Consider the following 57671-nt stretch of genomic DNA (forward strand, 5'->3'; position numbering starts at 1 on the left):
TATTGCTATGAACACTCATCGTTACATTGATAATAATTTTGATTGCTGCATTCTTTACGAGAAAGAGTGAGCAATTTCGATTAACTCAACACCTGTGAGTGTCCACACAGATTTACTTGTTTGATTGTTAAAGAGCGTTGACCGTGTTGGTCAGGGATGCGTATTCTACACTTCCCGTTGTCAGCGTCAAGTGTTTTTTCAAACTTCTTTTCGCTGTTGATTTAAGGTGGTTAAAACCGCTTCAAATCAAGCTGACTCAGTGTTGGCTAGTGCCTGTTGCCGTGTCAGTGGATGCGCATTATAGGGAGATTATGAAACCGTGCAAGGGCTTTTTTAAACTTTTATGACAAATGGGGTTTAAGCGTTTATTAATTAACCACCATGATTTAATTATCTTCAATTTTGCAGTTTAAAGGCCTAGTTTGCCTCTTTCTATTACGAAATAGAAAACGGTTTTTATAATCTAGTTCCCTTTCTATAAGGCTATCTTTACGCTTTTATGGTCAAGTATATTGATTTAGCTATTGGTTTTATCAGTCAATTAGCCTATTTTATTTTGATTAAAGGATTTTAGGCTCCACCATCTAGGAATGTTTATGCTTAGTTTACGTTTGCTGTATTTAGTTTCGTTTGTTTGTTTTTCGCAGTCAGCTTTAGCAACTGTTATTTATACTTGGGTAGATAAAGACGGTGTTTCTCATTATAGCCAGCAACCACCAGCAGATGTTGACTCTAAAAAAGTATACAGCGAGGACATTGAGCCCGCTCAAGTCGGTTATGTGCCCGTAAAATCTGCCAGTTCTTCTTCACAGTCTAGTACTAGTGAAATGGATTTAGCTCAAAAAGCTGCATTAATCAAAGAGCGAGATGCTGAACAAGCGGCTTCAATTTGTGAAAGTGCTAAACACAGCTTAAATGTATTAAACACATATCAACACTTACATCGCAAAGATGCTGATACAGGTGAAGAGATAGTCATAACTGAAGAAGAACGCTTGGCTCAAATTGAAAAGAACGAAGAACGTAAGCAGCTTTTTTGTCAATAATATATCAAGTTTATTAGCTGCAATAATAAAAGGAGCCAATGGCTCCTTTTTAATTAACTATTCATGACACCTATTCAAGGTATATATCATCTCTACCTGCTGCACTAGTTCAGTTTACGTGAGCTGGTTATTCAGCTTTACCAACTGTATACATCGATTTAAACGTGCCACTATTACATGTCTCTGTTCCTGACTTCCAACCATTATCAAATGCATCGATGCCATCAAGTGTTTTATCCTTCATGGACTCGAGTGTTTCATTTGATTTCTTTTGTGCTAATGCGCTGGTGCAACCTGTGTTGTAGCCAAAGTGGTATAAGCTATTATATTCAACATTACCGACTTCGATAATTTCACCTTCTTGTTTTTCAGGTGAGCTAGAACATCCGGTTGTAGCTATTGAGAGTAAAGCAAAGCCTAATACGACTGATTTATTCATGTTATATCCTTCTACTTGAAATCAGGTTGCTATTCATAAGGGAACATATTGAAGTTAGTAGATCAATTCACTTGTCGCAAGCTTATGAGTTCAATGGCTACTGTAAAGTTATATTCCAATAAAAAAGGAATGGTATTTACCATTCCTTTTATTACTGTCGCTGACTATTTATTGGGTAAACGTCAGTAGTCCATCGTTGACATCAATCATAATCGGTTTACCTGGGAGTAGTTCACCTTTTAATAAGTGTTGTGCTAATGGGTTTTCAATTTCTTGTTGCAGTGCTCGTTTAAGCGGTCTTGCACCATACGTTGGATCAAAGCCAGCTTCGGCAATTAACGCCAATGCATTTTTAGAGATTTCCATGGTGAAATCCTTTTCAGCCAAGCGTTGTTTCAAGTTCTGCAACTGTATCTCTGCAATATGCGCTATATGCTCTGCAGCTAACGGATGGAATACCACGGTCTCATCAATACGGTTTAAAAACTCTGGTCTAAAGCTCTGCGTCACCACATTCATTACGGCCGATTTCATCTGCATATAGTCTTGAGAGGCAGAACCTTCCTGAATAATGTCAGAACCCAAATTAGACGTCATGATGATAACGGTATTTCTAAAATCAACAGTACGGCCTTGGCCATCCGTTAAGCGACCATCATCTAGCACTTGCAGCAAAATGTTGAATACATCAGGGTGCGCTTTTTCTACTTCATCTAACAAGATGACGGAGTAGGGTTTACGGCGAACAGCCTCAGTTAAGTATCCACCTTCTTCGTACCCCACGTAGCCAGGAGGTGCGCCGACTAATCTTGATACAGTGTGCTTTTCCATAAACTCTGACATATCGATGCGAACCATTGCTGATTCGGTATCAAATAAGAAGTTAGCTAATGATTTACACAGTTCAGTTTTACCTACACCGGTTGGCCCTAAGAATAGGAATGAACCAATTGGGCGATTCGGATCGGCAAGTCCAGCTCGGCTACGTCTTATTGCATTTGATACCGCTTCTACAGCTTCATTTTGACCTATCACTCGCTGATGTAGTGCATCTTCCATTTGTAGTAACTTATCACGCTCACCTTCTAGCATCTTAGAAACAGGTATTCCTGTTGCCTTTGAAAGTACTTCGGCGATTTCTATATCTGTGACCTTGTTACGCAATAACGTCATATCTTGCATTTCTGCTTGCGAAGCCAAATCGAGCTGCTTTTCTAACTCAGGAATACGGCCGTATTGTAATTCTGACATGCGAGTTAAATCTCCCGCACGTTTTGCTACTTCCATATCCATTCTTGATTGTTCGAGATCGGCTTTAATATGCTGAGTTCCGGCCAATGCCGCTTTCTCGGTATGCCAAATTTCATTCAGTTCGCTGGCTTTTTCTTCAACTTGCTTCAGCTCAACTTGTAAATGCGTTAATCGTTTACGACTTGCTTCATCTTCTTCTTTGGCAAGTGCTTGCTCTTCAAGCTTAAGCTGGATAGCACGGCGATCTAATCTGTCTAACGCTTCAGGTTTTGAATCTATTTGCATTCTGATACTTGATGCCGCTTCATCGATCAAGTCGATAGCTTTATCTGGTAGCTTTCTATCAGAGATATAACGATGCGACATACTTGCGGCGGCAACAATGGCAGGATCGGTTATCTCTACATGGTGATGTAATTCATAACGCTCTTTTAATCCACGTAAAATTGCAATGGTATCTTCAACGTTAGGCTCTTCCACCAGCACTTTTTGAAAACGACGTTCAAGTGCTGCATCTTTTTCAATATATTGGCGGTACTCATCTAACGTTGTTGCACCAACACAATGTAAATCACCACGAGCAAGTGCAGGTTTTAACATGTTACCTGCATCCATTGCTCCTTCGCCTTTACCTGCACCAACCATGGTATGCAGCTCATCGATGAACAAAATGACTTGGCCTTCTTCTTGAGCTAACTCATTTAATACCGCTTTTAATCGCTCTTCAAACTCACCACGATATTTAGCACCAGCAATTAACGCGCCCATATCTAATGACAGTACACGCTTATTCTTAATGCCTTCAGGAACTTCACCATTAACAATTCGTTGAGCTAAACCTTCAACAATGGCGGTTTTACCGACGCCTGGCTCACCAATGAGCACTGGGTTATTTTTACTACGACGCTGTAACACTTGAATTGTGCGACGAATTTCTTCATCACGACCAATCACGGGATCGAGTTTGCCTTGCTCGGCACGCTCAGTAAGATCCACTGTATATTTATTTAAAGCTTGGCGTTGATCTTCCGCATTAGGATCATCAACTTTTTGTCCACCACGAATTTGTTCAATGGTGGTTTCCAATAACTCTTTACTGGCACCTGCATCTTTCAAGCACTTGGTTAACGCATCACTTCCTTCAAGCGCGGCCATCACAAATAGTTCAGATGAGATATATTTGTCTTTACGTTTTTGAGCTAGCTTGTCACAAAGATTAAGTAAACGAATTAAGCCCTGAGATAACTGAACATCTCCCCCAGTACCTTCCACTTGTGGCAATTTTTCTAACTCTTGGCTCAAAGAAGAACGCAGCGCACTAACATTTATACCCGCTTGCGTTAGTAAAGGGTGAATTGAGCCAGAATCTTGGTTTAATAACGCCATCATCAAATGAGTAGGTTCAATGAACTGATGATCACGCCCTAATGCTAATGATTGCGCATCTGAAATAGCGATTTGAAATTTGTTGGTCATACGATCAAGTCTCATACGTCCTCCTAATCAATTTAATAAAAACGAAAGATTTGATAATTAAAATATGGGGATGTTTATGAAATTTTCAATCGTGGGAATAAAATTCTGCAGATTAGTGTTAGATTAATTGATTAAGATCAAATCGATAAAATAGATTAAGATTTTAACCAAATAAAAGAAGCCATTCGTCCTGTTTGTTGATCTCGGCGGTAGGAGAAATAATCAGGGTTAGTAAAAGTACACATATTTGCACTATAAATGTGTTTTATTCCTTGTTTAGATAAACGCATGGTTGCAAGCCCACATAAATCAGCTAAGTATTTCACGCCATGTGGTTTAAACCATTGCTTAGCTTCAATATCTTGTTCAACAAATTGTTGTTTTACCTCTGCGCCCACTTCAAAAGCATTTGGACCAATTGCTGGTCCCAAATAAGCAATAATGTCACAGACTTCTGCATTAAAGCGTTTTATTGCAGACTCGATAACCCCATCACACAATCCACGCCACCCTGCATGCACAGCAGCAATTTCAGTTCCTGCTTTATTACATAGCAACACAGGCAAACAGTCGGCGGTCATGACGGCTAATGCCACTTTGGCATGATCAACATAGCTTCCGTCAGCTTTAGGAGGAATAGACTGAGGTGAAATATTGGCAGGACTTACTGTTGAGTAATCGATAATAGTAGTGCCATGAACTTGATCTAACCAAGTGACTGGCACATTAATCGCTAAGGTTTGCTGAATTAAAGCTCTATTAGCCAAGACATCTTGAGGGGCATCGCCTACATGTAAGCCTAAATTTAAGCTATCAAAAGGCGATTGACTTACACCGCCATGACGGTCTGTCATGGCGATGCCGATATTGTCAGGTATTAGCCAATTTACGTGATACACGCTATCCCCTTCGCAGCGAATACTTATAAATACTCGATTGGGTTTTCTTCAGTATCTTGACGTAACGCTCTGGTCAGCATTTGCATATCTTCAGGGATAGGCGCTTGCCATGACATGATTTCATGGGTAAATGGATGAGCAAGCTCCAAACGTACTGCATGTAGCGCTTGACGTTCAAAGTTTTTCAAAATATCAAAAAACTCTGGGCTAGCTTTTTTAGGCGGACGTGGGCGACCACCGTATACAGGATCGCCAACCAACACGTGACCTATGTATGACATGTGAACACGAATTTGGTGAGTACGCCCCGTTTCTAAGCGCAATCTTAAACGCGTATGAGCACGGAATTTTTCAGCAACACGATAATGAGTAACAGAAGGACGACCGCCCATGACAACTGCCATTTGTGTACGGCGCGTTTCATGACGATCAATCGGTTCGTCTACTGTTCCGCCAGCGGTCATCATCCCAATCACAATCGCTTCGTATTCACGTACAATATCGCGCGCCTGAAGTGCTGCAACTAAATGGGTTTGTGCTTCAACCGTTTTAGCAACCACCATTAAACCAGTGGTGTCTTTATCTAAACGATGCACAATACCAGCACGAGGAACATGTTCAATCTCAGGACAATGATGTAATAGCGCATTTAACAATGTGCCATCAGCATTACCAGCACCAGGGTGAACAACCAAGCCAGCTTGCTTATTTACCACTAAAATATGATCGTCTTCGTAGACAATATTTAGGTCAATTTTTTGTGCTTTGTCTTTTACTTCTTCTTCGAGCGTTGCTTCTACCGCAATTAACTGCGATTCTAGTACTTTCTCACGAGGCTTATCGACAACAACGCCATCGACTGAAACTGCACCAGATAGGATCCATTCTTTGATGCGTGTACGGGAATAATCAGGGAACAATTCAGCCAAAGCTTGGTCTAATCTTAAACCGGTTTGGATTGCTGTGATCTCGCTTTTTAGGTTAATCTCTTGTGTCATAGGAACCGTACCCCTTTTTTGGGGTCCAAAGTGAATGTGCTATCTGTTACAATCGGATTGTTTTCTATTTTACAGTGAAATGGAAAAATTCTTAACAACAACTTATAAAAGAATTGAATTTACATATGTATAAATTAGCCAAAGGCGCCGCCCTAGTATTGTTTTCATTAGCTTTAACAGCATGTAGTACCTCTAAAGGTTTTGAAGATGAAGACCTCAGTGGCAAGTCTCCAGAGGGACTTTATGCTCAATCTAGAACCTCAATGGAGCTAGGAAACTACTCTAAAGCAGTTAGAACACTTGAAGCATTAGACTCTCGTTACCCATTTGGCCCACATAAAACTCAAGTTCAATTGGACATGATTTTTGCTTATTACAAAATGGACGACGTCGCATCAGGTATTGCAAATATCGATCGTTTTATTCGTTTAAACCCAACGCATCCAGATATTGATTATGTCTATTATATGCGTGGTTTAACTAATATGCAGGCAGATAATTACCTATTTCACGATATGATGAATATCGATCGTACTGATCGTGACCCTAAAAATGCACAAGACGCCTTTAAAGATTTTGATCGTTTAATCAAAAGCTATCCAAACAGTAAGTATACGGCTGATGCTCAGCAACGTATGCAATACCTTAAAAATCGTTTAGCACAATACTCGATTAAAGTGGCCGAGTATTATATCAAAATGGAAGCATGGAGTGCAGCAGCTGTTCGTGCACAATCTGTGATGGAGCAGTTCCCTGGCACACCAGCAACAGAGCAAGCTTTAGAAATTATGGCGCAAGCTTATGGTGAATTAGGCCAAGAGCAACTTCAACAGAATACATTAACGGTTATCGCTGCTAACTATCCAGATAGTGACTTACTCAAATAACAGTCAAGAATCATATTGCTGATTCTACGTTAATATAAAAAGCCTGCGATATATCGCAGGCTTTTTTGTTTTGATGATTACACATGATGATAAACAAAACCGCCATAAAGGTATTTAGTGGCTTCGGCACCGAGTACCGCCACCTTGTCACCTGCTTTTAATCGTCCTGAATGAATCAACCTCGATAAACTGACCCAAATAGCGGCTGAACCTAAATTACCAAGATTCTTGGCGTCATTGATCACTCGCTCTGGTGAAATACCTAATGCTTTTGCCATAAGCACATCAATATGTCCATTGGCCTGATGAGGCAAAATATATGCAAAATCATCTAGCTGATAGCCTCGGCTTTGCAGTGCTTGCCAACCTAACTCAAACAACTGACTACCTTGCTCTCGTACAGCTTGGGTGTTGTGATGGAATCGAGCCATTTGTTTTGTCCCGACATCTTTAGCCCTGCCATCAAGATAAAAACCTGGAGGTTTTTGATGTCCAATTTGACCTAAATAAATATCAGATATTTTGGCAGCCTGTTCATCTTGAGGCCCTAGTACTACTGCAGCTGCACCATCCCCCATTTGTACATAATTAACCAATTGTTCGGTATCGATAAAGTCGTTATCCATATCAAAATAAACCGAACCTGTTTCTACCCCTACTATTGAAACGGGTTGCTGATTAACAGCGCAAAAAGCCGACGCAATTTGTAATCCGTTGGCAAATCCCGTACAAGCCTGTCTAAGTTCTAAATAGGGACCATGAAATGCCATTGCATCTGCAAGCCATGCTGCATTAGGAGGGACTTGTGTATGAGGTGTGCATGTGTGGCTGAGTAAATAATCTAACGCTTCAATATCAAGGTTTGCATTCACTAAAGCTTGAGTCAGTACTTGCTGACTAAGCTCAATACTCGAAGGAGATGTTGAACTGGTTGGAGTCGATAGATCTCTGACTAAATGGCGCCCCTCAATACCCAAACGCTTCGCAATGGTTTTAGCTTTTCGCACTGCAAGTCTCCCGCACTGTTGAGACAAGGCATTTAGTAGCGCTTCATTATTGATATTTGCATTAGGCAATTGATGAGAAATGCCTAATAGTGATAGGTCATGCTTCGCAAATTTTACTGCCATTTTTCCTCCAATTTATGTTGGATAGCATCTAAGCAAATCCCCATATTTTCAAATGAGTGATGTTGGCTGGTGAGTAATTGAAAAAGCTCATGTGTGATTAAGGATTGTTGCTGATAAAAGTCGTCATTTGTCGCCCCTAATTCGATGGCATGATGACGGCTAATGTATACATGCTTGGCTTCGTCTTTTTTAATCAAGCCACATAACACACTAAAAGGGTGCTCTCCTCCAAGTTTGCTGGTTTCAAATGCTTGCATAATTTGGGTGACACATGTATCTAAAATAGCAATACGAACAAAGTGTTGACTGTACTCATTTACTCGACCTAAACCGCTATAAAACCTTTTTGCCAACCGTTGGACTTGGCGGGTATCTTCTATGTATGGAAGCTTATCCGATACTGTTTGTAAGGCTATATCGTGACGACACTCGTCAGACTCGACTTCCATTAGTGAAGTCACTATCTTGCTATTCCTTTGTGATGTCTCTGCTGATAATTTTTTATCTAAGTCTTGAACATGTAATCTAATAATTTCTTGATTAAAGACCAACTGAGCCGACTGTTCACCACACAGTAATAGGGGTAATAAACGTGCCATTGATTCCGTTTGGTTATCAGAAAATACAAGTGGGGTTTGAGCCTGAAGATTTATCCAATCTTGAAGCCTAAGTGCATTATTACCTTGAGTAACCTTTGGCAAAGCTTGCTTGCCAAAACAACGTTTAATCTTAATTGTCATTAATGCTTTGTCTCCGCAGTTGATAAATAACAGGCAATACGAAAACATCAAAGATCCATGCCAATAGAATCACCATACAAGACAACAAACTTAGCTGTGCAATAGGCGCAAAATCTGACGCTAATCCAATGCCAAAACCCAGTACTAAAGTTAAACTGGTAAAACAAATCACCGGAATAACGCCAGCATAATGCGTCCAAAATAATTGCAGATAAGTTGCACGACTTTCGATATCAGATGTTTGTGGCTCAGGTAACTTCAACAGTAAATGCAAAGTATCATCAACAATAACCCCAAGCATGATGCCTAATACGACCGCACTACCAATACTGATATACCCACCAACCAGTTGCCAAATAGCGAACACCCAAAGCAAGGGCAAAAAGTTAACCATTAACCCCACCAAAGCAAAGTATGGGCTTTTTTCAAAAAGCCTAACACTAGGCTTAGGGCCACTAACGCAATACCAAATGACCACAACATACTGTTTGCGTTATGAATGGATAAATGAGCGAACAATAAACTACTGCCTAATGCTGGGCTTACTGATAAAGCGGTTTGATTTGCAGCAAGCCATGCAGTTGTTTTGGCTTCGAACGCTAACATTTGCTGCGCAGTGAGAGAGGTTAAATAAACGGTGATTAAACTCGATTGATATTGTGATGAGATTTCTGCTTCAAGCCCGATATCGCTGACGCTATGTTGTGTCATGATCCGTTTAAGTTGACTTTGCGATAATCCGGCACTTTTTACCCAATCACCAATATGGGTGACATGGTTAACTTCTGGCTGTTGTTGCAAAAAGCGAGTAAATTGGAATAAAAAGCCCAGATATTGCTTGTCATACATAGGGACAGAACCAGTCCCCACCTCAAAATACAATGGATTTATGCCAAAAAAATCTTGCTGCATAGTGAGTTTAGATTGAGTAAAGGGGTTATCGTCAGGAAAGTAATTAAGCGGATCATCATTAAGCTCAAGTTTACTGGCACTTAATAAGGCCAATACTGAAACGAGTCCTACCACTATGAGAATTGACTTTGGCAATAACGCCGCTCGTTTTGCTAGCGTCACTACTGGATTAACAAAGACACGTAACTTGCCATCAGAATAGTTCTGATTAGCCTTACTCACGATAGTCACCAATAAACTGTGACAAAGTAGATAATGGCAAGCCACGGCAATGGCCACTAATATCCCAAAAACTTGTATCGGTGGTGAAGGACTAAAAGCGAGTAAACCAAAACCTAATATGGTCGTCAGTGTTGCGTACAGTAGGGGTTGTTTATTATGTGAGAAGCTAAAAATTAGCGGATTATTGTCACCCGCTTTTATTCCTGCTTGCCAGCCTAGGTATAAATGTGCGGAGTAAGCCAGAGATAAGGTAATAATTATCACCGGTATAAATGCACTTATCGCTGCAATAGTAAGATTAAACCAACCTGCGACTCCAAGTACTATAGCTAAGGTCACTGCACAGTTAAGTACGATAGCAAAAAGCCATAATCTAGCTTGAATAAAAAATAATGCCATTAGACCGATAATGACAAATAGGCTGGGTGCAAACCAACTTAGGTCATGGCGTAACACCTTGGCATATTGCCAATTGAGCGCCTGTTCACCTGACAACAAAACCTTCACAGCACTTTGAGCTTCATTAAATTTAGGCACAAGGCTCGCTGCCGCAGCCTTTGCTGACCAAAATGACTCAGAGATACCTTGCAAACGATCAATACTATCCAAGCGCCACAGCGCCTCTGTTGAATATTGCTGCATATCGTTTTGACCAAACTCAATACTCAAGATAATAGCTTTACCATTGTCAGATAACACCAAAGGTAAGCGAGGATGTTGTTTATAACTTAAAAGCAGGCTACCGCTTATTGATTGATTTTGACTTGAAGATTGCGAGTGAGTTAATGATTGAGTGAGTGATTGAGTGAGCGCTTGCTTCTGCCCCGTAACCACAGAAGACTCGTTTACAAGTGGCAGATGTTCAATAAATGCAGCATAACCCCCTATCGCGCTGATATGCTGATCAGATTGTAAATATTCAATAAAATCAAGTAATCGAGTTTGCTGCTCAGGTTGTCGCCAGTCTTGCTCATTTTCCAATAAAAGCAGTAAACCATCTTCACGGACAAATGTTTGCTGAAGTTGATTTAGTCCAACAAATCCTGCGTCATCATGGGCAAAATAGTCGTTAAAATTAACATCAAGATCAATCTTCGTTGCCCCAATGATACTGAGCAGCACCAATAGCAATACGGTAGCCCACACCCCAAAAGAGTATTTTTGCGAGCCAGCGATTAATGACAATTGCCAATTCAAATGACTATTTCCTCATACTGCTTTTAAGTTTTCTATTCAGTTATCTTAATAGACCTTATAACCTTGTTTTATTGTTCAGCAAGTTACAAAAAAGTTAATAGTTAATGCGATAAACTGATATTTCCAAACATGCTAGCAGGAGTATTCAGCACCAATCCCTTAACGCTAGTCAGCATAAAGCCTCGATACTCTCCCCAATGAACCCATACGTAGCGTTTTTCGGATAGACTTATTCATAGCTGCTTTATTAACAAATAGCTTATGATTTAGGCCTTTTGTGGAAAACTTGCTCAAACAAGCTAAAAAAAACAGTTATCAATAAAAAAAGTTGACTCCAGACCGCAAAAAACGTTTAATTGCGTCCGTCGCCCGAATAGCTCAGTCGGTAGAGCAGAGGATTGAAAATCCTCGTGTCCCTGGTTCGATTCCGGGTTCGGGCACCATATTTAGATTTGGTGGCGAAAGCGACCAAATAACAAAAAGGCCTCGCAATGCGAGGCTTTTTTGTATCTGTTATTAATTGCAGTAAAACTGACAACTACCCTCGCCGGCTTTAGTCATAATAACCCTAGGCAACCATTAAGCAGCCTACAGTTTGATGATGAGTGAGTTAATCATCTACTCACCTAACACTTTAGGTGCGTGAAACAAGCTCGTCTTTGTTGAGATTCTATGTTAGCGAATTACCTGTTAGAAACGTCTTGTTAGAGTGCTTCTTAATAACTGGTTGTTGGCTATGCAGGTTCAATATAATCAACCAACATCTGCACAGTTTGGTTTCCCCTAAACTCATTTACATCCAGTTTATACGCGACCCTGGCGTGCTTAATTGTGGCGTCAGGCCAAGTTTGTAAATCAACATTGAATGCAATAGCATCCATCATTACTGAGCCGCAGTCGGTTTCTAACACCAATTTTAAATGTTTCTCTCCCACGATACGTTGTTGAATCACGCTGAAATAACCATCAAATAATGGCTCTTCAAAAGACTGTCCCCAAGGACCAGATTCACGTAGTAAGAAAGCCGTTTCTAGGTTCATCAACGCTATCGGCAACTCACCATCAGATAAGATCTCACCCGTTAACTGTTCAGGCTTTAACAATTCACGTACGGCTTTGTCGTATGCTGACTGAAATAATTCAAATGCATCAGCACGTAGTGATAACCCCGCCGCCATCGCATGACCACCAAACTTGATAATCATCCCAGGGTGGCGGCTATTAATAAGCTCTAACAGGTCCCGCATATGCAAGCCTTTTATTGAACGTGCAGAGCCTTTAATTTCACCCTCACCAGCATCAGCAAATGCAATCACAGGGCGATGATATTTATCTTTGATTCTTGAAGCTAAAATACCAATCACACCTTGATGCCAGTCATCCTGAAACAAAGCAAGTCCCCAAGGTAAATCTGATTCATCAAGGCTTAATGTTTGCAGACTTTTTAACGCTTCTTGTTGCATTCCCGCTTCAAGCTCGCGACGCTCACCATTTAAGCCATCAAGCTCATCAGCCATTCGCCTTGCTAACATCATGTCTTCACATAACAATGTCTCAACACCCAGCGCCATCTCATCTAAACGACCGGCAGCGTTTAATCTTGGCCCGACAGCAAATCCAAAATCTGATGCAACAATACGTTGTGGGCTTCTTTTGCAACTTCCAGTAATGCTGTAATGCCAACACGACAACGCCCCGTCTTAACTCGTTGTAAACCCGCTTGCACCAAAATACGATTGTTACTGTCAAGCGACACCACATCGGCAACCGTGCCCAAAGCAACAATATCAAGTAAGGAACCAAGGTTAGGCTCGGCAATGTGTTGCTGCTGATACCAGTCTCTTTGGCGCAGCTCTTTTCTAAGCACTGACATCAAATAAAACGCAACACCAACACCAGCAATAGACTTACTGGCAAATTCACAACCGTTTTGGTTAGGATTAACTATCGCATCTGCATCGGGGAGGGTTTGTCCAGGTAAATGGTGATCAGTTACAACCACCTGCATACCTAATTGTTTAGCGGCTGCAACACCTTCAATGGATGAGATGCCGTTATCGACTGTAATCAATAACTCCGCCCCTTTAGACTGAGCAACGGCAACAATTTCAGGACTTAATCCATAACCATAATCAAAGCGATTTGGAATAAGGTAGTCAACATGCTTGGCTCCCATCATTCTTAATGCAATCAAACACACACTGGTCGAGGTTGCGCCATCAGCATCAAAATCTCCCACTATCAAAATCGACTTATCAGCAGCTATCGCATCAGCAATAATCTTCGCCGCGATGTCAATGCCGAGCATGGTTTCAGGTCTAAGTAACTTCGACAAACTCAGTTCGCAGCCAGCTAAATCGACTCCACGTCGAGCATATAACTGTTTTAGTAATGGATGCATAGATTGCGGTAAATGACTGTCATCTACCTGAGTTCGGCGAACAATTTTGTGGGCCACAAACACACCTTATTTTAGTGGAGTAATTGACACGTTAAGATAACAAAAAAGGCGAGCCAATGGCTCACCTTTTTCGGTTAAAACGATTATTCTGAACCTGTCGGTATTAGAGATTAGTTTTAATGGTATTTAATAATGCTGACGGTGGTTGGTAACCCGGCACTAACACCCCGTTTTCTAAAACGATTGCAGGTGTTCCATTGATACCAAATGCTTGACCGAGGCGGTATTGCTCCTCAATGTTTGCATCGCAGCTTGCAGCTTTTACATTGCCACCCGTTTTAGCATCAGTCATAGCTTGTAGCGGATCTTTAGCACACCATACCGCTTCCATTTCTTGGGCATTTGCTGACGGAATACCAGCACGAGGGTAAGCTAAATAACGAACTGTAATGCCTAAATCGTTATAACCGTCCATTTCTTGGTGTAACTTACGACAGTAACCACAATCCACATCAGTAAAGATGGTTACGACATGTTTTTCATTTTTCGCTTTGTACACCAACATGTCGTCTTCAAAAGGCTTGAGCATATCAACACGAGGGCCCGCTAATGCAGCCTCAGTTAAGTTTTGCATGCCATTCTTTAAATCATACATATTGCCATGTAGTAACTTAGTGCCATCTGGAGAAACGTACAAAATGCCACGGTCAGTCAAGGCTTGATACAATCCGTCAATCGGTGATGATTGAATTTTCAATACATTAACGCCAAGCACATCAGAAACCTGCTGTTTCAGCTCTGCTTCATTGGGAATATCTGAGGCTGATGCGGCATGTAATAGTGGCGCAACAGCAAGGGTCATAGCAAAAGAGAATGCTTTTGTTAACTTCATTAAAAAATCCTATTTGATAAAACTGATGAGTCAGCTAATTACATAGACCAGAGTTTGACGGCAAAAGTTACAGAGAATGTCATATTAAAGCAACTATATCCCGCTCATTGCTGGCGATATGTATCAATTTTTATGTAACAAGAGACATCATGCACAACGCATTAGCCCCTTGGATGATGCTCACTATGTAACTGCTGTAGTCGAGCCTTGGCAACGTGGGTGTATATTTGCGTGGTAGATAAGTCGCTGTGTCCTAATAACAGCTGAACGACTCGTAAGTCAGCGCCATGATTGAGTAAATGGGTAGCAAATGCATGCCTTAGGGTATGCGGAGATAAATGACTATTGATGCCAGCTCGCACTGCATAACATTTAATACGATGCCAAAAAGTCTGTCTTGTCATCATTTGTCCACGTTTGGAAGGAAACAAAACATCGCTTTGTTTATTGTTCAGTAACGTAGGGCGTGCAGCTAACAAATACTGCTCTATTTCGGAAATGGCTAATTCACCAAGCGGCACTAAACGTTCTTTGCCGCCCTTACCGACAATACGCACTAAACCTTGTCTAAGGCTAATTTGCTCTAAGGTTAAGCTGACCAGTTCAGTAACCCGAAGGCCTGTGGCATACAATAACTCCAGCATGGCTTTATCACGGCACTCTATTGGGTCGTCAATATCGGGCTCTGCGAGTAAAGCATCTATTTGGGTTTCGCTTAATGCATCAGGTAATTTACGCGCTAACTTAGGTGACTCAATTAAGCTAGTTGGGTCGATATCAATCAGTTGTTTTACTATCAAATAACCATAAAATCGCCGTAAACTGCTCAGCAATCTTGCCGTTGAGGTTTTAGCAAAATTTTCTGCCACTCGATAAGCTAAATAATCTCGAATCACTAACTGATCAACATTAATGAGTCGATATTGCTGACTCAACACATATCGCTCAAAATGACGTAAGTCAGTTCGATAAGAGCTTAACGTGTTATCACTTAACCCTTTAGCCGACCAAAGGTCATCTAAAAATGCATCAATAAGGGGATCTGCTTGGTAATTATCAGTCACAAAAATTCCTAAAAAAACGGCGCCACTTCACCTGAAGTAACGCCGCTCTAGTGTAACTAAATTTAGTTTACAAAGACAAAACTAAGCTCATAGGGATCATCTAATCATCACCATAAAGATTTGTCTATCATCTTTATTAGCTTGTTGCTGCCGTTGCGTTTTTCGCTGGGACAAATAAACACGCAACCATGGCAATACCAACTGGCAGTAACCAAGCCATACCTTCGCTATGCAGTGGCATAAAGCTTAAAAAGTCAGTGTTCATTCCTGCCGCTTTTAAACCGTCGAAAATACCAAAGAATAGTGCAACGGATAACACAAGACGATGCGAAAATTCTGGGCGAGCAAAACGTTCAGTTAAAAAGGTGATTGCCACTAATGCAATTGCCACAGGGTAGATGGTCATCAACACAGGAATACTGATGTTAATTAGCTGAGTGAGTCCCACGTTCGCAACGGTTGCACATACAACACTGAAAAAGATAACGAAAGATTTGTAAGACACTTTAGGCATGAGTTCGTTAAAGTATTCAGAACACGCTGTAATTAGACCAACTGCAGTGGTTAAACAAGCGATACTGACTACCGCTGCTAATAATACTGTACCCATAGTGCCAAACTCATGGGTCACATAATTTGTCAGAATTTGGCCACCGTTTTCAGCTCCTTTAGCAATATCACCCGCTGTAGCACCTAAATAAAATAGTGAAATATACACAAACGCTAACCCTGATGCTGCAATAATAGCTGCACGCACAAGATAACGAGTCTGGGCTTTAGATTCTGTTACACCTTTCTTACGTAAAATATCAATAATCAACATACCAAAGATCACTGAGGCAAGTGTATCCATGGTGTTGTAACCTTCTAAAATGCCTTTAGAAAGTGGACTGTCAATATAGTCACCAGTAGCAGCACCGATCGCAGCGCTTGGCGTGGCAATCACTGAAACGGCTAAACCAACAAGTAAAAAGATTAAGATTGGGGTTAACACTTTACCGACGCTATCGAGTAATTTACCAGGGTAAAGTGATAGCACCATTGCGATGACAAAAAAGGCTACAGTATAAAGCAACTGCGCTTTGTTCAGTGTCAATGCACCTAGCTGGATCATCGCATCGGCATTATCTAAAAATGGGCGAGCACCAATTTCAAATGCAACTAAACCTGTGCGGGGAGCGGCAAACGCAGGGCCAATGATAATGTAAATTGAGACAGCAAGTGCTGTAGCAGCAAAAGCAGGTAACATCGCCATGACTTTACCATTCGCTTTAGCGACAGCGATAAGACCTGCTAGAGGTAAACCTACAGCAGTGACCAGAAACCCAATCATCGCTAGCGTCATATTCTCGCCAGCTAACATGCCTGCAAAAGGTGGAAAAATTAAGTTACCTGCACCTAAGAAAAATGCGAATGTCATAAAGCCTAAGCCTAATGTATCGCCAATACTCATATTATTGTTTTGCACTAAACGCCCCATCTTGTTGTTTTGTTTTTTAACAAACTTAAGTGATTCACTGCTAATTAGCTACTGCTAATCAAAAACGACCTGTAAGAATGTAAACTTATAAATACACTTCATCTCATTAAAAACTACTCACAAATGGTTATAAAAAAGCCATTTTTCAATTTTTCGAATACCCATTTGTGAGTCGTATTTCATTTTTTGCCATTTAAACTCGTTAAACACGACTAAACGGGTAGGAACTAATAGCAAAACATCTATCGATAAACAAGCGCAAACCCAGCAGAATAGTAAATTAGCTGTTATCAGAAACGAAGCGTAAAGCCCACAAAACATTCCCGCTACAGAGCAACCACATCAAGCTAAAAGCACAACAAAAAAGCAACACCAATAAAATTGGGAAAAAACCGTAAAACCGTTACCATAAGCCGTCAGCCATATAAGCGAAGTATTCATGCCTTTTACATTTAAACAGTTTCATATTGATGATAGTCATTGTGGTATGCCCGTTAGCACAGATGGGGTCATATTAGGCGCTTGGGCTGCATTGTCTGATACGCAAAAAATACCTGCAGCACAACTATTAGATATTGGTGCAGGGAGTGGCTTGCTCAGCTTAATGCTCGCTCAGCGCATGAATAACCAAGATTGTAAAATCATCGCGGTAGAGTTAGAAGATGGCGCTGCTGTTGATTGCCAGCAAAACTTTAGTCAAAGCCCTTGGTCAGAGCAGCTTTCGTTACATCACATGAGTATCCAGCAATTTTTGCTTGAACATCAGCAAAAGCGCTGCGCTCTGTTCCATACAATTATTTGTAATCCTCCTTACTTTGAACATGGACCTCAATCAGACTCAAGTCAGCGTGCTACAGCAAGGCACACAAACCAGCTCAGTTTTAAAACCTTGCTCAACCATATTCAACAATTAATGACACCATCTGGACAAGCGAGCTTGATTATTCCTCAGCAAAGCGAGGCTGGTTTTATGCAAGCGTTAGATGACACGCAACTGTCGCTGTCAAAGCGAACGAGTATTCGCACCGTTGAAAACAAAAATCCTAGCCGAATTTTATTGCAACTTAGCCACCAAGCTAGTTTCCATCGCTTAATTCACTCTGATTTGATTATTGCGGATAAACAAGGTCAGTACACTCCAGAGATGAGCCAGCTGTGTCGCGACTTTTATCTGAAACTTTAACGAGAGTTTCATCATATAAAAGTCATTTAAAACCGATTCCTTGCTCGCTGAGATCCAGAACTTAGGTTATAATGTCCGGCTATCAATCAGTGAGACCCAAAGCGCATGCTATTTGAAGATTTTGATCTAGACCCACGCCTATTAGACTCTCTAAAGGCTATGGGACATTTAAGCCCTACTACCGTTCAACAACAAACATTGCCAATGGCGATGGAACAACGGGATATTTTAGCTAAAGCGCCTACAGGTACAGGTAAAACGGCAAGCTTTTTATTGCCGGCATTACAACACTTGATTGACTTTCCTCGCCGCTTTAACGGTCAAGCTAGAATTTTAATTCTGACGCCTACTCGAGAGCTGGCCAGCCAAATTCATCGTTATGCGTCTCATTTAGCGACCGATCTTGATTTAGATATCGGTATTATTACCGGCGGCGTACCTTACGGTCCTCAAGAAGAGCAACTTGAAGAGAATATCGATCTATTAATTGCGACGCCTGGTCGCTTGATGGAATATTTAGATAAAGGTCAATTCGAAGCGACAGAAGTTGAAATGCTCATCATTGATGAAGCTGACCGTATGCTTGATATGGGCTTTTCATCAGTGGTTGAAACCATTGCTATTGAAGCGCAGGGCCGCAAGCAAAACATGCTGTTCTCCGCCACGCTTGAAGGCAGTGGTGTTGCTCGTTTTGCACATGTTTTACTTGAAGATCCTGTTACCATTGATGTTGATTCCCCCCGCAGTGAAAAAGCGAAAATTCATCAATGGATACATTTAGCGGATAACAACGCCCATAAGTTTGCCTTGTTGTGTAATTTGCTCCAACAAGAGTCTGTAAAGCGCACCATCGTATTTGTTAAAACCCGTGAAGTTGTTGCTAGCTTAGAAGGCTTGCTATTAAAAGCAGGTATCCCTTGCGCTTTCTTACGTGGTGATATGGAACAAAAGAAACGTTTCCAAGCGTTAAGTAAGTTCAGTAAAGGTGACGTGAATATTCTTCTTGCGACTGACGTTGCAGCACGGGGAATCGATATTGACGGTATCACTCATGTAATTAACTTCGATATGCCTCGCTCTGCTGATGCTTACGTACACCGAATTGGTCGTACAGCACGTGCAGGCGCAAAAGGTACAGCTATTTCGTTAGTTGAAGCCCACGACATGCGTATTGTGAGTAAAATTGAACGTTATATCGAACAACCGTTAAAACGTCGCTTTATTGATGGCTTAAGACCTACCCATAAAGAGGCCAAAGTACCAGGAAAGAAAAAAGACAAAAATAAGTCTGCAGCGAAGAAATCTAAAAAGCCTAAAAAGAAGAAAAAATAAATTTTAATTAACGAAGCCTTAATGCTAAAGCCCTGAATATTTTCTATATTCAGGGCTTTTTTATGGCAAAAAATCCATTTGATAGCGCATTAAACTAGCCTCAAAGTGAAATAAACTTTATGAAACATTTAATTTACATCTAACACTTTTTCTCTACTGGTAACTCTGTTAATTTAGAGCCTATAGCACTCTAATAACTCATAAAAATCTCTTTTTAAAATGACTGTTCGAGATTGAGTTATATAAAGTCACCATTTTCGATAGATAAGTATGGATACGCCCATCAATGAAAAGACTGTTAAGAATTCTTTCTCCATTCATCATTTTATTTGTTTTTATTGGCCTCGCCTTTGTTTTATTCAGTACTCGTCAGGCTCCTGAGCAAAAAGAAGATCAACAAAAAATCCCTGTCGTCGATGTGCTCACTGTTGAACAAAAGACCGTGTCTCTCAACTTGCCTTCCTATGGTGTTGTGAGCCCCAAATATAAAACCCAACTCGTCACTGAAGTACAAGGTCGATTAATCAGCCTTGATCCCAGTTTTGTTGCTGGCGGCATTGTTAGACAAGGTCAAGCTTTAGCACAAATAGAACCTTCAGATTATCAAGCAGACTTTATTCAAGCTGAAGCCACATTGGCACAAGCTAACGCTGCGCTAAATGAAGAAATCGCTCGTGGTGAAGTAGCAAAAATTGAATTTAAAGATTTTGATAACGGTTTACCACCAGAGTTAGGTTTGCGTATCCCGCAATTGAAAAAAGAACAAGCGAATGTCAAATATGCTAAAGCCGCATTAGCTCGAGCTCAGCGCAATTTAGAAAGAACCGTTATTCGCGCACCATTTGATGGCATTATCAAAGCGCGTAACGTTGATTTAGGCCAATATGTTTCTCTAGGTACTAATTTAGGGGAGCTCTACGATATCAGTATCGCAGAAGTGCGTTTGCCGCTAACCAATAATGATTTAGCTTACTTAGAGTCGGTTGATAACCCTGACACGTTAGTGACGTTAAGCGCGTCACTTGCGGGTAAATCTTTTGAATGGCAAGGTAATATTGTCAGAAGCGAAAACGTGATTGACGAGCAAAATCGAATGGTTTATCTCGTCGCAGAAGTGAAAGATCCATACCTGCGAAATAACCAATCTTCCGATGAACTCCCACTCAAATACGGCAGTTTCGTCACCGCAATTATCAAAGGCAGAACAGTAGACGGCATTGTTAAACTGCCGCGTTATGTTGTTCGCCAAGATCAAGTTGCCATTGTCAAATCGGACAACACCATTGAGATTAGAAAAGTAAACATTGTACGAACTGATATCGAAAATGTGTTTATTAAAGATAGCCTTGCCACTGGTGAGCGTGTTTCGATTACTGACATCAGTAACCTAGTGTCTGGCCAAAAAGTAAAACTACTTGGTGAAAACTCAGATAGTGATGACCTTGCGCCACAAGATGCACCTGACAATATTGATGAAATATCATTAGCAGGTGAGCAAAATGGATAATAAAAAAGGAATTATTTCATGGTTTGCCCGCAACAGTGTTGCCGCCAACCTATTGATGTTTGCCTTACTTATTGGCGGTTTATTCAGCTCTTTTTTGATCAACAAAGAGGTCTTCCCTAGTTTTGAGCTTAATCTTCTCAATATCTCTGTAGCCTACCCTGGCGCAGCTCCTCAAGAAATTGAAGAAGGGATTAACATCAAGATTGAAGAGGCCATTCAAGATATTAGTGGTATCAAAAAAGTCACTTCAGTTGCCAGCGATAGCGTTGGAACGGTAACCATTGAAGTCGATGATGGCTACGAAGTGCAGCAAGTACTTGATGAAGCTAAGTTACGTCTTGATGCAATTGCCACATTTCCAGATAACATTGAAAAACCTAACATTTATCAAATAAAGCCTGAAAACAACGTCATATGGGTGTCAGTTTATGGTGATATCAGTCTTCATGAAATGAAGGAAATGGCTAAAGTTATTCGAGATGACATCACAGGCTTACCTGCTGTAACACGTGCCCAAGTGACAGGGGTTCGTGATTACGAAATTGGTATTGAACTGTCAGAAAACAAATTACGAGAATATGGTTTAACTTTCTCTCAAGTTGCGCAGGCGGTTCAAAACTCATCGATTGATTTGCCTGGGGGCTCAATACGAGCACAAGATGGTGACATCCTGTTGCGAACTAAAGGCCAAGCTTATACTGGCGAAGACTTTTCTCAGATTGTAGTGACCACACGACCTGACGGCAGCAGAATTATGCTTCCAGAGGTTGCTACGATTAAAGATGATTTTGAAGAGCGATTAGAATACACCCGCTTTAATGGTAAGCCCGCAGCCATTATTGAAATTACCAGTATTGACGATCAAAATGCTTTGGCTATTTCAGAGCAAGTCAAAGCCTATATTGCCGAGCGAAAAGAAACCTTACCCGCTAACATCAAATTAGATACATGGGGAGATTTGACCCATTACCTTGAAGGCCGCTTAAACATGATGCTATCAAACATGTTTTATGGTGCCTTATTGGTATTTCTCATTTTAGCGTTATTTTTAGATCTTAAACTGGCGTTTTGGGTCATGCTCGGTTTACCCGTTTGTTTCTTAGGTACGATACTGCTCATGCCAATTGAGCCGTTTAATATGTCGATTAACATGCTCACCTTGTTTGCCTTTATTTTGGTGCTGGGCATTGTGGTTGATGACGCCATTGTCATCGGCGAAAGTGCCTATACTGAAATCGAAAAGCATGGTCAGTCACTTGATAATGTCATTACTGGCGTGCAGCGCGTAGCAATGCCAGCAACCTTTGGCGTTTTAACCACCATTGCGGCATTTATTCCTATGATTATGGTGTCGGGTCCAATGGGAGTGATATGGAAGTCCATTGGCATGGTGGTTATTTTGGCTTTGGCTTTTTCTTTAGTGGAATCTAAATTGATTTTGCCTGCGCATTTGGCTCACATGAAAGTGAAAAAGAAGCGCCCTCCCACCAATTTCCTGTCTAAATTTAAAGTCAGCCTTAACGAAAAGCTGCAGTACTTTATTCAACATAAATACCGTCACTTTTTAGGCCGCTGTATTGAGCAGCGTTATAACGTGGTAGCGGTATTTATTGGGGTACTTATTCTGTCCTTAGCTTTGCTTGCTAGTGGTAAAGTACGTTGGGTTTTCTTCCCCGATTTACCGTCAGATTTCATTCAAGTACAGCTTGAAATGGAAGAAGGCAGTTCTGAACTCAATACCCTTGATGTCGTGCAAAAAGTGGAAGAAGCCTTGTACGCCATGAATGATAAATATGCCCGAGAAACGGGCGAAGATGTGGTTAAACACAGTTTTATCAATATGAGTTCTCGAAGCTCAGCTTTTATCTTTGCTGAGTTATCTAAAGGGGAAGACCGAGAAATCGATGGCGTTACCATTGCAGAAGAGTGGCGCAAACAGCTGCCAGAGCTATTGTCTGTCAAAAAACTCAATATTGCTGCGAGCACGAACGAGTCAGGTGGCGACATTTCATTTAGATTAACCTCAAATGACTTAGCTCAGCTCTCTGAAGCCTCGAAAGAGCTCAAACAAGAGCTCGCAACATATGAAGGTGTCTATGATATTTCAGACAATTTCTCATCTGGTAGCCAAGAAATACGCTTGAATATTCGCCCTGAAGCAGAAGCTCAAGGACTGACGCTTTCTGATTTAGCTCGCCAAGTTCGTTATGGATTTTATGGCTATGAAGCCCAACGTATCTTGCGAAATAAAGAAGAAGTTAAAGTGATGGTGCGCTATCCATTAGAGCAACGTCGCACCATTGGCCATCTTGAAAACATGCTGATTCGTACCCCTCAAGGTGTCGCTGTGCCCTTCTCTACTGTTGCAGATATTGAATTAGGGCAATCTTTTGCTTCTATTACCCGTGTTGATGGTAAACGAGCCATCACCATCAGTGCTAATGTGAATAAAAACACTGTCGAGCCTTCAAAAGTGGTGGGCGAGATCCAAGGGGAATTTTTACCTGAGTTAACCGAGAAATATCGAGATGTGAATGCATCACTCGATGGCGGAAGCCAGGATGAGCAAGATGCTATGTTAGGTCTAGTACAAGGCTTCTTTTTTGCGATGTTTACCATTTATGCCCTAATGGCAATTCCGCTTAAATCATACACCCAACCCATGATCATTATGTCAGTGATCCCCTTTGGTATGATTGGCGCCTTATTCGGGCATTTCATTTTAGGCATCTCAATGAGTGTATTGAGTCTGTGCGGTATCGTGGCGCTGGCAGGGGTTGTGGTCAATGACTCATTGATTTTAGTCGACTTTGTTAACCGTTCTCGTAAAGAAGGCTATTCATTACTTGAATCAGCAATAAACTCAGGGGGCTATCGATTTAGGGCCATCATTTTAACCTCTATGACGACCTTTGTCGGCTTAGTGCCTATTTTGCTTGAACGAAGCTTACAGGCACAAATTGTTATCCCAATGGCCGCATCACTAGCATTCGGGATTTTATTCTCGACCGTGGTCACGCTAATTTTAGTGCCCGTGCTTTACATTATTCTTGATGATGCGAAAAGTTTAGTTAGACGCATTTTCAATTGGTGGTGGCAACCTAAAAACGATGATGAGGTTTATCGTTAACCGACTCTCTATTAGGGATACCCCTTTAATGAGACTCGTTTCATAGATAATCTCTTAATGGATAATCTCTTAATGGATAATCTCTTAATGGATAGTTTCTTAATAGATAGTCTCGTAATAGATAGCCTCTGAACGAAAATAACTCAGCAATTCAACTGTTAACAACAAAAAGGAGCCTAGGCTCCTTTTTTATTGTCAATTTTTTTGCGAGATGATTAGGATAACACTAGTCAACCATCAAGCCTATTCATGATCATAGCCATAGCCATAGCCAGTATCTTGATGATTTGCGAGCTGTGAAACAGTTATCCCTTAGTGATTCCATTACAATAAATCACTTAATTCTGTACCGAGCAAAATCGATGACTGTTGAAGCTGAACCTCATATCACCACTGAAGACACTCACCCAATAGCCACATTGGTTTATGACATCCGCGATAGCCGCTACCTCAACATTACTGGTTGCTGCACATTGAGATGTCAATTTTGCCCTAAGCATAATGGTTCAAAGCAAGTTCATCAGTATGAGTTGTCACTTAGTGCACAAGTGAAGCCAGAAGACATCATCCCTTTGCTTGGTAATGTAACGTCCTTTGATGAGTATGTGTTTTGTGGCTACGGTGAACCCACCCTTAATTTGCACACCTTAATTGTTGTCGCAACCCATATCAAAGCCGCAGGCGGTAACGTCAGAGTGAACACCGATGGATTAGGTAACTTATTTCATCGTAGAAATATTTTGCCAGAGCTTGCTCACTGTGTTGATAGTTTATCAATCTCGCTGAATGCCAACACTGAAGCCCTGTATATTCAACACTGTAAGCCTAAACTAAAAGGGGCTTATGAAGCATTACTGGAATTTATTAGCCTAGCACCAGATTATATTGGACAAGTGCAAGTATCTGCAATTAATGGGCTTGAAAATGTCAATATTAAGCAATGCAGGCAACTTGTTGAACAACGAGGTTGTGAGTTCAAACAACGTGAGTTAGATGTCGTCGGTTAGTGCTGATTTATGTTAGTAATAAATTAGTTAAAAAAGCTTTACTGAGGTCAACCTATTCACGCTTTCGTGATAACATCACCTTATCAAGATTGTGAACCTAAGTAAGCGAATGTTTAAAAGACAAACCAACAAAAATGTCTCAAAATTTCTGCTCATTTCTGCGCAAGATATTCAATGGAGTCGTCAACAAGTACTGGCATTATTAAGCCAAGTTTCTGTGATGCTCATTAGTATTGTCATTTTTACCACCCTGTTATTAAGTTTAGGTGAACGCAGACTACAAGAAGATTGGGCAGCTAAGCGCTACAGCGAACTGCAAACCGTTGGAACACTCGCCTCTGATAAAGTTAACTTCCTGCAGTTTCGCACCCAAGCATTTTCTAAAGCTGAATTGATGAATCAGTATTTGAGTAACCCTTCTGAGCTACAAAAAGAAAAGTTACTTAAAAACTGGGATGGCTTATTGACCCATATTCCAGAATTACTGGGGTTAAGCTTATTTGATCCACAAGGCAATCCAAGACTTAAAACCACTAATGCTTTTGATAATGTTGCCTTACCTACAGTGGTGGTTAACCATGATAAAACCATGGGCGGTAACGATATTTATTCGTCACAAATTCAATTTGTGTCAATCAATGGCAAGCTAATTCCCTACGTTTACCAACTTGCTTGGATTGAAAACCCAGACCAAAGTATTCGAGGTTATTTGGTTACTTATAACTCCATCTCTGAAGTATTACAGACAATTAAACCTGCCTTTTTTAATCATCATTCACCGTTATTATTATTTGGCTCACAAGGCATGTTATATGCGGGCGCATCACAAGAGCAGCCCCTCAAAAAATCCCCACAACCTTAGGCATTAGCATACAACAAACCTACCCAGAACTGTGGCAACAAATGGCCAATACCAATTTTGGCCAATATCATAACGAACTGGGTACTTTCGTATTCTTAAAAGTGGAATTAGCAGCAAATAATTCAGCGATTAGAGAATACTATTTAATGTCATATATTCGCCACGAAGACATTGCCGCTAGGTTTGAACAATGGCGTTATATATTAATCTTTTTCGGCGTCCTGATAGGCTCGCTTGCCACTGCGCTGCTATATACAAGACATCGATATCAGCTAGAGAAAAATGCCAATGTGAATAGCATTAATTTAGCCAGTAGTTTATTTAGAAACCAGCAAAGCTGCTTAATTGTTAATAGTAGCGGCCGAGTATTAAAAGCAAACCGTCAAGCAGCAAAAACACTATCTGTTGAAATTGAAGCATTATTAGAAAGACGTTTGCAACGAGTACTGCAACTTGAAGATGATGTTTATCAATCCCTCACTGACGCCATGGAAAATGGTAAGCATTGGCAAGAAATCGTTAGCATTGATGAAGATAGTTGTACTATTACCGTGTCGGCTCAACCAGGTAAAACCCAATTAAAAAGTGAGCGCTACTGGGTTGTAACTTTTGAAAATATAACCGAACTAACCTCAGCTAAACAGCAAGGCTATTTTTATCAACTGCTATCAGAAAGTAATGTCGCGACAGCATTAACTGATACCAATGGTCAGTTGCTCAAGTTTAATCACAAGTTCAAAAAACTATTAGATATCGAAGCCGACAGTCAAGACAATGTGATGGAACTACTCGGAAAAGAGTTCTCTCAGCAATGGGCCGATATCAACAGCCGATTAAGTTTACAAGGTAAATGGAAGGGGCAAATATTTGCTGATGCAGATACTCGCTTTGCCAATAGTTTGAAAGCCAGTATTCAAGCTGAGCATAATCTTGATGGCGAGATTGAATATTTAGTGGTGACACTGCAAATACTCAAATTGCAAAAATCATTACAACAACTTCCTAGCCAGCAAGCGCCGTTAAGTTCGATGGTGGTGCCATTATCTGAACTCGAAGTGCATTTTAGTACGTTAACAGAGCCCAATAGAGAGCAAACCTGTTTACTGATTATGGATATCAACCCTGAAGGGTTAATTAGCCACATTAGCGATATCGATCATCTTGAGAAGCGTCAAAAAGATATTGAAATGCAATTATTGATTGATTTACCAATAGGATTTCAAATCGCCCATTGGCGTTTAGGTTCGTTGGTCATACTGTTAACATCCAGTGACTCTGTTCAAGCCCATAAATATGCAATGAGCATCATGGACAGGTTAGAGCAAAATGAGCTCAATGAAGGCATAAACATTGGCATCGCAGGCTACCCTGAGCCTCAGTCGTTTGAACATTACTTGAGTAATGCTGAAGTCGCGTTAAAAAGAGCAAAGCAAACTGGTAATCAGAACATTTGCCAAGCGTTTACTCGAAAAGCATAAAACAAACAAAAAAGCGGGATAAATGACAAGATTTATCCCGCTTTTTATACTATTTATAAAGCCTGCTTTCTTCGCTTAATCACCCATTTCAAGTAAATCGCCGGGTAATTTACTGCGAGTAATTTCAATAATATTAGAGCGGCTCATCACCACCTTATAACGCGCATATTCTAGCGGGCCTTTACCATCTTTAAGCACAGCGACTAGGTTGACTTGATAACGCCGCTCTACAGATTCATTACTCACCTTTCCGTCTTGTTCTTTATAAATTTTAGCTTTGCCGCGCTCTAAATGACGCGCAAATGGAACCAAACTAAAGTTAACCTGTTCTTGTATTTGTGAGTAACCAGCCTCAAACTCTTTATTGGTCACCTTAGTCGCAATTCGATAATGCAATACTTCTGCATCCACCTTATTTTGACTATGCCGCTGCTTCATTATTTCTGCCACAGCTTTAGGAATATCTTGAGGGCGAGTAAAGTCTAGCCAGACAAGCTGTTTAGCAATGACCGTTTGTGTAGTGGTATCTTTTAATACTCGGCTCCAGCGAGGTCGGCCTCTTTGTATAAATCGCCATAGGGCATTACGAACATCTTCTTTAAAAATTTCCCTAAAGCCATAAATAATGGCCAAGGTAACAATAAGGCTCATGGTTAAACCACTGAATACCCCCTGTGCCTTAATAATCAATGCCGATACCACAAGCATCACCAAAGTCGTTGCTAAACCTGTCACAAACTTTTTAAGCCCTATACCAAGAGGTTTTAATTCCTCTTTAAGGACGACCCCTTGCTGAATCAGGCGGCGAAGCAACAGCATTTTATTAGAGATACGATTGGCATCTTGCTTAGTTCCCGCAGAGTTGTATTTACGCTCTTCTTCGCGGTAATGATGCTCTGCTCGGCATAAGGCAATAATCTGCTCTTTTTCTTCTTTATAAGCCGCATTCCTTGGGCGATAAGCTAAGGTTTTCAGTAATTGCTGCTCGCAAAACCACGAAAGATAATTATCGGCATTAGCAAAGTAAGATTGCCATTTTTCTTCACTCGGTTCATTACGACGAAACTTTTTTAATAGCTGCGAAACTGACTGACCGAGTTCGGTTAAAGCGGGGTAAAACTCTTCAGCTTCTGTAAGTTGGCGAACTTCTTTGGCATCGGTTTCAATCGCAACGGCAAATTGATATGCGAACAAATTAAGATAAAAACGAAACTCTTCTTTGGTGCGTTTATTGATACTCACAAAGCGGTTTTGAACTAAAGGTAAATGTAGACCTTTCGAGTAATAGGAGCGCCTACCTAACATCGCACTGTGGTAGTACTCTTCTTCATCTAAGGTTTTTTCACCAATCCCCATTTCAGTGGGGAGATAAAAGAATAAATCAAACGTGCGTTGATGCCCAACCTCCATTTGGTGGCTGAACTTAATTGATAATGCTTCTTCTTGTTTTACTTTGACTTTTGCCACTGAGGAGAACTCAACAACGAGGGAATTACCATACTATAGCGAATTTAAATAACAAAGCGAAAGCCTGACCTTATCAAATCAAACTTTATTCGTGTAGTCGGCAGATCCATGAACTACTATTTGGAGTAAATTTAATAGAAATATAGTTTTTATTCATACTCATTTCTAACACTTTAACAGTGACATTAACCTGACTGCCTATCGACAAGTTAGCCTGAGGCTCGTCAAGCTCTTTTGCAAGATACGTATTCAAATAAGAACTATCGTTTTCAAATTGTACGTCAGTGACCGCTAAATCTAATTGATAACTTACGCTTCCCACTTCTAACTCTTTCAGTTCGCCCGCTAACGAAATAAACTCTCTATCGGACGGTTTATCAGCATTGTAATAATCTAAGCGGATCTGTCCATCTTCAACTGTGAGCGATAAGAATAATTCGCCTTCATCAATCTCTTTTGGCTCAGCACTTGTCGTTTCAAAACGATAGACATCACTTTGACAGTCAAACGACCACACCTCTCTGGTGTCGGCAAAACGTTCTAATGTCAAAATAACAAGACAAAATATGCTCATTGAAATAAACAAAAAAACGATACGTCCAAATGTTGTCGATAAAAATTTAGTGAGTTTATTCACCACAGATTCGCACCTTTTTAAGCCACGCGGTGGAGACAAATAAAAGTTCAGGATTATCACGCAACACTTTTATGTTATGGAATCGCACACCTTTATCGACTTGTTTTTTCAGCAAGATACTCACCGAATTATCACCCTTGGCTAATGTGGCAGATATTGAATCCCACAAAATCGTGTCACACTGTTTTAACGCTGCGATACTTGTATCCGCGACCTCAGAAAAATCACGTTCACTTTTGTCGTCACCATAGAGTTTAAAAACGACACTAGCACCACTTTGCGATTCAAAAGTACGGTTCACATCCGGAATGACAAACTCAGGAGCGCTGAGATTTGAATAAACAAAATTACACGCCAACAACGTCATTAGAATAATCAGTATGTAATGGGCATTTGAAATCGCTTTATTCGGAGTATCGAGTAAGCTGCTGTGATGACCGACGACTCTGTTGTATAAAATCACCCCTTGATCAGCAATCAGCTCAATTAAGCCTCGATGCGAATCGCCAAAATAATCTTTAAAGTTTTCAACCAACTGCTCCATCTCATCGACGGATAACTTTTGATGGCATCCTTGTTCTTCTTCAAGAAATGCTAAGGTTTCAATAGGCACGACTTGGCCACGATGTTTAGCTAAAATGCTTAGCACCCAATACTCACTATGGTTGAGTTGCCATTTAGTAGCAGTAGATTGGTTGATAAGCACCTTACGCTCATCATCAAACCAACAACAACCGATTTGCATGCCTTTTTCGTCTCTTCTGTCAATATGGGAAATCATTATACGCTAGGCAAAAGGGTATAATTGTGATCAAAATAACTGATAAAGTCTCGGCATCTAAATTCGTGAGCTATACCCCGAAATTTCAATATTTAGGCTTAATAAAACACCCCAAAAAGTTACACCTGTTACGTAAATGTTTACTTTTATTTAGGTAATCGATCAAACAAACATCACTATTTACGCCCTAGCGAACCTATGACATAAAAACAAGTTCATTTTTAAGCTGAATTAACATGAGAAAATGTAACATTGGTAACAGTCATAAAATTGAGATACCCATGCTTTAAAATGATTATTTTAGACACAAAAAAGCCGAGCATAGCTCGGCTTTAAACCCAATTGACTAACAATTAAAATGCGTAGAGAAGTGTCATGTTGGTTTCAGTATCAGTGCTCTTAAAGTTTTCTAACGGCTCGCTGTTATAACGAACAATTACAGCAAACTTCATTGCTAAAGCGCCAATAATATTTGCAGTCAAAGCAGACTCTGAACGCCCTTCTAAAGAATCACCATAATCTGCAACAAACAGCTGAGTGAACTTAGAGCTTTCAGTAATTTCATATGAAAAGTTTAACGCACCGTGAGCAACAACACTGTCCTCAGTGTCATAACCTAAGGCCAAAGACTGCTCGTCATCTAATTTTTTATAAATATAACCAGGACCGATTTCAGCACTTAAAAATGTACGGCCATTATCAATAAATTTATGACCATAACCTGCTGAACCAACCGCTTTATAATCAAAACCAGTAAAAGGATCGACTTCATAGTTTGCTGTAACATACATGTAGTTCTTTTCGTCGAACTTGTAGTCACCTTGAATACCAGCGTAGTAACGCTTTGCAGTATTCTCACCAGAATCTTCTTTGTATAAGCCTTCTAGTAAGTATGCGTTTTCCCAGTTACCTAGTTCTTGTTTAAGGCCTAGACGGGCTTTAAAAGAAGAGGTATCCGTGTTACCTGTGGTCAGTGTTGCACCCAATTCTGCTTCACCAGCAAAGGTCTTATCGCCTTCAACAAAGTCCGCACCCGCTTGAGCAGCAAATGGCATGGCAAGCGTAACAGCTGCAGTCAGTAGCAGTTTTTTCATGTCATCAAATCCTTTATTTACAATAAAATCAAAATCACCCCAGAAATTGAACCGCATACTAACACTTTGGTAGCAAAATTGAAAAAAACAACTGCATTTTTACAGCTTAAACACACTAAAAAGTATATTTAGGCAAGAATTAGACTCTTTGACCGCCAACGTCCACTTCGCCAACGCCATAACATTGTTAAACCTCGAGTCCATTCATCAATCGCTAACGCACACCAAACCCCTACTAACCCCATATCCCAATGAATACCGAATAGATAAGCTAACGGCACAGCAATGCACCACATAGAAATCATCCCAGCAAAAAATGGGAACCGAGCGTCACCACTTGCACGTAGCGCATTAATCACGACAAGATTAAATGTTCTACCGGGTTCCATCAGTAAAGTTAATAAGAATAACTGGCCTACCATCAATAAGATATCTTCATCTTGAGTAAAAAACGCCACTAACTTTTCGCCAAATATCGCCGCTAAAGCTGCAACAATCGTCGTTAAAATTAAGCCAATTTTTAATGCACGATACATCTGTGTTTCTGCTGATTTAAATTGTTTGGCACCAATCATGTGACCAATCATAATTTCGTTACCAATCCCTATGGATAAACCGAACAATAATATGAACATACAGATTTGAAAATATAAGGATTGGGCAGCAAGCGCTTTATCACCCATTAAGCCAACGAAAGCGGTAACAACCATAAACTGCAACATCCAAGAAACGTTCTCGCCAGCAGCCGGTAAACCGATATGGAAAACCTTAGCGAGTAAGTGCTTTTTCGGTTTAATGATTTCAGACAACTTAATTGGAATATGGGTGTACTTAACAAACAAGTATGCCATTAATGTCATCCCGATTAAGCGCCCAACAACCGTACTAATGGCAACACCTGCCACCCCCATTTGCGGGATTCCGAACCAACCATAAAGTAACAACAAATTACCTGCGAATGTGATGACATTCATGAGTAAAGTCACCCACATCGCTTGTTGGGTAAATCCATGGGCACGCATCCCTGCAGCTAAACACATTGCCATTGCTTCAGGAATTAAACAGATGCCAACAATTTGAAGGTATAGCTTTGCATCAGGAATTAGCTCTACGGGTAAATTCATTAGATACAAAATCAAACCTGCCCCAAAAAACACACCCAAAGCCGCAGCCACGCCAACCATGAGGTTAAAACCAATAGAAGAGTAAACCACGTCACTCGCAGTGGCTCTATTCTTGGCGCCCAAATATTGCGTTATCACCACACTCGCGCCGATACTGACGAAACTAAATAGCGTAATTGAAAGCTCAAATACCATATTACCGACCGATAGTGCAGCAACACCCTGGTAAGATACTCGGCTAATCATTAGTGTATTTAATGCGGCTGTTAAAAAGTGCAGCGCAAAATCAAAAAAGAGTGGCCAAGTCAGTGAGAAAAGCGATAAGGGAGCAGTGTTTTTTACGTGCATTGCAATACTTCAATAATGGTTAAAGGTGACATATTCCATTACAAGCATAACGGCCAAGAATGACATTAATGGGTCAAGTAGCGCCGCCAAGTTCATCTGAACTCAAATTTAAGGGCGGGGATAATGCGGCATAAAACGCTTATGCACAAGTCATTTTATTAAAAATAATCCAATAAAAAAGCCAGCAAATTCTGCTGGCTTTATCAAGCTTTAACAATCAATTAGTTATGATGACTATAACGTATAGCTTTTTGGCCATCATCATAGAATTGACCTAGGACAAATCAAGCTTTAGTTGATTTGTGGGTCTAATTCACCTGATTGGTACGCTTTATACATAGCTTGAAGTGACTTAGGCTTAATTTTAGAACCCATGCCAGCACAACCAAATGCTTCATAACGTGTCGTACAAATGTCAGCCATTGCTTCCATTGACGCTTTTAAGAATTTACGAGGGTCAAACTCTGAAGGGTTTTCAGCAAGGAACTTACGAACAGCACCAGTTGACGCTAAGCGTAAATCGGTATCGATGTTAACTTTACGTACACCATGCTTAATACCTTCAACGATTTCTTCTAATGGTACACCGTAAGTTTCAGGGATTGCGCCGCCGTATTGGTTAATCACTTCTAACCACTCTTGTGGTACAGAAGATGAACCGTGCATCACTAAGTGGGTGTTAGGAATACGAGCGTGGATCTCTTTGATGCGATCGATACGTAAAACGTCACCGGTAGGTTTGCGGCTAAACTTGTATGCACCATGGCTGGTACCGATTGCAATTGCTAATGCATCAACATGGGTATCAGCAACAAAACGTGCCGCTTCTTCCGGAGTCGTTAGCATTTGATCCATGCTTAAAGTACCTACGGCACCAATACCATCTTCTTCGCCTGCTTGGCCAGTTTCTAAACTGCCTAAACAACCGATTTCACCTTCAACTGATACACCACAAGCATGAGCAAAAGCAACAGTACGACGAGTCACATCAACGTTATACTCGTATGACGCAGGTGTTTTACCGTCAGCCATTAATGAGCCATCCATCATAACTGATGACATACCTAATTGAATTGAACGTTGACAAATATCAGGGTCAGTACCGTGATCTTGATGAATACAAACTGGGATATCTGGGTACTGCTCTAGTGCCGCTGCCATCAGGTACTTAAGAAACTGTGGACGAGCATATTTACGTGCTCCCGCAGATGCCTGAACAATTACAGGGCTGTCAGTTGCTTCAGCAGCTTGCATAATTGCACGCATTTGCTCAAGGTTATTGACGTTGAATGCAGGTACACCATAATCGTGTTCTGCAGCATGATCTAACATTTGACGTAGAGATATTAAGGCCATTTTTTACTCCAAAAATAGGGTGATTTCTCACCTAGGTCGCTATCGCTTTGGATTGATTTTTATACCCTATGCACATAATTCTTAGCCTTGATAACAAAGTAGCTCAGCTAACATTTATAAACATGGGCGGTTTTTTCTAATAATTATATTTTTCTTATTGCAATTCTTACTCACTTCAGCACGTCTTCACAGCGTTAACTCTTTGGTTTTAAGCTGTGAGACGTTCGCTAAAGGGTCTAACTTAATCGTTAATTTGACGATTATGCACCACGCTTTTCAAGCATCGCGACAGCAGGTAACTCTTTTCCTTCCAGGAACTCAAGGAAAGCACCGCCACCTGTCGAAATATAAGAAACGTTATCTGCGATATCGTATTTATCTACAGCAGCTAATGTATCTCCGCCACCGGCGATTGAAAATGCACTTGAATCAGCAATCGCTTGAGCGATACGTTTGGTGCCAGCACCAAATTGATCAAATTCAAATACGCCTACTGGACCATTCCAAACAACAGTCCCTGCAGCTTCAATGATTTTTGCTAATGCTTCTGCGCTGTCTGGACCAATATCAAAAATCATATCGGTATCAGCAACGTCGCTAACAGGCTTTAATGTCGCTTCCGCGGTTGGACTAAACTCCCCAGCAACAACAACATCAGTTGGAACAGGGATATCTCCACCACGACTTTGGGCGTTAGCGACTAAACGTTTAGCCTCATCAACTAAATCCGCTTCAAACAAAGATTTACCCACTTGATGGCCAGCTGCAGCGATAAAGGTATTCGCAATACCACCACCAACAACTAGTTGGTCAACTTTAGTAGATAAGCTTTCTAGTACGGTTAATTTAGTTGAAACCTTTGAACCACCGACAATCGCTACCATTGGGCGAGCAGGATTATCTAAAGCTTTACCCAGAGCAGATAATTCACCAGCTAATAAAGGCCCAGCACAAGCAACTGCAGCATGCATACCTACACCGTGTGTAGAAGCTTGAGCACGATGCGCAGTACCAAATGCATCCATCACGTATACATCACATAAAGCAGCCAGTTTTTTAGCTAATACTTCATCGTTTTTCTTCTCGCCAACGTTAAAGCGAACGTTTTCAAATACAACCACTTCGCCTACATTAGCGTTAACACCATCTAGGTAATCAGAAGCTAAAGTGACTGGACAATCTAGCGCATCGTTTAAGTAATTCACCACTGGCTGCATTGAAAACTCAGCATTAAACTCACCTTCAGTTGGGCGGCCTAGGTGAGACATCACCATCACTGCTGCCCCTTTTTCAAGAGCAAGTTTAATTGTCGGTAAAGCCGCACGCAGTCTTGCATCACTGGTGACGACGCCGTCACTGACGGGAACGTTTAGATCTTCACGAATAAGCACACGCTTATTGGTTAAATCTAACTCACTCATATTGATAATAGCCATTGAGACCTTCCTTTTAATTTAAAAACAAAACTGCTTTTGCTATAGAGCGCTTTACCCGATGAAGGTAAAGCGCTCTATAGACGTAAATTAGTGACCAGAATCTTTAGCGTGAATCATCGCTAAACTGGTGTCGAGCATTCGATTTGCGAAGCCCCATTCATTATCGCACCAGAGTAAGAGCTTAACGAGATGCCCGTCGCTTACTCTGGTTTGTGTGCCATCAACAATACTGGAACGAGGATCATGGTTAAAATCACATGACACCAATGGTGCATCAGTATAGCCCAACACAGCATTGAATAGGCCGCTCGCAGCATGCTCTAATACATTATTTATTTTATCAATATCAACCCGTTCATTAACTGTTACCGATAAATCTATGGCGGTAACGTTAATCGTTGGCACACGTACTGATATCGCTTCAAACTTATCTTTCATGTGCGGCAAAATGCGCTCAATGCCCCGTGCAAGCTTAGTATCGACAGGAATAATTGACTGACCTGCTGCACGCGTTCTGCGTAAATCATCATGGTAAGCATCAATCACTTGTTGATCATTCATCGAAGAATGTATCGTCGTGATTGCGCCACTTTTAACCCCAAAATGATTATCTAGTACATCAATGACAGGCACAATACAGTTAGTGGTACACGATGCATTCGATACCACGGTATGATCAGCTTTAAGTAAACTGTCATTGACGCCATACACTATGGTGGCATCCACATCAGCTGAAGAAGGATGGCTTATCAGAACTTGTTTCGCGCCAGCTTGAATATGCGCTTCACAAGCATCACGCTCTATTAGGCTGCCACTACATTCATAGATAATATCGATATCAAGCTCAGCCCAAGGAAGCTTCGTCGCATCAGCTTGATGTAATAGTTGAATAACATCATCACCAATAACTAACTGATCATCCTTCAGCTTAACTGTATTTTGGAATCGACCATGAGTTGTATCATATTGAGTGAGATGGCTAATTGCTGCAGGCTTGGCAAGTTCATTGATTGCCACAATCTGGATTTGCTGACGTTTACCCGACTCGTAAAGTGCACGAAGGATAGATCGACCTATACGGCCATAACCATTAATAGCGACTCGGATCATTGAGGGTTAAGCTTCCTCTTAACAGTACTCAGTAAAAAGCAGATAAAAAAACGGCCTGCAAGTGATTGCAGGCCGCCATTATACAGACTTCATGGGTAAAAGTTTACCCTTTTAATTGCGTCCGTTTTGGATTAACCCAGTGAATTTACTGTTTTAACCACATTTTCAACGGTAAAGCCGAAGTACTTCAGTAGCTCGCCACCTGGTGCAGACTCACCAAATGTGCTCATACCAACAACACCGCCGCTAAAGCCAACATACTTATGCCAGAAATCAACATGCGCAGCTTCAATCGCCACACGTTTTGTTACTGAGGCAGGTAATACAGACTCTTTATAAGCTGCATCTTGCTTATCAAATACATTCGTAGAAGGCATAGATACAACACGAACCTTTTGACCTTGCTCAGTTAACGCTGCAGCAGAATCAAGAGCTAATTGCACTTCACTACCTGTTGCAATCAAAATAACATCAGGTGTACCTGCACAATCAGACAGTACGTAACCACCTTTAGCCACATTTGCTAATTGCTCAGCATTACGAGACTGGGCTTTTAAGCCTTGACGGCTGAAAATTAATGACGTTGGCGCTTTGCTGTTTTCAATCGCAGCTTTCCAAGCAACGGCTGTTTCAGCAGAATCACAAGGACGCCATACTGTCATGTTTGGTGTCATACGTAAGTTAGCTAATTGCTCTACTGGTTGGTGAGTTGGACCATCTTCACCTTGACCGATTGAGTCGTGGGTATAAACAAAGATATTTTGAATACCCATTAGCGCCGACATACGTACAGCATTACGCGCATATTCCATGAACATCATGAAAGTCGCACCGTAGTTAATGAAACCACCATGAAGCGAGATACCATTCATGATACCGCTCATACCAAATTCACGAACACCGTGGAAGATATAGTTACCCGCAGGGTCGTCTTGAATACCTTTAGAGCCAGACCATAATGTTAAGTTAGAACCTGCAAGGTCAGCACTACCGCCTAATAACTCTGGTAACATTTCACCGAAGAAGCCAATTGCATTTTGAGAAGCTTTACGACTTGCAATGCCTTCTGCTTTATCTTGGCACTCTTGAATAAATGCATTCGCTTTTGCTTCAAATTCTGCAGGCAATTCACCGGTTAATACACGACGTGTAAATTCAGCTGCTTCTGCTGGGAATGCTGCTTGATAAGCTGCAAACTTCTTATCCCATGCAGATTCGTTGTTTGCACCAGCATCTTTAGCATCCCAACCTTGATAAACGGTTTCAGGGATTTCAAATGCCGCGTGTTCCCAACCAAGGAACTCACGAGCTGCTGCAATTTCAGCATCACCTAATGGTGCACCATGACAATCATGGCTGCCTGATTTGTTTGGAGAACCAAAACCAATAGTGGTTTTACAACAAATCATCGTAGGCTTATCTGTCACTGATTTTGCTTCTTCAATTGCAGCACGGATAGCATCGCTATCGTGACCATCAACATTTGCAATAACATGCCAGCCGTATGATTCAAAACGCTTAGGCGTATCATCTGTGAACCAGCCTTCAACATGACCATCGATAGAAATACCGTTGTCATCCCAAAATGCCACTAATTTGCCTAGGCCTAATGTACCCGCTAAAGAACAAGCTTCATGCGAAATACCTTCCATTAAACAGCCATCACCTAAGAAACAGTAAGTGAAGTGATCTACTATATCGTGACCAGGCTTATTAAATTGTGCTGCTAAGGTTTTCTCAGCAATAGCCATACCCACAGCATTACTGATACCAGCACCTAAAGGACCGGTTGTGGTTTCTACACCTGGGGTGTAACCGTATTCAGGATGGCCTGGTGTTTTAGAATGTAATTGGCGGAAGTTTTTGATTTCTTCAATTGGCAGCGCATAGCCTGACAGGTGAAGTAAAGAGTAAATCAGCATTGAGCCATGACCGTTTGATAAAATGAAACGATCGCGATCAACCCACTCTGGGTTAGTTGGATTATGCTTTAGGAAGTCATTCCATAGCACTTCGGCAATATCTGCCATCCCCATTGGTGCACCTGGGTGTCCAGAATTGGCTTTTTGAACGGCATCCATAGTTAATGCGCGGATAGCGTTTGCGAGTTCTTTACGAGATGACATGCTCTCTCCTGCTTGTTTGTGAGGTCTAGCGGGCAATTGTGGGGGCATATTTTCCCCTACTAGGCGATGTGACGCAAATTTTTATTAGCGGTATTAGCCACTTTTTTTCATCTAACAATCTATTGCAAACTAAACGCGTAGATTAATTAGCCAACTTTATATCATGTTACCGATAACATTTATATAACTTTTTCCCACTAAGCTATTACATTTTCTATTTTAAATTGCCCTAAGACATTTTTTCACATTAAAAGTACCGTGAATATTTGTTGCCAGCAGCGAATAAAAAAACCAACAAAGTGATAAACATCAACTAAAGTTATTGTTTTATTTTTAACTTTAGCATCCCTACCTAATACAGTATAAAGGCAAGAATTAGCATAAAATTCATAAGATTAATTTAATAAATTTATAAAACAGAGCAATTACAGTTTTTATAAATCTTTGAATGGTTGCACAATTTTTAACTTATATTGATTCTAAGGGGTGTTATCAAACCTAATTTGAATTATTATAGACGTCTAGATGTAGATGCTTCTACACGTTCAAATTCCAAAAGACGAGATTTACCAACTATGGCAAACCACTTGTTCACCTCTGAGTCAGTCTCAGAAGGTCATCCAGATAAAATCGCCGATCAGATTTCTGATGCGGTACTAGACGCAATTTTAGAGCAAGATCCTAAAGCGCGTGTTGCATGTGAAACTTACGTTAAAACTGGCATGGTATTAGTCGGTGGTGAAGTTACGACTTCAGCTTGGGTTGATATCGAAGAAATCACACGTAAAACAGTACGTGAAATTGGCTACACTCATTCAGATATGGGTTTTGATGCTGACTCTTGTGCGATTTTAAATGCGATTGGTAAACAGTCTCCAGATATTAACCAAGGTGTTGATCGTAGCGATCCTGCTGAGCAAGGCGCGGGTGACCAAGGATTAATGTTTGGTTATGCAAGCAATGAAACTGATGTATTAATGCCTGCACCTATTACTTACGCACACAAGCTGGTTAAACGTCAGTCTGAAGTCCGTAAAGACGGTACATTACCTTGGCTACGTCCTGATGCAAAAAGTCAGGTTACTTTTGCCTATGAAAATGGTCAAATCAAAGGTATTGACGCCATCGTCCTGTCGACTCAACATCGTGAAGATGTGACGCAAGAAGACTTAATCGAAGGCGTGATGGAAACCATCATTAAGCCTGTTTTACCATCACAATGGTTAAACAAAGACACTAAGTACTTCATTAACCCAACTGGCCGTTTTGTTATTGGTGGCCCTGTAGGCGATTGTGGTCTAACCGGTCGTAAAATTATCGTAGATACCTACGGCGGTATGGCACGTCACGGTGGCGGTGCTTTCTCAGGTAAAGACCCATCAAAAGTGGATCGTAGTGCTGCTTATGCTGCACGTTACGTTGCTAAAAACATCGTTGCAGCAGGTCTTGCTGATCGTTGTGAAATCCAAGTGTCTTACGCTATTGGTGTTGCAGAGCCAACGTCAATCAGTATTGAAACATTTGGTACAGGTAAAGTTTCTGAAGACGTACTTATCAAGCTAGTTCGCCAGCACTTTGAATTACGTCCATATGGCTTAACCGCTATGTTAGATTTAGCTCGTCCAATTTACCAAGGTACAGCTGCATACGGTCACTTCGGTCGTAATGAGTTCCCTTGGGAAGCGACTGATAAAGCTGAAATCTTACGTGCAGATGCAGGCTTATAAGTTTTCAACTTAGCCTAGCGCATAAAGTAGAATCAAAAAAACCGTCTTATGACGGTTTTTTTATGGGTAAAATTCACTAAAACGGCTAAGAGAACGTACGATAAAAAAGATAAATAATAATAGCGCCTACAGAGAGCACTGAAGGATAAAATGTCAAACTAAACCCTAACGCTCTTGTGGCGGAACCTTTTTCATAACCACTGATAAATATAATTCTGCCGATAAAAAAGACTATCGATAATAGCGCAATCAGTGACATGAACTCAGCAGGCATAATAAAGGTCCATAAAAAATACACGCTCAAAACAATACAAAATTGCTCTAAGGTATTTTGTAAAACATTTTGCAAATGCCTGGTTTTTTCCGACTCCTCAAAAGCCGAGCGAATATGAGTTTGTGTGGTATTGAATCGTCTAAGTAGCACACGCCCTGCAGCAAATATAAATGCCAATGCAGGCAAGATTAAGCCATAAGCATATATTGTTAGCCTTTCGACCAAAGATTGTGGCTCTGTGTATTCAAGCGGATTGGCTAAAGCGCCATAAGCGACAACTAAAAAAGAGACGATTACCCCTATCACGACGCTCAAAGAGACATCGCTTTGTTTTGATGATAGTTTATTTTTAAATTGTTCTAAAAGTGGCATTATCTCTCCCTGTACTTAATGCTCATCAGTAGATTTTCTTACCCTAAGGGTGTGAATTAAATAGTCCTTTTATTTAACTCGCTTACATCGCTTTATTCGCGCATCAATTGTACTTTATCTCTCGTTAAACAATAGTCACTGCCAGCCATTCTGCCAATGGCATCAAGTTGATCTGCATCTATTTTAAAATTATCTATCGCGTCATCGTTAACATGAACAGCAACGACGTCCCCTAATATCAAATGCCCTGCTAATGGCTGATTACCTAAATCGACAATTTGATTGAGTCGACATTCAAAACTGACCACAGCTTGCTTAACGCGACTTGGTTTCACAATCGTTGAGTCTAAGGTTTCTATTCCAGCATATTCAAACTCATTTTGTTCTGGCGGTAATGAATGGCACGTTTGATCCATTACCGATAAGTCTTGATAACTGACAGTGTTGATCACAAATTCTTGCTGTTCACGTATATTAACTAGCGTGTCTTTTTCTGCGCCTTTATCGGTACTCATTGGGTTAAAGCACAACACTGGAGGATTAGCACTTGCCACTGTAAAAAATGAAAATGGCGCTAAATTAGATACTCCTTTTGCCGATACCGTAGACACCCAAGCGATTGGTCTTGGGGTGATACCACCAATCAATAATTTATACATTTGCAGTGCGGTTAACGTATGCGGCAAAAATTCCATCGAAATCTCAAACTTGCTTTCAACGTTTAGTTAACATACCTATTCAAACAAAACCGATACAAATAATAGTATGAAAATCATAAACTAAATAAGATAGTTATTAAGCTATCACCGTATAATTATTCAAACAAGCCCTAACCTGAAAACAACTTGTTAACATTCACAAATAAGCACTTTAAAGACTCAAAGTGGATAGAATTTCTACAATGACACTTTCAATATGTGAAAATAAGGAAGCAGCTAATAAACAAATAATATAACAACCGTTAAACTGGCAATGAAACGAGCAGAGAAACCAGCATAGAAACGACCTAAAAATGAGCAATAATTTACCAATTGGAAATAAGGTGATAAGTCGAACCCATTGAAGCAATAAGCTATGATCTGAATGCTCAATATGATGTTAAGCCATACCGACTTTGGCTAACAGGCTCAGGTTGTGATGCTTAGGTTGCGAGACTCAATGATAAAACTCAGGAAAATGAATGCACTCCTATTATATGTTCAAAGCAAGTGAATCTGACTTTTCTAGCCTGTCACCAGTGCCTGTTCCAGTAAGAACGTCAGACAGTATTCAGGGCGAGTACTACCAAACGACTTTGAGCGAGCAGCAACAATTATGGTCCGTAATCAAACTTTTCTATCGCCAACACTTGCCCTACTCCAAACCAACATTTAAAGACACTGTCATCCTCTGCTGCCAAGCAAAATCTGATGATAAGCCAATAGCTAACCACACGAACCAGCTTCAAATCGATAATATATTAGCTGCTGTGAGGATAAAAAAATTGGCGAGGTTCAATTAGTCACAGGATTAGTCGTTAAAAAAAGTGCTAGAGGCCAAGGAGTCGCTCATCAATTGATGTCTGTTATTCAATCAAATTTGCTTGAATCTGAGTGTTATGTTTTTACAATAGCTTCGCTCACCGATTTCTATCAGCAGCACGGTTTTATTAAGCCCCATGAGGTAGACAATAATATAAATCAGTTATTTAAAAAGCATAACAACCAAGATAGACCTTTGGCATTACTTAAGTCGAGTTAAGTTGAGTTAAGTTGAGTTAAGTTGAGTTAAGTTGAGTTAAGTTGAGTTAAGTCGAGTTAAGTTGAGTTGAGTTGAGTTAGAAACAGTAAAAAAATTTAGAGTAATACGTATCAGCAGTGATCAAAGTGCGCCGTTTCTACGCACATAAACGCCACTTGTTGCATATTCAACACTGGTACAGTCAGCTCTCTTGCAGAGCTTAGATCTATGTCTTGCAGCGCATCGATTAATTGAATAGCCTCTTGATAGCCATTAGCTCGGCCACAGCCAATATTGCCGAAGTCAGTTTCAACAAGGTAGTGGCCATGTTGGCTTACAGCTTGCTCAGTATCTAACTGCGATGAACTTACACACTCAACCACACGATATGTTTTATTTTGTGATGCTAATACTGCCACCACAATTTTGGCATTATCATAGGCGGACAAACGTAAATGCAGATACGGCTGAAATAACTGTTCAAATTGATTTAGCGAGTTTTCAACACTCATCATTTACCTCTTGTTATGCCATACATTAAATTCTTCGGTTAACCACTTCATTAATAACCTTGTCTATACCTGCTTGTCACTATTAATTTTTCATTAGCAGCAAATAGTAATCACGCTGCTGAAAACTAAAGTAATCCACTACTTCCATGGCAGATTTACCAGTATGAGCGGCGAAAGAAGCTTGATTTTCTTCTGCGATAAAAGTCACCAAATAAGGGTATTTTTTGGCCACATTACAACTAAGCTTTTCAACTAACTTCGCAAATATCCCTTGGCCACGAAAATCAGGATGAATCCAAATGGGGCCATATTGACAACTATTTTGCGCCGTTATCTTACTAAATCCCGCTTCTATATCAGATAGTTTTCGCATAACAAATGCGTATATACCCCATGATTTAAACCATGACCAAGGCCCAGCAATCACATAACCAATAATACTTGCCTGACTTTGTGCAGAACTCGTTTTTTTCACTGCTCTCAGCTAACATAATCCAACCGAGGCGAATTAACTCGCTAATATCGGTCTTTGAAAAACACTGCCCAGACATACTTTCTGCGGGTGATGACAGCTCATCATTCATGTAGCTCTTTTCAAGTCGAGCCAGTTCCGCTGAGTCTTCTTGTGTTGCTAATCGGTATTGGATTTTCATTCAGTTTTATTATCACTTTCTTGTTTTACTTGGGATTGCGGCTGCTTTTGTGCCCAATCGAAGACTAATGCAACAGGATAAGGCGCCATAATTAAAAGCCCAATACCAATTAGACTCGCCACTAATAACATGCCATTTATTTCGTTGGCCATGTCTGTCAATAAATAGAAATATGCGCCACAGCCAACCATAAATAATCCGACCAGATGCATGACTTTAAATATTTTACTCATTAAATAGCTCTTATTAACTGAATGACATATCAAGATGTCTATTTTTACGACGACCTTAACTAATGCACTGACTTTAAAGAATGAATAACAATTAAATCTACTTCATCATGAAAATTTAGCTGAAACACAGTATATACTATGATGATTATCGATCTCATTGGAAACCATCATGATAAAACCCACTATTACCGCTTGTTTGGTTATTTTCGGTCTTAGTGCTTGTCAAAGCAACAGCCACCAGGCTGAAGAAATTAACTTGTTAGGTAGCTGGTATATTGAATCTGCTCTTTCTGAAGCTGTAATTAATCATAGTCCAGCACAAATTACGTTTGCAGAAGACGGTAAATTATCGGGTAATAATAGTTGTAATCAGTTCTTTGGAGAGTATCAGCAAGACGATACACAACTTACTCTTTCCCCTGCTGGTACAAGTATGATGGCCTGTGTAGAAGTATTAATGAAACAAGAAGCTAGAGTCATGAAAGCCATGCCAATGGTCACAAATGTGGCTTTATCAAAATCGGGAAAATTACTGCTAAAATCAGAACAAGGTGCTAATTTATTAGTATTGAGCCAGCAGCAAGACTAGTTGCTACCCGCTAATGCACCATAACTTGGCTAATTATGCTGAGTCCATACAAAAAGAGTGAAGCCATGGCTTCACTCTTTTTTATTTCGATATACTCAAATAATGACTTATGAATTGCTTTTCACATTTTCAGCAACTTTTTGCTGAATATCGACTTCGTTATGCTGAGCAATAAGAGCTGATTGCTCCATATCCGCATTGTAATGCTCAACGTCTAGCTCATCTTCTGAGCGAGCAATCACCGTCGTGGCAACTAAATCGCCTGATACATTCACTACTGTACGAGCCATATCTAAAATACGGTCAATACCCGCAATAATAGCAACGCCTTCTAATGGTAAGCCCACAGTGGTCAGTACTAAAGTTAACATCACTAGACCTGCACCTGGAACACCTGCTGTGCCAATCGATGCAAGGGTAGCAGTTAGCACAATAGTAATGTAATCCACCCAAGTTAAATCAATACCAAAAGCCTGTGCCACAAATAACGCCGTGACCCCTTGGTAAAGCGCGGTGCCATCCATGTTAATGGTGGTTCCTAGTGGTAATACAAAGCTAGAAATCTTCTTATTAACCCCTAAGTTTTCACTGGCACATTTCATACTTGCTGGTAGGGTGCCGGCTGAGCTTGACGTTGTAAATGCAACCGCCATTGCATTGCCAATTCCTTTAAAGAACTGCATCGGATTTAGCTTACCAAACACCGTCAGTACTACACTGTAAAAACCAAGAATGTGTAACGCACAGCCGATATAAACCGCCACAATGACTTTTATCAAAGGCAATAACATATCTAAGCCATACTCACCTGCGACCCAAGCCATTAAACCAAATACACCGTAAGGCGCTAACTTCATCACCATATCAGTGAGTTTGTACATTGCTTCAGCTAGACTTTCAAAAACACGAATAGCGGGTTTACCGTGCTCACCTATAAGCACTAACGAAATACCGAGTGCCACTGCAAATACAATCACTTGCAAAATTTGACCGCTGGCCAATGCCGCAACGGGGTTGGTAGGTACGATATTAATTAACGTATCCATCAATGTCGGCGCTTCTTTTACTTCGCTGACAATTTTTGCACCTTCAAGTCCAAGACCTGCGCCAGGTTGCATGACGTAGCCGACAAGTAAACCAATGCTTATCGCAATTGACGTAGTGCCTAGGTAAAAGCCAAATGATTTAAAGCCAATACGGCCCATTTTTGCCGTGTCTTGCATTGATGTAACACCTACAATCAATGAGCAAAACACCAAAGGAACGATAAGCATTTTAATGGTATTAACAAACAAGGTACCAATAGGTTTTAGGTAACTAGCATCATCCCCTAAGGTGATCCCTGCAATAATACCTAGAACCATACCGATGAGGATTTGTAACCATAAAGGAACTGACATCCAACGAGACCAAACTCGACTTGGAAATGACGGTGCATGTTTTGACATGGGGTAACCTTGCTTGTTTGCGATTGATGTAACTGACTAGTAGTCACGATGTATGAATATCTAGATGATGTCGTTATCAACGTTAAACAATGACACCATCAATAAACTCGGCCGACAAAAATCGGCGCCGCATACTAGCATACCTATTTAGGTTTAATAGATGATCTAGGTCAGTTTACACTGAGCTTCTATTCAAAATTCACTATTAGGCTTCAAATATAAATGTCGTTTCTTTATTGCCGATTTTGACAGGATATAAAGCTGCAGGGGGACATTCCCGTTCGATTAAATAACTCCAATAGTCATCATCAAAACCTGCAAGCCAGTTTGACTCCTCGCCTCTCGACTTTAAAATCAGCCACCACCACACCATTGCCCATAACCCTAAAGTGGCTAAGGTAAGCAGGAAGTGTAACGGATGATTAATATTGGGCTGTGCAGCCCCATTGACTGTAGTAGGATAAACACTATGACAAGGATTATTGACTCGATTAATTCGACTGGGATGTTTGATATATCGGTAAACTCTGAATTGATATTTTGACTTTATCATCACAACCTCTTGCACTGTCACATTGAATAATAAGCATAGCAGCTTAGACTTTAGTCGAATAAAAAATCAGCAACATTTTTACGATTCCCGATATAGGAAGGACGATGATAATAAGAAAAGGCCAAGCATCAGATTTAGCAGCATTAGTTGATTTTAACCAAGCGATGGCATTGGAAACCGAAAACCTCACATTAGATAATGAACGTCTTACAAAAGGCGTGAGCACGATGCTTAATAGCCCAGAAAAAGGCTTTTATCTTGTCGCTGTAGTTGATGGTCAAATAGCGGGATCGTTAATGGTTACCCTTGAATGGAGTGATTGGCGCGCAACTAACTACTGCTGGATCCAAAGTGTGTATATTCGCCCGCAAAATCGCCGCCAAGGAATTTATGCCAAGCTTTATCAAGCTGTAAAATCACTTGCTGAGGAAATAGGCGGCGCTGCGAGTTTTAGATTGTATGTTGAGCACGACAACCACATTGCCCAAAAAACCTATCAATCACTAGGTATGGAGCAAAGCCATTATCTGATGTATGAAGAGATTGCAGAAGGTGCTGAAGAGTAGAGTTCTCAATACGCTGTTGTCAATGTGTACAAAATACAAAAAAGGCTTTCGTAAGAAAGCCTTTTAATCAAACCCGATTAAGCACACAAATTGGTGACTTTTATTGCAAGACCACCTTGGCTGGTTTCACGATATTTCACATGCATGTCTTTACCCGTTTCATACATAGTCGCAATCACTTTATCTAAGCTCACTCTTGGTTCAGAATTACGACGTAATGCCATACGTGACGAATTAATCGCTTTCACCGATGCGATTGCATTTCGTTCAATACAAGGGACTTGAACTTGGCCCGCTACAGGATCGCAAGTTAAACCTAAGTTATGTTCCATACCAATTTCAGCAGCCATACAAACTTGCGCAGGTGAGCCGCCCATTAACTCAGCTAAACCCGCAGCCGCCATAGAACAAGCGACCCCCACTTCACCCTGACAGCCAACTTCCGCCCCAGATATCGAAGCATTCCGTTTGTATAGCGATCCCACAGCAGCTGCGGCTAAAAAGTAACGGCTACATTCTTTTTCACCGACCTTCTGTATGAATTTGTCATAGTAGGCCAACACCGCAGGAATAATCCCTGCTGCACCATTGGTTGGCGAGGTCACAACACGACCACCAGCAGCATTTTCTTCACTAACAGCCAACGCAAATAAATTGACCCAATCAATGATTTCCATAGGATCGGTACTGGTTCGCTCACAGCGAAGTAATTCACGGTGCAAGGCTGGTGCACGACGTGACACTTTTAATGGGCCAGATAACACGCCTTCTGTATGACAACCTTTTACAATCGCATCTTGCATGGTTTTCCATACAAGATTAAACCCACTATACATAGCTTCTTCCGAACGGAAGCACAGCTCGTTTTGCTTCATTAATCCGCTGATGCTTAAACCTGAATCTTTGCAGTGTGCCACTAGCTCATCAGCATAATTAAAGTGATAAGGCACCTTAACGCCACTGGAATGACTTTGAGTAAACTCACTTTCCTCAACGATGAAACCACCGCCGATAGAGTAGTAAGTATTGGAATAAACACACTCATCGCCAATCCAAGCATGTAACGTCATGCCATTTTCGTGCAATGGTAAGGTTGAGCGATGGAAAATCAAGGCATCACGAGGAAAATCAACATGGTGAATCGCATCACCTATAATGATTTCTTGGGTTTTCTCAACTTGGGCAATAAAAGGCTCAATACTATCAATATCAACCGTTTCAGGTTCATTACCCGCCAATCCCATGATGATCGCAATATCAGTATGATGACCCTTACCCGTTAATGATAATGATCCGTACACATCAACCGTGAATTTAGTAATTTGAGTTAGCTTGCCTTGCTCAATCAAGTCATCAATAAAACAATTTGCCGCTTTCATCGGCCCAACGGTATGTGAACTCGACGGACCAATACCAATCTTAAAGATTTCAAATGCACTAAACATATAATTTGCCTCAACGTTTACTGACCCTATCAGCAAACTAAAAACCGTAAGAAAGAGGAACCGTTATTGTTCCTCTAACCATGCTACACAACAGCCTTAATTATCAGAGTGTTAGCTCATTAGGCCGAATAAAATGGCTGTCATTGCCAATAAACCAGCAATCACAACAAACACATTACTGATGCGGCCACGGTAAGCTTTTAATGCAGGAACTTTATAAACGGCATACATTGGCATTAGGTATAAAATCGCCGCAATAATAGGGCCGCCCAACGCTTCAATCATGCCAAGAATGCTTGGGTTAATAACCGCAACAATCCAAATACTGAAAAACATAAAGCCAAGAATAAATTTGTTGAGTTTGGCGTCTGATACTTCTTTATTGCTACTACGAAGTTGCTTAGTGATCATGCCTTTTAAGCCTTCAGTTGCCCCTAAGTAATGACCAAAAAATGAAGAAATAATCGCAATGAACGCAATAATAGGACCAAAGTAACTAACAAATCCGCTTGAGTGAACGTTAGCAAGGTAAGACAGAATCGCTAAGTTTTGATCTTTTGCTTCAGCTAATTGAGCAGGGCTTAAAGACAATACGCACGAGAATACAAATAACATCACGAACCCAACCAGCATCATGGAGGTGTTACGTAAAATCACATCCGCTTTTTTCGAGGCGTTATTGCCATGCTCACGTTTCAATGAAACAGAGAACTGTGAAATAGCAGGAGAATGGTTAAATGCAAACACTAATACAGGAATCGTTAGCCACACAGTCCCTAAGAACTCACCGGTAGAAGGCACAACTTGCATTGCGTCCATCTTCCAATCTGGCATCAAGTAAAATGACATGAAAGCTAAAATAGCAACTAACGGGTAAACCAAAAACTGAGTCACTTTCAGCATGAATTTTTCACCCGCAACCATCACTGACATCATGCCAATAATTAACACTGCAGATAAAAGAATACGTGGCGGTGAAGCAAAGCCAAGTTGATTAACAATAAAACTATCAACAGTGTTCGTAATGCCAACACCATAAATAAGCACAATAGGGAAAATAGCAAAGAAATAAAGCACTGTGATGGCTTTACCAGCACTCACACCGAAATGTTCTTCAACCACTTGGGTGATATCGCTACCTGGATTTTTAGAAGAACATACAAAACGAGATAAACCACGATGAGCAAGGTACGTCATTGGGCCAATGATAATGGCCATTAACACTAACGGCCAAAATCCGCCCATTCCTGCATTGATAGGCAAAAATAAAATGCCTGCACCAACCGCGGTACCAAACAAGCTAAGCATCCAAGTCGTATCTTGGCGTGTCCAGCCTTTTACTGAAGTTTGCTCATCGTGAGCTGAAACTGCAACGTCCTGCGCATTGATTGAATCTCTTTGCATAATAATGACCCTATTAGGTATCTAATTTCACAGCGAAGAATATAGAATTCTAAATTATGAAATATGATCTAGGTCATTTTTTACCCCGACTCACAAAAATTTTAACGCTATATGAGAGCAAAGCACGCAACTGGTACGATCAGTTATTCTAATTGGTAACACTTTAAGATAAATTGTTCAACAAAACATCTAATACAATAACACCTAATAAACCAGCAGCTCACACACAAGCACGGCTTAGGCTATACAATCAATAACCCATATAACGATTGCCATGCTTAACAAATGCCTCAACTATCATCTCTCAAAGAAAGGAAATGACGACTACCCTGTCCTAAGAGCCAGAATCTCAGTTAAATTGATAGGTTCATCATATTGGCTAAATTCAGTATTTTTTTGATCGATAGCGTAAATTGACATGCGATCAGCCAGTTCATTACCTTCAATGCCGATATGAGCAGCCACATGAGCAATATCAATCTGGCCTTTAATGGCGTCATATAATTCGTGTGCTTGTTGTATCACTTCAAGGTTAGCAATATCACCAGCAACTTTTCGCTTCCAACCTTTGGCTTTCCAACCATAGGCCCAGTTGGTAATACAATTAATGGAATATTGCGAGTCACTCAATATTTTAACGGTTTGCTTATCGTTTAAGGCTTTTTCAGCCACCAATAACGCTTGATACAAGGCATTTAGTTCCGCACTATTGTTAGTGCCATTAGGATTAAATAACCCATACCAAAGCTCACTCACTTCACCTTGGCGATAAACCGCCATTCCAGAACCCGCCTTACCAGGGTTTGGCTCACAACCACCATCAGTAAAAACCATGACATCATGGCTGAAAAGATCAATATTCGTCGTCTTAATTGACTCTACTTTACTGGTACTTTGGCTGATACTTTTACCGCTCGCTTTTTTGCTAGCTGGCTTTCCAATACTACTTGAGGCTGCCCCTGCAAATGCCGCTTTAGCTTGCGCCTCAGTGGGAAACGACTTGTATTTGGCTTGAGGAAACTTATCCACCAACTTCTTGGTGTAATCCCAACTGGTAAAAATACCCGTCTCTCGACCTGACCAGACAACATAAAACTTCTTTGCCATGATGACTCTCTGTAAAATAGCGTAAGATACTTAATGCGCATCAGTGTAGCTTATGCCGCTACTAAAATAACTAATTGAATATAAAACTATGTCAAATCCTACTCAGCTTGAAACGCAGCCTCTGCATGATAAAAAATCAATTGGCGAGAAAACAATTGCACAACTGACCATAATTGTTGGTTCTAAAAATCCAGTAAAAGTGAATGCCGCCAAAGTTGCGTTCAGCCAATATTTCCCCCATCACCAAATACATTGCATTGGCAAACATGCTCCCTCTCTTGTCGCAGATCAACCCATGACCGAGCAAGAAACAAAACAGGGGGCAATTAATCGTGTTCAATTTTGCCAGTCTGAAGACTTAGCAAACACAATGGCAGAAACAAAAGCCGACTTTTACATCGCTATGGAAGGCGGGGTTGATCAATTTGATCACGGCCCAGCCACCTTTGCCTATATGGCCATCATTCATCAGCAGCAAATATCTATTGGTCGCAGTGCACTACTGCCATTACCAGCTCAAGTGTATCAATCATTACAACAAGGTGAAGAGCTTGGCCATGTTATGGATCGTTTATTTAATACTGACAACATCAAGCAAAAAGGCGGTGCAATTGGTCTGTTAACACAAGGGTTAGCAACACGAGAAAGTATTTATACCCAAGCCATTATTTTAGCAATGGCCCCCTTTATAAATGCCGAGATATTCAACAGTTAATTTGCTAACGGAATATCAAGCTTTTGTTTAACGCAAAAGCTTGATAACTTCAAAGTAACTGCATTCCATAGGAGAAATAAATGGAATATCAACGCATTCCTCATACCAGTCTTGATGTCAGTAAGATTTGCCTAGGCACTATGACCTGGGGAGAACAGAACTCACAACAAGATGCTTTTGAACAACTCGATTACGCCCTAAGTCGCGGTGTTAACTTTATTGATACTGCCGAAATGTATCCCGTTCCGCCAAAAGCTGAATCTCAAGGCGAAACAGAACGGATTATTGGCCAATATTTATCTCAGCGTGGTAACCGCGATAACCTAGTGATTGCCACAAAAGTGTCTGCAGCAGGTGTTAAAAGCGACTTTATCCGACCTAATATGGCGTTAGATTGGGTAAATATTCATCAAGCAGTTGATGCATCGCTTGAGCGATTACAGGTCGATACAATTGATTTGTATCAAGTACATTGGCCAGACAGAAATTGTAACTATTTCGGCGAGCTTTTATATCACCATGATGAAGAAGAACATCAAACGCCCATTCTTGAAACATTAGAAGCGTTAGCTGAAGTCGTTCGCCAAGGAAAAGTGCGTTATATCGGAGTATCAAATGAGACGCCTTGGGGGCTGATGCAATACCTTCGCCTTGCAGAGAAACACGACTTACCTCGAATCGTTAGCGTGCAAAATCCTTATAATTTACTGAATCGTAGTTTTGAAGTAGGGATGTCTGAAATTAGTCACCGGGAAGAGCTGCCTTTACTGGCATATTCACCGCTCGCTTTCGGTGCGCTAACAAGTAAATATGAAAATAACCAGTGGCCAGAAAAAGCCAGACTGACCTTGTTCAAGCGATTTGCTCGCTACAATGCCACCCCAATGGCACTTGAAGCAACCCAAGCTTATATTGAGTTAGCTCGAGAGTTCAATCTAAGTCCAACACAAATGTCACTGGCTTTTGTAAATAGTCGACGCTTTGTTGCCTCTAATATTATTGGCGCAACGACGCTAGATCAGCTTAAAGAAAACATCGACAGTCTTGATGTAACCCTTAGCCCTGAATTATTGGCAAGAATTGATGAATTGTCTTTACGTTACCGAATGCCTTGCCCTTAATAAACTGCTTAATCGTTCATGCTAGACTTGCAATAAGCGCCACTTTCTATGAAGATCGTGGCGTTTCTATTTAGGGCTTAGCCCAATTTCTATTTATCGACAATGCTTGAATCCGCGCGAGTTATTTAAGGTTGGCGTTAATAAAGTGAGTTTGCAATGACGAAAGCTTTTGAACATGATGCGATTAGAGCCCAATTTCCCACCCTATTTCAACAGATTGATGGGCAACCGTTATGTTATTTAGATACTGCGGCGACGAGCCAAAAGCCTCAGTCCGTCATCAATGCTGTGAATCAGTATTATCAACTAAATAATGCCAATGTTCACCGGGCTGCTCATCAATTATCAGCTCGAGCAACCCACGACTATGAGGCTGTACGTAGCCAAGTTCAAGGGTTTATCAATAGCAATCGAGTCGATGAAATCATCTTTACTCATGGAACTACTGAGTCAATCAATATGGTGGCGCATGGATTAACTGCACAATTTGATAAAGACGATATTATCTTGGTCGATACAGCCGCCCATCATGCCAATATTGTCCCGTGGCAACAACTGGCAAAGCAAACTGGCGCCATCATTAAGCCAATTCCACTCAATAATGATTTAACGATCGATGTTGATGCGTATGAGCAGTTGCTGTCATTAGCACCCAAATTAGTCGCCCTAACCCATGTGACTAATGCATTAGGCACAGTTAACCCGATCATAGAATTAACTCAAAAAGCCAAACAAGCAGGTGCCATCACCTTAGTTGATGGCGCGCAAGCCATCGCTCACTTTGCTATTGATGTTCAACAAATTGGTTGTGATTTTTATGTATTTTCAGGCCATAAAATGTATGGTCCAACAGGGGTTGGCATCCTTTATGGTCGCTACCAGATATTAGATACCTTAACCCCGATGTTAACGGGTGGGGAAATGATCAAAACGGTCAGCTTTAACGGTACGGAGTTTGGTCGTTTGCCTAACAAATTAGAAGCTGGCACCCCAGCTATTTCTGCCGTCATCGGTTTAGGCGCTGCAATTAGCTTTATGAGTGACTTACCCAGTGATTTGGTTGAGCAACATGAGCAAACTTTACTGCACTACTTACAGCAACAACTGGCTCAGTTGGGTGACATAAGCCTCTATGGCGCAGGTTCTAATAATGTTGGAGTTGTCGCTTTTAACCTTGCTGGTGAGCATCATCAAGATGTGGGCATATTACTCGATCAGCAAGGTATTGCCGTTCGGTGTGGCCACCATTGCGCCATGCCATTAATGCAGCACCTAAACCTTAAAGGCTGTTGTCGTGCATCCATTGGTTTATACAATAATAAGCAAGATATTGACCTATTTATCGATGCACTTCGTAAAGTTAAAGAATTACTGTTATAACTTAACCTTAACTCGCTTAAACCTTTACAGCTTAACCGTAATAGTATTTAGTCATTCCCATTGAGGCCTATTTTGAATAACCCAGCATCAGAAAACATACTCGTTGATATGCCAGATAAAAGCTGTTTTATACCATTAGATGACAAGGTTTCTCAGGCTGTTCTCGCCATACAACAGGCAACAAACTGGCAAGATAAATATCGCCAAATTATGCTGGTAGGTAAGGTACTTGCTCCATTAAATGAAACGTTTAAAGTAGAAGCCGCTCAAGTGAAAGGATGTGAAAGCCAAGCTTGGCTATATCACTATCAAGATGCAGATAAACACTTTTTTTGTGCTGACAGCGATTCACGTATAGTTAAGGGTCTTATTGCTATACTGCTCGATGCGACTCACGGAAAGACCTCTGCTGAAATTACTTCATTTGATTTAGAGCGTTATTTTTCACATTTAGGGCTAAGTGGCCAATTAAGCCCGTCGCGTACCAATGGCGTAACCGCCTTAGCCAATGCTATAAAGCAATTTGCCGCAACATAATCAGCTTCACATGATTACAAGCGTCTAAAAAGGAAACCACATGACAACAAGCGCTTGTAACCAAAGCCGACGACAACTTCTCAAGGGCATTGCCGCCGCCAGTCTTCTCTGCCCGCTTTACAGCTCTTCTGTACTTGCGCAATCAAATAAGCGCCTTTATATCGATGGACTTAGTTTTCTTCCTGATAACCTTGATGATGTGCGCGCATCAAAACTAGATGCGTACATTTGTGATATTTCTGATATAGAAGCGATTACTCAGCCCGATGGCACCACAAACTATAAACGCAGTTATAAAGCCTGCATTGCCAGCATTAAAGAAGCTCAGCAACGGGTAATAGACAATCCAGATATTTTATTACAGGGTCTCAGTGGGCGTGATATTGCTAGCGCCAGGGCTGAAAAACGCACTGCAGTTTATTTTCAAATACAAGGTGCCGATTGTGTTGAAGATGATAACTTTTCAGGTGAAGGTCAGCAGTGGCAACGCTTGAATGAGTTTCATCAGCACGGATTACGGGTATTGCAATTAACCCACCATTACGGAAATCGTTTTGCGGGGGGCGCATTAGATAATGACGGCAACCAAGGGTTAAACAAACCGCTAACTGATGACGGTAAACAGCTCATTAGTGCACTCAACCAGCGTAATATTCTTATTGATGTTAGTCATTCCAGTCCGCAAACCGCGTTAGATACAGCCAAAGCGAGCCAAATGCCCATAGTACAAAGTCACGGCGCTGTACGCTCTATTGTAAATAACGCCCGCTGTTCACCTGATGAGGTTATTAGAGCCATTGCAGATACTGGCGGCGTATTTGGGGTATTTATGATGAGCTTTTGGCTAACCAACGATCCTGTGCCCACAATTGATGATTATGTACGTCAATTAGATAGAGTTGCCAGAATCGGCGGGGTGAACGCTGTTGCGATTGCCAATGATTATCCGCTGCGAGGTCAAGAAAACCTGTTAGCGTTAGATAACAATAACAAAGAAGGTGTAAAGCAATACCACGAATGGTGGCAAAGTTTAGCAGCAAAAAATGTCTTAGGTTTTGAGAACTTGCCTCAGCACGTCGTGATACCGGAACTAAACCATATAGACAGAATGAATCGAATCGATGATGCCTTAGCTAAAGCTCGCTATAAATCTAGCGATCGTGACCGCTTTTTAGGAGGCAACTGGCAACGTGTGCTTAATCAGGTGTTGATCTAACCCCTTAATCGATGTTCAAAAATGCGCTAATACATACCCAATGCTGGGTTAGTCCCCAGCATCATCTCCCCTCGTTTGCCTAAAAGGCTATTTATTTACTGACTAAATGACTAAATGACTAATTGGCTAAATAAGCAAATTTCTTTATTCCAAAAATCCCCATTTAGAATAACGTTAAAATAGCAACCCTCAACGTTAATAAAACGCGAGTTGAAACAGTCATCTATATTTTTCCTTTCAAAAATAATCTACTTTCAAATGCCTCTGTATTAATTACTGACAATTCTAAATATCAAAAACAACCATTTCATTTTTTGAAATTCATTTTATATTGCAACATATTCCATTGGTTTAAATAATAACAATAAAATTTATACTTACATCACATTAATAACAGTTTTTAATAGATTAAATATTGTTTTATTTGAATTTTTACACCTAAACGATATAAAAAATGAACATGGTAAGACATATAGCACCCTTTACTAATTTAACTTTACAAAACATAGATCTAGCTCAAAAAAACACATAACAGAATGATGCGAAGCGCAAATTTAAACATCAAAAAAAGGATTTTCCATGTATAAATTTACATAAAAATGACTGTCTCATATTCTAATAAAACAAAAGTTATTATTTACAAAAAACTTGTTATGAATATGAATTCAAGTACTTTAAAAACAATCTTTGGGCTATTTTTATATAGCATTTTAATCACACAAGTTAATGCTCAAGAGATGAGAACTGTTCATGGAAAAACCATGGGCAATAAATATAAGGTCTCTTGGACAGCAGAAAAAATCACACCAGCTCATATGGCAAACATTCGAGCACAAATAGAAACTCGTCTCGAAAGCGTCAATCAATCAATGTCTACTTGGCGTGAAGATTCTGAAATCAGCCAAATTAACCAAACACCTAAAAATACGCCTATCACTATCAGTCGAGACATGAAATACGTCATGACAGAGGCACTGCGCATTGCTGAATTAACAAACCATACATTGGACGTAACTGTTGCGCCATTAGTTAATTTATGGGGGTTTGGGCCAGACGGTAAAGCAATCGAAGTCCCGACTCAAAAAGCC

49 protein-coding genes, 1 tRNA gene and 1 pseudogene (1 of these 51 running past the window's edge) are annotated in these 57671 nt (G+C 40.7%); 20 read left to right on the top strand and 31 right to left on the bottom strand.

Annotated features, from left to right (window positions below; translation table 11 throughout):
- The first annotated feature begins 596 nt into the window (after positions 1–596).
- Positions 597–1046 (top strand): DUF4124 domain-containing protein, encoded by a 450-nt coding sequence (locus ACGEDC_RS04125; protein WP_394496623.1) that lies wholly within the window; start codon positions 597–599, stop codon positions 1044–1046.
- A 127-nt stretch (positions 1047–1173) separates the two neighbouring features.
- On the opposite strand, the gene ACGEDC_RS04130 is transcribed toward ACGEDC_RS04125, so the two are convergent.
- The 4 genes from ACGEDC_RS04130 to rluD form a co-directional block, all read right to left on the bottom strand.
- Positions 1174–1485 (bottom strand): hypothetical protein, encoded by a 312-nt coding sequence (locus ACGEDC_RS04130; RefSeq protein WP_394496625.1) that lies wholly within the window; start codon positions 1483–1485, stop codon positions 1174–1176.
- Positions 1486–1653: 168 nt separating this feature from the next.
- Positions 1654–4227 carry an ATP-dependent chaperone ClpB gene (gene clpB, locus ACGEDC_RS04135; RefSeq protein WP_055025184.1) on the bottom strand — a complete coding sequence of 858 codons (2574 nt, stop codon included), beginning with the start codon at positions 4225–4227 and terminating at the stop codon, positions 1654–1656.
- A 140-nt stretch (positions 4228–4367) separates the two neighbouring features.
- A complete protein-coding gene (pgeF, locus tag ACGEDC_RS04140; RefSeq protein WP_394496628.1) occupies positions 4368–5111 on the bottom strand; it encodes a peptidoglycan editing factor PgeF in 744 nt (247 codons plus the stop codon).
- Positions 5112–5134: 23 nt separating this feature from the next.
- Positions 5135–6109 (bottom strand): 23S rRNA pseudouridine(1911/1915/1917) synthase RluD, encoded by a 975-nt coding sequence (rluD, locus tag ACGEDC_RS04145; protein WP_055025182.1) that lies wholly within the window; start codon positions 6107–6109, stop codon positions 5135–5137.
- Between the two features lie 125 nt (positions 6110–6234).
- Between rluD and ACGEDC_RS04150 the strand changes: the two genes are divergently transcribed.
- A complete protein-coding gene (locus ACGEDC_RS04150) occupies positions 6235–6996 on the top strand; it encodes an outer membrane protein assembly factor BamD (protein ID WP_055025181.1) in 762 nt (253 codons plus the stop codon).
- 77 nt (positions 6997–7073) lie between these two features.
- Here ACGEDC_RS04150 and ACGEDC_RS04155 read toward each other — a convergent pair whose 3' ends face one another.
- Genes ACGEDC_RS04155 through ACGEDC_RS04170 form a run of 4 tightly spaced genes read right to left on the bottom strand, consistent with a single transcriptional unit; the run spans position 7074 to position 11197 of the window.
- Positions 7074–8126, bottom strand: coding sequence for a 3-oxoacyl-ACP synthase III family protein (locus ACGEDC_RS04155; RefSeq protein ID WP_394496631.1), 1053 nt, complete (start codon positions 8124–8126; stop codon positions 7074–7076).
- Positions 8117–8866, bottom strand: coding sequence for a hypothetical protein (locus tag ACGEDC_RS04160; RefSeq protein WP_394496633.1), 750 nt, complete (start codon positions 8864–8866; stop codon positions 8117–8119). Before ACGEDC_RS04160 ends, ACGEDC_RS04155 begins: the two co-directional genes overlap by 10 nt.
- On the bottom strand, positions 8856–9260 hold the full coding sequence (locus ACGEDC_RS04165; RefSeq protein ID WP_394496635.1) for a hypothetical protein: 405 nt from the start codon (positions 9258–9260) through the stop codon (positions 8856–8858). The genes ACGEDC_RS04160 and ACGEDC_RS04165 overlap by 11 nt, the downstream gene beginning before the upstream one ends.
- Positions 9260–11197, bottom strand: a complete 1938-nt coding sequence (locus tag ACGEDC_RS04170) for an MMPL family transporter (protein ID WP_394496637.1) — start codon at positions 11195–11197, stop codon at positions 9260–9262. Before ACGEDC_RS04170 ends, ACGEDC_RS04165 begins: the two co-directional genes overlap by 1 nt.
- A 367-nt stretch (positions 11198–11564) precedes the next feature.
- Here ACGEDC_RS04170 and ACGEDC_RS04175 point away from each other — a divergent pair.
- Positions 11565–11640, top strand: a tRNA-Phe gene (locus ACGEDC_RS04175).
- Positions 11641–11931: 291 nt separating this feature from the next.
- On the opposite strand, the pseudogene recJ reads toward ACGEDC_RS04175, so the two are convergent.
- The 4 genes and pseudogenes from recJ to brnQ form a co-directional block, all read right to left on the bottom strand.
- Positions 11932–13655: pseudogene (recJ, locus tag ACGEDC_RS04180) on the bottom strand (single-stranded-DNA-specific exonuclease RecJ).
- A gap of 106 nt (positions 13656–13761) precedes the next feature.
- On the bottom strand, positions 13762–14490 hold the full coding sequence (dsbC, locus tag ACGEDC_RS04185) for a bifunctional protein-disulfide isomerase/oxidoreductase DsbC (RefSeq protein WP_055025176.1): 729 nt from the start codon (positions 14488–14490) through the stop codon (positions 13762–13764).
- 161 nt (positions 14491–14651) lie between these two features.
- On the bottom strand, positions 14652–15554 hold the full coding sequence (gene xerD, locus ACGEDC_RS04190; RefSeq protein WP_394496640.1) for a site-specific tyrosine recombinase XerD: 903 nt from the start codon (positions 15552–15554) through the stop codon (positions 14652–14654).
- 136 nt (positions 15555–15690) lie between these two features.
- Positions 15691–17034: a branched-chain amino acid transport system II carrier protein gene (gene brnQ, locus ACGEDC_RS04195; RefSeq protein ID WP_372037156.1), complete on the bottom strand. Its 1344-nt coding sequence runs from the start codon at positions 17032–17034 to the stop codon at positions 15691–15693.
- A gap of 439 nt (positions 17035–17473) precedes the next feature.
- On the opposite strand from brnQ, the gene ACGEDC_RS04200 reads away from it, so the two are divergent.
- The 7 genes from ACGEDC_RS04200 (at position 17474) to ACGEDC_RS04230 (ending at position 27533) form a co-directional block, all read left to right on the top strand.
- Entirely contained in the window at positions 17474–18217 is a 744-nt protein-coding gene (locus tag ACGEDC_RS04200; RefSeq protein WP_394496642.1) for a tRNA1(Val) (adenine(37)-N6)-methyltransferase, read from the top strand.
- A gap of 105 nt (positions 18218–18322) precedes the next feature.
- Positions 18323–19549 carry an ATP-dependent RNA helicase SrmB gene (gene srmB / locus ACGEDC_RS04205; RefSeq protein ID WP_055025172.1) on the top strand — a complete coding sequence of 409 codons (1227 nt, stop codon included), beginning with the start codon at positions 18323–18325 and terminating at the stop codon, positions 19547–19549.
- A 286-nt stretch (positions 19550–19835) separates the two neighbouring features.
- Entirely contained in the window at positions 19836–21056 is a 1221-nt protein-coding gene (locus ACGEDC_RS04210; protein WP_055025171.1) for an efflux RND transporter periplasmic adaptor subunit, read from the top strand.
- On the top strand, positions 21049–24186 hold the full coding sequence (locus ACGEDC_RS04215; protein WP_394496645.1) for an efflux RND transporter permease subunit: 3138 nt from the start codon (positions 21049–21051) through the stop codon (positions 24184–24186). Before ACGEDC_RS04210 ends, ACGEDC_RS04215 begins: the two co-directional genes overlap by 8 nt.
- Before the next feature lie 362 nt (positions 24187–24548).
- Positions 24549–25193 (top strand): TatD family nuclease-associated radical SAM protein, encoded by a 645-nt coding sequence (locus ACGEDC_RS04220; protein WP_394496647.1) that lies wholly within the window; start codon positions 24549–24551, stop codon positions 25191–25193.
- Positions 25194–25302: 109 nt separating this feature from the next.
- The gene (locus ACGEDC_RS04225) at positions 25303–26055 is read left to right on the top strand and encodes a hypothetical protein (protein ID WP_394496649.1); all 753 of its coding nucleotides are present in this window, start codon (positions 25303–25305) and stop codon (positions 26053–26055) included.
- A gap of 41 nt (positions 26056–26096) precedes the next feature.
- Positions 26097–27533, top strand: a complete 1437-nt coding sequence (locus tag ACGEDC_RS04230; protein WP_394496651.1) for a PAS domain-containing protein — start codon at positions 26097–26099, stop codon at positions 27531–27533.
- A gap of 75 nt (positions 27534–27608) precedes the next feature.
- Here the strand turns inward: ACGEDC_RS04230 and ACGEDC_RS04235 are convergent, their stop codons facing one another.
- From ACGEDC_RS04235 to tkt, 9 genes are all read right to left on the bottom strand, one after another.
- A complete protein-coding gene (locus ACGEDC_RS04235) occupies positions 27609–29000 on the bottom strand; it encodes a hypothetical protein (RefSeq protein ID WP_055025167.1) in 1392 nt (463 codons plus the stop codon).
- Positions 29001–29085: 85 nt separating this feature from the next.
- Positions 29086–29640 (bottom strand): hypothetical protein, encoded by a 555-nt coding sequence (locus ACGEDC_RS04240; protein ID WP_394496654.1) that lies wholly within the window; start codon positions 29638–29640, stop codon positions 29086–29088.
- Positions 29630–30418, bottom strand: coding sequence for a hypothetical protein (locus ACGEDC_RS04245; RefSeq protein WP_394496656.1), 789 nt, complete (start codon positions 30416–30418; stop codon positions 29630–29632). Before ACGEDC_RS04245 ends, ACGEDC_RS04240 begins: the two co-directional genes overlap by 11 nt.
- Positions 30419–30771: 353 nt before the next feature.
- Positions 30772–31512 carry a DUF481 domain-containing protein gene (locus ACGEDC_RS04250; RefSeq protein ID WP_394496658.1) on the bottom strand — a complete coding sequence of 247 codons (741 nt, stop codon included), beginning with the start codon at positions 31510–31512 and terminating at the stop codon, positions 30772–30774.
- 128 nt (positions 31513–31640) lie between these two features.
- Positions 31641–32984 (bottom strand): MATE family efflux transporter, encoded by a 1344-nt coding sequence (locus ACGEDC_RS04255; RefSeq protein ID WP_394496660.1) that lies wholly within the window; start codon positions 32982–32984, stop codon positions 31641–31643.
- A gap of 291 nt (positions 32985–33275) precedes the next feature.
- Positions 33276–34340: a class II fructose-bisphosphate aldolase gene (gene fba / locus ACGEDC_RS04260; protein ID WP_055025163.1), complete on the bottom strand. Its 1065-nt coding sequence runs from the start codon at positions 34338–34340 to the stop codon at positions 33276–33278.
- Between the two features lie 260 nt (positions 34341–34600).
- Positions 34601–35776 carry a phosphoglycerate kinase gene (locus ACGEDC_RS04265; RefSeq protein WP_055025162.1) on the bottom strand — a complete coding sequence of 392 codons (1176 nt, stop codon included), beginning with the start codon at positions 35774–35776 and terminating at the stop codon, positions 34601–34603.
- Between the two features lie 87 nt (positions 35777–35863).
- Positions 35864–36886, bottom strand: coding sequence for an erythrose-4-phosphate dehydrogenase (gene epd, locus ACGEDC_RS04270; protein WP_394496664.1), 1023 nt, complete (start codon positions 36884–36886; stop codon positions 35864–35866).
- A 131-nt stretch (positions 36887–37017) separates the two neighbouring features.
- Positions 37018–39012: a transketolase gene (tkt, locus tag ACGEDC_RS04275; RefSeq protein ID WP_394496666.1), complete on the bottom strand. Its 1995-nt coding sequence runs from the start codon at positions 39010–39012 to the stop codon at positions 37018–37020.
- A gap of 575 nt (positions 39013–39587) precedes the next feature.
- Between tkt and metK the strand changes: the two genes are divergently transcribed.
- Positions 39588–40739, top strand: a complete 1152-nt coding sequence (gene metK / locus ACGEDC_RS04280) for a methionine adenosyltransferase (RefSeq protein ID WP_055025159.1) — start codon at positions 39588–39590, stop codon at positions 40737–40739.
- 85 nt (positions 40740–40824) lie between these two features.
- On the opposite strand, the gene ACGEDC_RS04285 is transcribed toward metK, so the two are convergent.
- Positions 40825–41385, bottom strand: coding sequence for an MAPEG family protein (locus ACGEDC_RS04285; RefSeq protein ID WP_055025158.1), 561 nt, complete (start codon positions 41383–41385; stop codon positions 40825–40827).
- Between the two features lie 92 nt (positions 41386–41477).
- Positions 41478–42080, bottom strand: a complete 603-nt coding sequence (locus ACGEDC_RS04290; RefSeq protein ID WP_394496669.1) for a flavin reductase family protein — start codon at positions 42078–42080, stop codon at positions 41478–41480.
- 787 nt (positions 42081–42867) lie between these two features.
- On the opposite strand from ACGEDC_RS04290, the gene ACGEDC_RS04295 reads away from it, so the two are divergent.
- Positions 42868–43125 (top strand): GNAT family N-acetyltransferase, encoded by a 258-nt coding sequence (locus ACGEDC_RS04295; protein ID WP_394498237.1) that lies wholly within the window; start codon positions 42868–42870, stop codon positions 43123–43125.
- 110 nt (positions 43126–43235) lie between these two features.
- On the opposite strand, the gene ACGEDC_RS04300 is transcribed toward ACGEDC_RS04295, so the two are convergent.
- From ACGEDC_RS04300 to ACGEDC_RS04310, 3 genes are all read right to left on the bottom strand, one after another.
- Positions 43236–43619, bottom strand: coding sequence for a hypothetical protein (locus ACGEDC_RS04300; protein WP_394496671.1), 384 nt, complete (start codon positions 43617–43619; stop codon positions 43236–43238).
- A gap of 79 nt (positions 43620–43698) precedes the next feature.
- Positions 43699–44091, bottom strand: coding sequence for a hypothetical protein (locus ACGEDC_RS04305; protein ID WP_394496673.1), 393 nt, complete (start codon positions 44089–44091; stop codon positions 43699–43701).
- 174 nt (positions 44092–44265) lie between these two features.
- Positions 44266–44502: a hypothetical protein gene (locus ACGEDC_RS04310; protein WP_055025153.1), complete on the bottom strand. Its 237-nt coding sequence runs from the start codon at positions 44500–44502 to the stop codon at positions 44266–44268.
- A gap of 169 nt (positions 44503–44671) precedes the next feature.
- Between ACGEDC_RS04310 and ACGEDC_RS04315 the strand changes: the two genes are divergently transcribed.
- Positions 44672–45091, top strand: coding sequence for an META domain-containing protein (locus ACGEDC_RS04315; RefSeq protein ID WP_394496675.1), 420 nt, complete (start codon positions 44672–44674; stop codon positions 45089–45091).
- Between the two features lie 107 nt (positions 45092–45198).
- On the opposite strand, the gene ACGEDC_RS04320 is transcribed toward ACGEDC_RS04315, so the two are convergent.
- Positions 45199–46539 carry a dicarboxylate/amino acid:cation symporter gene (locus ACGEDC_RS04320; protein ID WP_055025151.1) on the bottom strand — a complete coding sequence of 447 codons (1341 nt, stop codon included), beginning with the start codon at positions 46537–46539 and terminating at the stop codon, positions 45199–45201.
- A gap of 205 nt (positions 46540–46744) precedes the next feature.
- Positions 46745–47092 carry a hypothetical protein gene (locus ACGEDC_RS04325; RefSeq protein ID WP_174567610.1) on the bottom strand — a complete coding sequence of 116 codons (348 nt, stop codon included), beginning with the start codon at positions 47090–47092 and terminating at the stop codon, positions 46745–46747.
- A 104-nt stretch (positions 47093–47196) separates the two neighbouring features.
- Here ACGEDC_RS04325 and ACGEDC_RS04330 point away from each other — a divergent pair, with 104 nt between their 5' ends.
- Positions 47197–47658: a GNAT family N-acetyltransferase gene (locus ACGEDC_RS04330; RefSeq protein WP_394496678.1), complete on the top strand. Its 462-nt coding sequence runs from the start codon at positions 47197–47199 to the stop codon at positions 47656–47658.
- 77 nt (positions 47659–47735) lie between these two features.
- Here ACGEDC_RS04330 and ACGEDC_RS04335 read toward each other — a convergent pair whose 3' ends face one another.
- The 3 genes from ACGEDC_RS04335 to ACGEDC_RS04345 all read right to left on the bottom strand — a co-directional run bounded on the left by ACGEDC_RS04335 (position 47736) and on the right by ACGEDC_RS04345 (position 51614).
- A complete protein-coding gene (locus ACGEDC_RS04335; RefSeq protein WP_065109540.1) occupies positions 47736–49103 on the bottom strand; it encodes an L-serine ammonia-lyase in 1368 nt (455 codons plus the stop codon).
- Positions 49104–49214: 111 nt separating this feature from the next.
- A complete protein-coding gene (locus ACGEDC_RS04340) occupies positions 49215–50507 on the bottom strand; it encodes a serine/threonine transporter (RefSeq protein ID WP_394496681.1) in 1293 nt (430 codons plus the stop codon).
- Positions 50508–50831: 324 nt separating this feature from the next.
- The gene (locus tag ACGEDC_RS04345; RefSeq protein ID WP_192021502.1) at positions 50832–51614 is read right to left on the bottom strand and encodes a ribonuclease H family protein; all 783 of its coding nucleotides are present in this window, start codon (positions 51612–51614) and stop codon (positions 50832–50834) included.
- Between the two features lie 88 nt (positions 51615–51702).
- Between ACGEDC_RS04345 and yjjX the strand changes: the two genes are divergently transcribed.
- The 6 genes from yjjX to ACGEDC_RS04375 all read left to right on the top strand — a co-directional run.
- Positions 51703–52329, top strand: a complete 627-nt coding sequence (yjjX, locus tag ACGEDC_RS04350; protein WP_394496683.1) for an inosine/xanthosine triphosphatase — start codon at positions 51703–51705, stop codon at positions 52327–52329.
- Between the two features lie 80 nt (positions 52330–52409).
- Complete coding sequence (locus ACGEDC_RS04355) at positions 52410–53450, top strand: NADP(H)-dependent aldo-keto reductase (protein ID WP_394496685.1); 1041 nt, start codon at positions 52410–52412, stop codon at positions 53448–53450.
- 156 nt (positions 53451–53606) lie between these two features.
- The gene (locus ACGEDC_RS04360) at positions 53607–54830 is read left to right on the top strand and encodes a cysteine desulfurase (RefSeq protein WP_394496687.1); all 1224 of its coding nucleotides are present in this window, start codon (positions 53607–53609) and stop codon (positions 54828–54830) included.
- 108 nt (positions 54831–54938) lie between these two features.
- Entirely contained in the window at positions 54939–55367 is a 429-nt protein-coding gene (locus tag ACGEDC_RS04365) for a SufE family protein (protein WP_394498239.1), read from the top strand.
- 40 nt (positions 55368–55407) lie between these two features.
- Positions 55408–56583, top strand: coding sequence for a membrane dipeptidase (locus tag ACGEDC_RS04370; RefSeq protein WP_394496689.1), 1176 nt, complete (start codon positions 55408–55410; stop codon positions 56581–56583).
- Positions 56584–57344: 761 nt separating this feature from the next.
- Positions 57345–57671, top strand: partial view of an FAD:protein FMN transferase gene (locus ACGEDC_RS04375; RefSeq protein WP_394496692.1) — the 5' portion only. It continues 591 nt past the right edge of the window; 327 of the gene's 918 nt are visible here — the first part of the coding sequence; the start codon lies at positions 57345–57347; its stop codon lies off the right edge, out of view.

Source organism: Shewanella sp. ENK2 (genome assembly GCF_043568515.1).
Taxonomy (GTDB): domain Bacteria; phylum Pseudomonadota; class Gammaproteobacteria; order Enterobacterales; family Shewanellaceae; genus Shewanella; species Shewanella japonica.

Coding starts and splice junctions, on each gene's coding strand:
- ACGEDC_RS04125 (WP_394496623.1), top strand. CDS start 597: ATGCTTAGTTTACGTTTGCTGTATTTAGTTTCGTTTGTTTGTTTTTCG.
- ACGEDC_RS04130 (WP_394496625.1), bottom strand. CDS start 1,485: ATGAATAAATCAGTCGTATTAGGCTTTGCTTTACTCTCAATAGCTACA.
- clpB (WP_055025184.1), bottom strand. CDS start 4,227: ATGAGACTTGATCGTATGACCAACAAATTTCAAATCGCTATTTCAGAT.
- rluD (WP_055025182.1), bottom strand. CDS start 6,109: ATGACACAAGAGATTAACCTAAAAAGCGAGATCACAGCAATCCAAACC.
- ACGEDC_RS04150 (WP_055025181.1), top strand. CDS start 6,235: ATGTATAAATTAGCCAAAGGCGCCGCCCTAGTATTGTTTTCATTAGCT.
- ACGEDC_RS04155 (WP_394496631.1), bottom strand. CDS start 8,126: ATGGCAGTAAAATTTGCGAAGCATGACCTATCACTATTAGGCATTTCT.
- ACGEDC_RS04160 (WP_394496633.1), bottom strand. CDS start 8,866: ATGACAATTAAGATTAAACGTTGTTTTGGCAAGCAAGCTTTGCCAAAG.
- ACGEDC_RS04165 (WP_394496635.1), bottom strand. CDS start 9,260: ATGGTTAACTTTTTGCCCTTGCTTTGGGTGTTCGCTATTTGGCAACTG.
- dsbC (WP_055025176.1), bottom strand. CDS start 14,490: ATGAAGTTAACAAAAGCATTCTCTTTTGCTATGACCCTTGCTGTTGCG.
- brnQ (WP_372037156.1), bottom strand. CDS start 17,034: ATGGGGCGTTTAGTGCAAAACAATAATATGAGTATTGGCGATACATTA.
- ACGEDC_RS04200 (WP_394496642.1), top strand. CDS start 17,474: ATGCCTTTTACATTTAAACAGTTTCATATTGATGATAGTCATTGTGGT.
- srmB (WP_055025172.1), top strand. CDS start 18,323: ATGCTATTTGAAGATTTTGATCTAGACCCACGCCTATTAGACTCTCTA.
- ACGEDC_RS04210 (WP_055025171.1), top strand. CDS start 19,836: ATGAAAAGACTGTTAAGAATTCTTTCTCCATTCATCATTTTATTTGTT.
- ACGEDC_RS04215 (WP_394496645.1), top strand. CDS start 21,049: ATGGATAATAAAAAAGGAATTATTTCATGGTTTGCCCGCAACAGTGTT.
- ACGEDC_RS04220 (WP_394496647.1), top strand. CDS start 24,549: ATGACTGTTGAAGCTGAACCTCATATCACCACTGAAGACACTCACCCA.
- ACGEDC_RS04225 (WP_394496649.1), top strand. CDS start 25,303: ATGTTTAAAAGACAAACCAACAAAAATGTCTCAAAATTTCTGCTCATT.
- ACGEDC_RS04230 (WP_394496651.1), top strand. CDS start 26,097: ATGGCCAATACCAATTTTGGCCAATATCATAACGAACTGGGTACTTTC.
- ACGEDC_RS04245 (WP_394496656.1), bottom strand. CDS start 30,418: ATGATTTCCCATATTGACAGAAGAGACGAAAAAGGCATGCAAATCGGT.
- ACGEDC_RS04250 (WP_394496658.1), bottom strand. CDS start 31,512: ATGAAAAAACTGCTACTGACTGCAGCTGTTACGCTTGCCATGCCATTT.
- ACGEDC_RS04255 (WP_394496660.1), bottom strand. CDS start 32,984: ATGCACGTAAAAAACACTGCTCCCTTATCGCTTTTCTCACTGACTTGG.
- fba (WP_055025163.1), bottom strand. CDS start 34,340: ATGGCCTTAATATCTCTACGTCAAATGTTAGATCATGCTGCAGAACAC.
- ACGEDC_RS04265 (WP_055025162.1), bottom strand. CDS start 35,776: ATGGCTATTATCAATATGAGTGAGTTAGATTTAACCAATAAGCGTGTG.
- epd (WP_394496664.1), bottom strand. CDS start 36,886: ATGATCCGAGTCGCTATTAATGGTTATGGCCGTATAGGTCGATCTATC.
- tkt (WP_394496666.1), bottom strand. CDS start 39,012: ATGTCATCTCGTAAAGAACTCGCAAACGCTATCCGCGCATTAACTATG.
- metK (WP_055025159.1), top strand. CDS start 39,588: ATGGCAAACCACTTGTTCACCTCTGAGTCAGTCTCAGAAGGTCATCCA.
- ACGEDC_RS04285 (WP_055025158.1), bottom strand. CDS start 41,385: ATGCCACTTTTAGAACAATTTAAAAATAAACTATCATCAAAACAAAGC.
- ACGEDC_RS04290 (WP_394496669.1), bottom strand. CDS start 42,080: ATGGAATTTTTGCCGCATACGTTAACCGCACTGCAAATGTATAAATTA.
- ACGEDC_RS04300 (WP_394496671.1), bottom strand. CDS start 43,619: ATGATGAGTGTTGAAAACTCGCTAAATCAATTTGAACAGTTATTTCAG.
- ACGEDC_RS04310 (WP_055025153.1), bottom strand. CDS start 44,502: ATGAGTAAAATATTTAAAGTCATGCATCTGGTCGGATTATTTATGGTT.
- ACGEDC_RS04315 (WP_394496675.1), top strand. CDS start 44,672: ATGATAAAACCCACTATTACCGCTTGTTTGGTTATTTTCGGTCTTAGT.
- ACGEDC_RS04320 (WP_055025151.1), bottom strand. CDS start 46,539: ATGTCAAAACATGCACCGTCATTTCCAAGTCGAGTTTGGTCTCGTTGG.
- ACGEDC_RS04325 (WP_174567610.1), bottom strand. CDS start 47,092: ATGATAAAGTCAAAATATCAATTCAGAGTTTACCGATATATCAAACAT.
- ACGEDC_RS04330 (WP_394496678.1), top strand. CDS start 47,197: ATGATAATAAGAAAAGGCCAAGCATCAGATTTAGCAGCATTAGTTGAT.
- ACGEDC_RS04335 (WP_065109540.1), bottom strand. CDS start 49,103: ATGTTTAGTGCATTTGAAATCTTTAAGATTGGTATTGGTCCGTCGAGT.
- ACGEDC_RS04340 (WP_394496681.1), bottom strand. CDS start 50,507: ATGCAAAGAGATTCAATCAATGCGCAGGACGTTGCAGTTTCAGCTCAC.
- ACGEDC_RS04345 (WP_192021502.1), bottom strand. CDS start 51,614: ATGGCAAAGAAGTTTTATGTTGTCTGGTCAGGTCGAGAGACGGGTATT.
- yjjX (WP_394496683.1), top strand. CDS start 51,703: ATGTCAAATCCTACTCAGCTTGAAACGCAGCCTCTGCATGATAAAAAA.
- ACGEDC_RS04355 (WP_394496685.1), top strand. CDS start 52,410: ATGGAATATCAACGCATTCCTCATACCAGTCTTGATGTCAGTAAGATT.
- ACGEDC_RS04360 (WP_394496687.1), top strand. CDS start 53,607: ATGACGAAAGCTTTTGAACATGATGCGATTAGAGCCCAATTTCCCACC.
- ACGEDC_RS04365 (WP_394498239.1), top strand. CDS start 54,939: ATGCCAGATAAAAGCTGTTTTATACCATTAGATGACAAGGTTTCTCAG.
- ACGEDC_RS04370 (WP_394496689.1), top strand. CDS start 55,408: ATGACAACAAGCGCTTGTAACCAAAGCCGACGACAACTTCTCAAGGGC.